The organism is Alkalispirillum mobile, from assembly GCF_003664325.1.
In the GTDB taxonomy this organism is placed as follows: domain Bacteria; phylum Pseudomonadota; class Gammaproteobacteria; order Nitrococcales; family Halorhodospiraceae; genus Alkalilimnicola; species Alkalilimnicola mobilis.
The window spans coordinates 1,594,555-1,652,225 of sequence record NZ_RCDA01000001.1 but is presented as its reverse complement, the minus strand read 5'-3'; the positions used below and the strand labels follow the sequence as shown (position 1 = coordinate 1,652,225).

The window sequence follows — 57,671 nt, the reverse complement described above, 5'->3', positions numbered from 1 at the left end:
GCGAGGATGGCAGCATGTACTCGGGCAGGCGCTCGCCGAGAAATGCGCGCACTTGCTCCGTTGCCGGTGCTTTATTCGCGCGCGGCACAATATACCCGACCAGTCGTTTATCCCCGCTGGGGTGGGCCACATCCAGCACGATGGCCTCTTGAATGTCAGGGTGCTGTACGAGCGCGGATTCCACCTCGCCCAGGTCCACGCGGATGCCACGCACCTTGACTTGGTTGTCGCGGCGACCGAGCAATATCAGGTTGCCGTCGGGCAATTGCCGGCCCAGGTCGCCGGTCCGGTAGGTCCGGACGTGGGGGACATCTTCATGCCGCTGAAACTTTTCCGCTGTCAGCTCAGGCTTGTTCAAGTAACCGAGGGCTACGTGGCGACTGGTCAGGGTGATCTCGCCCGTATCGCCCGGGTCGACAGGGTGCCCATCGTCGCCCACCAAGGTCACCGCCGTATTGTCTACTGGCGTACCGATGGGGAGCGGATAACAGGGCACTTGTGTTGTCTTGTCGATTCGGTAAATGGTGCCCGTGGTGGATTCCGTGGCGCCGTAGGCATTTACCAGGATGGCTTCATCCGGGAACCACTCACGGAACGCATCCATGTCGGCCTGATGCACCATGTCCGCGCCCAGGGCCATGGCCCGGACTGCAGGCCGTTCCTGGCGCCTGGCCAATACCCGCATCAGGTTCCGATACACCGGGACCGCCAGGTGGCAAATGGTGAGTCGTTCCGCCACCACCAGATCAGCCAGGCGATCAAAGCCCTGATCGCGGACGTCGAATATATAGGAGGTGGCACCGTTCAGGAGTGCGCCGTAGGCGTCCTGTAGCGAGGAATCCCAGGTGAAGGCGGACGCCAGGCTCATGCGGTCTCGGTGTGTGATGTCGAGCGCCTCGGTCCAGACCCGGATATGGTGGAGCAAATTACGATGACTCTGAAGAATCCCCTTGGGCTGACCGGTGGAGCCGGAGGTGTAGAGGATGTAAGCGTAATCATCCGGCCCTACGGTGCTGGTCAGTGGGGCACTGTTGTCGAGGTCATCCGTTTTGATGACACGTTGGCTCTCTTGTGCCAGCGATGCAGCCAGTGTGGCATTGTCGCCATCCGTTAGCAGCAGACTCGCCTCCGAGTCCGCGAGCATGAATTGCAGCCGCTCACTGGGTAGTGCGGGGTCAAGGGGGACGTAGGTGGCACCGGCCTTCAAAGCCCCGAGCATGGCAGCAACCATGGGGGCATCATGGGGGAACAGCAGCCCCACACGAGTCCCGGGTTCAGGACAAGCGGCGTATATCGCTTGGGCAATGCCGTTGGCCCGCTGTTCTAACTGTGCATAGGTCCACTGGGTGGTTGGTGAGCGGACAGCCAGCCGATCTCCGAATCGTTGGGCGACGCGCTCAAACCGCCCGGGTACCGTGTGGTCGACATCCATGGTGGTGAAGGGCAGCGGGACCTCTCGGGTTGGGACCGCACGCTGCGAAACCTCACTAGGCTCGGCTGCCGAACCAGTGTGGAGACTGCCCCTGAGCCAGGGTCGCGTTCTGCTGTCATCCAGGCTCATTATGATGCCCTCGTGTTGGGTTTGGTCCGCTGGGTCAGCTCAATCCCTTCGCCACGGTGTCCAGTGTGGTCATGAGAAATTCGCGCTCGGAGTCATCCATTGTCAGCGGCGGTGTCACCTTTACGGTATTGCCCTGTCGGCCACCGTAGGCCAACAGGAGTCCCTTTTCCTGAGCGTGGCCGGCAAACGTTCTGGCCTTCTCTGGGCTGGGGCGTCCGGTTTCGTCCACGCAGTCGAAGCCCAGCAACAAGCCTTCGCCGCGCAAGCCGGTGATGAACGCCATCTCGCCTTGCAGGGTCTTCAGGCCCTGCCAGAGTGCTTCCCCCTGGTCTGATGCCGAAACCCATGGCTGAGTGGTCTGCATCAGGTCAATTACGGCACTGCCAGCCGCACAGCCCACCGGGTGACCGGCGAAGGTGGCCGTATGCAGGCCGGCTGGCAATGACGCCAGGATCTCCTGTGACCCGAGCACTGCTGAGATCGGGAACCCGTTGGCCACCGACTTGCCCACCAGAATCAAGTCTGGTTCAAGCCCCGCTTGTCCGCCATAAAAGGGCACGCCGCATCGGCCCATTCCGGTCCAAAGCTCGTCGAATATCAGCAATGCCCCCGCGTTGCGGGCCAGTTGCTGCACCCCTTGCAGGAATGCGTTGCCCGCGGGGATGACCCCCTCACTGGAGGCGACGGGCTCCAGAATCAGCGCTGCAGGGGGCGCCCCGGCACGCGCCATGTTGCCAATAATGGTAGACAGTTCATCAAGGCAGGCTTCCGTCTCACCCATTGGGGCCGCGGGGTCGTGGTGCAACGGATAGGGGGCCACCTGAACGGCGTCGGCGGCCTGGGGAGAATACTTCCGGAGCGCCTGTCGCCAGGTGACGCTCAACCCCCCGGTGCTCTTGCCGTGATAGGCGTAGCTGAAGGAGATGACGGGGGTGCGCCCGGTATAGGCGCGAGCCACCTTCAGCGCGGCCTCTACGGCCTCGGTGCCCGCGACGCAGGTCAGCACCGTACATGGACTGAACGGAGAGAATTCGCCCAGCCTGGCAACGAATCGATCCCGCGCATCGCTATGGAAGATGGAGCCGGTGTGGATCAGGTTTCGCGTCTGCGCAATGGCGGCCTCCACCACCTGCGGGTGGTTATGCCCCAGATTGAGTGCGCCGCTGCCGGCCGTGGCATCGAAATAGCGATGGCCATCCGCATCAAAAAGCCAGCAGCCTTGACCTTTCGTAAAGCGGGGCAGACCGGGGTAGGCCTCCAGTTGTGCCGTGGAGGGGGCCTCAATCGCGCTATTCCCGTCTGGCAGGGGGTTGCGGTGCGGTTTCATGGGGTAGCTGTCCTACGGTGGTGGGCGGTCGGATTTTCGAGCCATGCCAGCGTCCAATCCGATACCTGCGTCCGCCACTCATCGCGGGAGAAGGTATGGTTGGCCTCGGGCAACGGCTTGACCTGCAGGTTGGGCCTCTCCAGCAGGCCCCGCCAGGCGGGGGATCGGTTGGTGGTATCCAGAAACTCGGTGGCGGTCAGGTCCTGGCCACTGAGCACCAGCAAAATGGGCCCCCGAAAGCGCTGCCAACTCTCCGCCATGCGCTCGGGCAGGGGCTGCCGCGCGCGTCGGGGCGGATGGCTGGGCGCTGCTGCTTGCTCACCCTGTGCCGCGGGCGTCTTTCTGGCTTTGTCGGGGTGGCGGCTGGCGGTGGCTTTTCGCGTCATCTGCAGCAATGAGCGCAGGGAGTTCGCGGGATTGACCCGGCCGGCCGCCAGGCTGGTCCAGAAATCTCGGCTGATCAGCCGTTGTAGGTAATAGCTCTTCAGGTAGGCGCGGGCCAGGCCTTCCTCGGTGCGAATCCATGGATTGACCAGTACCAGCCCCGTGACCCGGGAGTCGCGCCAGGCATAGAGCAGCCCTGCAGAGGCAGCGTCACATAGGCCCCAGATGACGATCTGCTCAAGGCTAGGGTGAGTCCTTTGGAACTGATCAATCGCGGCTCCAATATCGCCTTCGATATCCTCGAAACCGCGCATGTCGCCGCTGGAGTCCCCCATGCCGCGATAGTCAAAGCGGAAGACGGGAACGCCCTCCGCTGCCAGATCGCGGGCCAGGAGCAAGAACTGGCGGTGGCTGCCAACCCGATACTGGGGGCCGCCCACCACAACCAAGACGCCGAGGCGGGCATCGGCCGCACCGCGGTGGAGGATGCCGAGCAACTGCTCCCCCTCATGCGGGAATATGACGGCTTGTTCCGCTACTGGCATCGTTATCGGTCGCCTCCTGTTCCAGGCTGAGTGTCGGGCGCGTTTGCCTCCAGGAGTGGGTCGACCGCTACGCGGGGTGTTCGTGCCGCCGAGCGGCTGACGTGCAGGTATGGGGGGGCATCGCCGAGCGTAAGCTGAAATCGACCAAACAGGATGAAGACCCGGATGCCGACCTGCTGGGCGCCGAGCCGGCGATGAGCGGCCAGCGAGCTGGTATTGTAGGCGGAGATGCGGCTGCAAGTGTAGCGAACGCCCGAGGTCATCAGTTTTTCTTGCGCCGCTGACCAGAGGCAGCCGAAGACACCGCTCAGGCGATACTTGGGGTGGATATACACGTCGAAATCCCAGGCAGCCTCCCCCGGGGGACCGGGTAGAAAGACGCACCGCACCTCGTCTTCCTGATACGGGCCTTCCACCCACCAGAAAAAACCTGCCAGCTCCGAACCCTTCAATGCCACCAGGCAGCGCGCACCCTGGTTGAAGCGGGCTTGCAGGGTGGTGGTTCCCCGGCCCATGAGGTCCAGAGCGGGATCGTCTGGCCGGGCCTCGCGAATCTCCAGGTTTTTGCCTAATCGGGCCGGCATCACCACGGAGTCTGCCAGAGGCTGCGCAAAGAGCCGGTAGGTGATTACGCGGGCGCGTCCCCTGCTGAGCCCGCCAGCGGCCCGGTCCAGCAGGTACAGTGACCCGGTACCTGGTCCGAGACGGGCGAAGGTGGCACGCAATCCCGAGAGGAGCCGTCGTACCCGCATATCAGACCAGCGTCTCCACAGGCTCCGGGTGGCCCAGAAAGCGCGTTGGACTGGCAGTGTAGCCGTAAGCGCCGGACTGAAAAACAGCGATCAAGTCCCCCACTTCCGCCTTCGGTAGCTGAACCTGCTGGGCGAGGATATCCAGCGGTGTGCATAGTGGGCCGACGATATCCACTGTCTCCCGCGGCGTTTCCGCCATTCGGTTTGCGATGGCCACCGGGTAATTCTTGCGGATGACCTGGCCAAAATTGCCCGAGGCCGCCAAGTGGTGGTGCAGGCCACCATTGGTCACAAGGAACACGCGGTCCCGGGAGACCTTGCGGTCCAGCACCTCTGCCACGTAGATGCCCGCCTCCCCTACGAGATAGCGGCCCAACTCCAGAATGATTTCTGCTTCCGGTAGGCAAGCACGCACCTGGGGCAGGCGTGCATCCAGGTGCTCGGCGACCGGGGCCAGGTTCAGGTGCTGATCGCCGGGGAAATAGGGGATACCAAAACCGCCGCCGATATTCAGCATTTCCACCGGACCCGGGGCCGATTCAGCCAGCCGCAGCGCTAGGTCCAGGGTCAGGCCCTGGGCCTCGACCAGGGCATCAGCGCGCAGGTTCTGCGACCCGGAAAAAATGTGAAAGCCGCGAAAATGGAGTTGGTGATCGCGAATTCGATGGAGTAACTCGGGCACCCGTTCCGCGTCCACCCCGAAGGGCTTGGCACCACCACTCATCCTCATGCCTGAGGCCTTCAGCTCAAAGTCGGGATTAACCCGCACGGCGACCTGGGGGGTGTGGCCGGTGGTCTCTGCGATGGCGACCACCCGGGATAGCTCCGTCTCCGATTCAAGATTGATGGTCACGCCCGCCGCCAGCGCGGCGCGCAATTCCGCTGGGGATTTCCCGGGCCCGGCAAAGCTGATCGTCGCGGGGGGCGCGCCCGTATCGAGCGCGACCCGCAGCTCCCCGCCCGAGGCCACATCCAGGCCATCCACGTGCTTTGCCATGTGGTCGACAACCGCGGGCATTGGATTGGCCTTGATCGCATAGTGAATGGAGATGCCCGCGGGGAGCGCCGCGCGTAACGCCTGGACGCGCTCCGTCATCAGTTGCCGGTCGTAGGCATAGAACGGCGTTTGGCCGACCCGCTCTGCCAGATCCGGCACTGGGACGCCGCCGACGCAAAGGGTGTTCCCTTTGACTTCGAAGTTATCGATAGGCACATGACTTGGGCGCTTCTCGCTCACGACGCGTTATTCTCCTGAAACAGGTCGGTGAACTCGGTGGCCAACGACTTCCGGTCGATCTTGCCGTTGGCATTGCGCGGCAATGGGTGCTGACGCAACTCCACATGCGCTGGGAGCATGAAGGCTGGGAGCAGAGGGCGTAGCTGGCTCACCAGGGACTCACCGGTCAATCCCTCATCACGAGCCAGTGCGACGACCACGATACCGTGGCCCAAGGTGGGGTGCGGGACCCCCAGGGCTGCTGCCTCCGCCACCAGGCCGGTGCTGTAAATGACCTCTTCGACCTCATTCGGGCTGACCCGGTAGCCAGAGGTCTTGATCATTTCATCCCGTCTGCCGATGAAATAAAGGAACCCGTCCTCGTCCATACGGACGGTATCGCCGGACCAGACCGCAAGCTCCTGCCTGGGCAGCCCCGAGGGTTGCCCAGGCGCGGGACGGAAACGCTCGGCGGTGCGCTCCGGGTCGTTCCAATAACCCTGTGCAACCAGTGCACCCCGGTGTACCAACTCGCCGGGCTCTCCGGGCGCACAGGGGCTCCCATCTTCGCGCACCACCATGATGTCGGCGTTAGGAATAGCCTTGCCCATGGAGTCGGGCCGGCGCTCCACCTCCTCTGGGGGCAGGTAGGTGGAGCGAAAGGCCTCAGTGAGCCCATACATCAGGTAGAGCTGCGTATGCGGTAGGCGTTCGCGCAAGGCATTCAGTGTCTTGCGCGGCATGGCGCCACCGGAATTGGTGAGATAGCGGAGGCTTTGGCTGGCCCCTTCCGGCCATTCGAGCTGGGCCAGCTGTATCCAGAGCGGGGGCACCGCCGCCAGCCCCGTGATCTGCTCGCGGTCAACGGCCTTGATGACGTCTCGGGGCAACAGGTAGTTGAGCAAGGACACCTGCGCACCGGTGAGAAAGGCGGTGGTGAGCTGACTGAGGCCGTAGTCAAAACTGAAGGGCAGCACCGAAAGGATGCGGTCCTCGGGCCGGTTCTCCAGGTACTGGGCAACACTTCGAGCGCCGGCCACCATATTCTGGTGGGACAACACCACCCCCTTGGGCTGCCCGGTACTCCCCGAAGTATAGAGAATAGCCGCCATGTCCGTGTCGATGGTCCGGTGTCCTCGAGCGCCCTGGGGGGCATCTTGCAGAGCAGCCCAGGCTTGAACCCTATGGGGAGTGCCACCCGGGCCGGGGCCTGGCGGCTCAGCATCCACCAGCAGCACGGTGTGTAGATCGGGACAGTGCGCGAGCGCAGCCTTTATCGCTTTGTATCGGTCTGCAGAGGTGACCAGGACTCGCACGTTACAGTCGCGGAGGATATAGCCCACCTGCTCGGCCTTCAGCAGCGGGTTGACCGGCACGAATACGCCACCGGCCAGGGAGGTGCCCAGCAGCGCGTGTACAGCTTCGGGGCGTTTATCCAAATAGACCGCCACCCGTTCCTGCTTCAAGAGGCCACATTGGCCTAATCCCGCAGCGGCTTTCTGGACATCATCCGCAAGCGTGCCATAGTCGATGGGGCAGTTTCGATGTCGCAAGGCGGGGGCAGATGGCGCACTTTCGGCGCTTTTCAGGACCGTTTCATGGACCAATGTGGGCGTATGCATGTTGTTGATTGGGCTCGCTTCCTTGGGGTCGTTGCCTGCTCCGGACTACCCTGCTGGCGTACTCGAGCGCCTGCAAGGTCTTCCGGGCGGTCACACTCCTCATGTGTTGACTAGTCTTAAGGGTGGCATGCTTCACAGCGTTTGCCAGTCAGCACCACGGGCCCAGTACCTGGTGGGGGCCATTCGGACAAGTAAAAAACTTTAGAGATGCGCGATTACACCCTCTTTTTGATCATAATGGTTCTCGTCCCCATCATCTTGGCGAGGCCTTGGGTGGGCATTCCGGCATGGTTCTGGGTCGGCCTGATGGTGCCGCATAGCCTGACTTGGACGTTCATGCGCACCTTCCCGATTGCCACAGTGATCGGCGGCACGACGCTGGTAGCCCTCTTGTTGGCCAAGGACCGGCGACCGCTCCCGCTTACCCGCGAGATGGTCATGCTGTTCCTTTTCCTTGCCTACGTGACCATGACCAGTTACTTCGCGGTCAACTCCAGTGGTGCCTGGGGCTTTTGGCAGCACTTCGTCAAGATTCTGCTGATCACCTTCGTAACCCCAATGCTTATTCATGGCCAGAAACGGATCGTTTGGGTGCTGTTGGTCATAACCTTCTCTATTGCGTTTTACGGTTTTAAGGGGGGCATATTTACTATTTCTACCGGGGGTAATTATCATGTGCTAGGCCCTAGGGATTCATTTCTTTCGGGTAACACCTACATTGGGATAGCGATGCTGATGGTGTTGCCGATGATACTGGTGACGGCCCGAATGTTTCACCAAAAATGGGTTGATTTGGGCTATCCGATTATTCAGCGATTTTCCAGGCCCATCGGTTGGGGGGTGTACGGGGTCTTTTGGCTCACTGCAATTGCCACCCTGGCGACTTATTCACGTGGCGCGCTGGTTGGCGTGCTGGCCATTGCACCCTTCCTCTTTATTAACATGAAGAAGAAATGGCTTTTGGTGGTGACCGGGTTTGTTGCGATTAGTGTGGTGGGCCTTACTGTACCCGACCGCTTGATGGACCGGTGGCAGACCATCCAGACCTATGAGGAAGACACCTCAGCTATGCAGCGGATCCAGTCCTGGGGGGTTAGCTGGAACATGGCCAAGGAGAGCCCGATAACAGGAAAGGGCTTCCGTTACAGTGTCCTGGGGTACGACTGGTGGATTCAATACGCAGAGTTTGAAGGCCATTGGCGTCATGTTCTGTCGCCGCATAGCGTCTATTTCGGGCTGATGGCACAGCACGGTTTTGGGGGGCTGGCAGTTTTCCTGCTATTGATGGGGTTCACCTTCATGACCCTGAATCGAATACGACGAACGGCACGCAGGAAAACGGGGCAAATCTGGCTCGCGGAATACGCTTGGGCAATACAGGTTGGGTTGATCGGGTATCTAGTTGCAGGCGCCTTCCTGGATGTGGCTTATTTCAATCTGTTGTATGCCTTTATTGCGCTGACGGTGATCATGCGGCGTGAACTGGAGGAGGCACCGCAAACGGAAACCGCCCAGGAAGAAGCGCGCTCTGCACGTCAGCCCTGGCCCGCTGCCAATGGTGTTTCGCCAACCGGTCTGGCACCACGTACAGTGAACCGCAGCGCTGACCATGGTTGAGCGATTCAGCCGTTGCCAGGATTTGTTGACCGATGCCCTCCGTGAACAGGTCCGGCCTGGCGTGGGGCTCTGGGACCCGTTGCGTGCTGGCCCTACTCCGCCAGACCATTACGGCAATACCAGTGCCGCCCTGGCCTTGTTGCTAAGCCGGGGCGGTCCCGATCCAATGTGGCAGGAGCCGCTCGGGGCCTGGCTTGGCTTGGCCCAGGGGCGTATCGGCCACGCGCCGTTCAATCGTTTCCTTCTCAACCTTATCGCAGGAGTGCCTGCCGCTAGGGAGGTCGGAAGTGGCCGCGCCTTGCTCGCGGGCCGGAATCGTTGTCGCCTGCAGAGGCATTATCCTTCCAACAACTGGCGGCTACTTGCTCAACTGTGCCAACTGATCGAGGCAGAAACCACATGGCGCCGGCAAAGGGCGCTGGATAATCTGCTGTCCAGCTTGGATCGATGGCTGACATCCGCCGGGGGGTTTATCGATTTCCCCGCCCGCCCGCAAAAGGGGACTCTGGGGGCGACCCCCATTGCCTATCACCACAAGGCCCTGTTTGTGACCACAGTGGCGGCCTGCTTTGTAGATTCGAGCAAGCTTTCCCAAGCCCTGCAGCGCATGCTTGACTGGGCGTTGTCCTATTGGGATGGCGCTGGTCACGCCGGCGGCTACGGGCGAAGCACTCATTCTCTATTCGGCGATGCTTGTTTGGTGGCAAGCCTCCGATTGTTGGGGGTCCAAGGGACGGAAAGTCGGCCTACGGGTGCTGGCCAGGTGCTGGATGGCGTTTTGGCGCGCTGGGAGGCCCAGCGTCGTTCGGACGGCCTAATAGGGTTGACCCCGGCAGATGGGGAGAGTGCCGGCCAGTCGGGCTGGGACAATTACATGTATCTCTCGGTGTACAACGCCTGGGCCGCCGCAATCCTCGCTTGGGCTGAGTTTATGCGCGTATCGGGAGATAACCGCCCCGGCCTTTCCGACATACGGTGGCCCGATCATGATAAGGCGGTGGGTCAGGATCAAGAGGCAGGGCTGATGTGCATTAAGGGCCACGATGGGCTGAGAGTGTTCCTGTCGACCAGGGGGCAAACCCCACAGGCCTTCAGCCGGACTCACGCCGAGCTCCGTTACGCTGGCGGGGTACCGTTCCACGTCAACTGCGAGCGCCGTGTCCTCTGCCCGCCCACCCTGAGGATTGCCCGGGATGATTTGTTGGCCCGGCCTGCTATGTTGGGTTGGACGCCGGTCTTTCGCGTACAGGGCGAACTCTGGGGATTAACGGACTATGCCCTGATTTCTGTGCGAGAGGATGACAGCGGTGTGCAGGTGGTGTTGGAGGGGGTTGCGACTGCCCTGCTACGCCCAGAGCCCATCACGTTCTGGCAGCGCTTCTTCACAGCGGTAGATTGGCGGTTAGGGGGCAACCAGGGGCGACGCTCGGCGTTACGAAGGGGAAAGAATTATGCACTAAGCGCTCGTTTGACGTTTTCAGTCGCTCGGACATCACGACGTGTCGCTCAAGAATTGGTGTTACACCAGGGCGAGAGTCGGCCCGTTGAGTATTTGAATCCGGGGGGGCACGCCCTAGTGGCGATCCATCCGCCCGCGCAGCGTGAGATTTCCTTTTCCCGGATCGGTCCCGCCCAGGGGGAAGCACCCTTCCACGATGCCAAGCAGGACGTAGACGAGGTGCCTGTGGACGCCGCCATTGGTCATGCTGTCGGCTGTGCAATGAGACCGGCTGTGCTACCCCCCGGTGCTTACCGCCAGCGCCTGGTATTGGCCTGGTGATTCGTCTTGGGGCTATCAGCGAGGGATAACAAGGCAGTTAACCAGAGGATATGGGCACACCATCCATGAAGAGCAGCGCGGAACAGTTTGATGAAGAATCCGTAGTAGCGTCCCTCAGAGTCGGTCTCTCAGAACGCTCCCTCGGAGAGCCGCAGCATATCGAGCGTGTTCGGCGGCAGCGTAGGCAAAGTTCATTCGTTGCCCGTTATAGAGTCGTGTTCCCCAACGGTGAGCAGGAGGACTTATGGGCCAAAGTGCTGCACGCCAACCCGGCCAAGGAAGACCTGAAACGGCGGCTCATCATCCGCGATTATGACTTGAACTGCCGTGTTTATCAGGCTTTTTCAGGGGATAGCCGTTTCCGTGTGCCCCCGCCCTTGTTCTCCTTTCCGGAGCAGCGTCTCATTGTAACCCGGCATACGCCAGGTGTCCGTTTGCACGATAAGCTCTTGGCAGTCCCCCGCTTCGCAAGGCGGGCGGATGTGGGGGATGACCTGATGCATAGCTTCCGAGCCTGCGGACAGTGGCTGCGTCGGTTCCAAGAGACAACGGATGACTATTATCCCGGTGCGGCAGCTGGAGAAAAACCGCCCCCCAAAAGGGATATTCATCGACTTGCCGATATGACGCTGGAGCGTATTACTGCGCTACTCGACACTCATTACAAGCCCTTGCTGCGCTGTGATTGGGAAGGGGTTCGTGCCTACGTTGCAAGGCAATGTGAACAGGCAGAAACACTGAATGGCCGTACCTGCGCCGTACACGGTGACTTCTTTCCTGGCAACCTATTGCTGGACGGTGATGGAGTTGTCGGCCTGGATTTTGTCAGCGCAGGCTGGGGAGAGCCTTTGTTCGACTTGAGCTACTTTGTCTTTCAGGTGGAAACCTGGGCGCAGCGTTCTGTTGGTCGTCAGCATCGCCAACTGATCGATGCCTTTTTGAAGGGGTATGATCCGACTCTGAGCTACGTGGGGTTTTGGAGTGCCTCACCGGTATTGCGGCTACTCTTCGTCAACTACCGGGTCGCCCGACTTCTCTCGTTGGTGCCGAAGCGGCCAACAACGTGGCATCGCCGCATCAGCCGGCACTGTCAGATCTACGCCGCCATTCGTGATCTTCAGAAGGCATTGCCGGCATGACCCGGGGCGACTCACCAGGGGTGGTTAGTTTCTGGGGGCCACTTTCCGGTCGGTGCACCCAAGGTAGACCGACAGTCCTATGAATGTCAGACGGGGCTTGGGCGTAAGCGCCATCGCCCAGATGGCGGCGTTTATCTTCGGCTTTATCAGCGTCGTGGTCGTCTCCCGCCTGCTGACGCCCGAGGAGATCGGCATCTTCTCGGTGTCAGTGGCCATCCTTGGCTTTGCCCATTTATTCCGTGAGTTTGGTGTCGGGCAGTACCTCATCCAAGCGAAACGCGTGGGCGAACGGGAGTTTCGGGCTGCATTCTCGGTTGCACTGATTACCTCGTGGGCCATCGCGCTAGCGCTGTTTTTGATCAGTACCCCCATGGCCTCATTTTACGGACACCCGGGCGTAGCCGAGGTCTTGTCTCTGCTGGCCTTCAATTTTCTGATCATGCCCTTTGGCACGCCGCTGCTGTCCTTGCTGCGCCGAGAACTGGAATTCGACAAGTTGGCCATCGTGCATGGTGCGGGGGCATTCGTGAATGCGGCCGTCACCATTAGTGCCGCCTGGATGGGTGAAAGCTACTTAAGTATGGTCTGGGGGTCTATTGCACAGCATGTTTCGAAGGTAATCATGCTGAATTACTTCAGGCCTGGCCAGGTCTGGATTCTACCTGGGCTATCCGGTCTCTCAGCAGTAGTGCGTTTTGGTTCCATTGTCAGTCTCTCTGGCATAGTGAATGAAATGGGGCGAAGCGCACCCGACTTGATTTTCGGTCGCACGCTAGGTTTTTCTGAGGTGGGTTTTTATAGTCGCGCTGTAGGGCTGCGGCGGATGTTAGTCGGGCGGGTGACACGATTAGTCAAGGGGGTCCACTTCCCGGTTTTTGCCAAGAGCGTCCGGCAAGGGGGGGATGCTGCTCAGCTTTACGGACAGACCATGAACTACATGGTTGCGGTTGTAGCGCCTGTATTAGGCGTATTGGCTGTGCTCTCCGAACCATTGATTCTATTCCTTTTCGGCCCCCAGTGGGAGCGTTCGGTGCCAATGGCTGCCATGATCACGGCCTACGCCATCATCGTGACCCCTTATTCGCTCTATAACTCCTCGCTTACCGCAGTGGGTCGTGTGGGCCTGGTGCTAAACACAGAAATAGCCATCCAGTCGGTGCGCATTCTGGTGCTGATGACTTCCTTATGGTTGGAGTTGGAGCAAGTCGTTGCGTTGTTGGTCATTGCTTTTCTCGCCCAAGCGGTATTCTCGCAAATGGCCTTGAAGCGGGCCTTCGGACTTGGCTTTCGGCGTTTGTTCACCTTCGTTGCGCCCGCGTTGCTGCTGGTCGCCTATTCTGTGCTGGGGCCGGTGATGATTATGTTCCTGGTGGATGAGGTGGGGCGCGAGGCCGTGCCTAGGGTGATTGTCTTGATGGCGGGTGGGAGCTTAGCCGTGGTGGGCTGGGTGGTGGGAGTGCACCTTCTAGACCATCCGATGAAGTCGGAACTCTATCGCATCTTGAGGGCGCTCGAGCCGATTGGGGCGCGTTTGCGGTGGTCATCAAAATAAGGGGCCCCAGAATAAACCGGAGGTCGATTAGGGCTTAGAGGGGGTGATGCGGGGCAGTCTAGCCTCGCACCATGGACTTGATCATACTGAGCCCCGCGTAGCGCCAACTGGGGAGATGTAGTGGGTGTTTGGAGAGCGCAGTGAGGAATGCCCGCCTGGCTAGTTTCGGATGGCCCTGCCAGTAGTGATGATAGCCGAAATTAAAGCAGGCGTAGGCCAGGCGCCGCTGTACCGCGGTCCAGTCCGAACGGCCCCCGTCCGGCCCCTCGAGGCCCCAGCGAGCGAGCGCTTTCTCCACCACCAGCTGCTCATAATTGACGTCTGGCCACTGGTTGATGCACCCGCCGCCGTGCAGGCGGTAGAGGGCAAAAATCCGGTCTATCTGGCGGATTTCAGTCTGCCGCGAGGCGCGCAACCAGTAATCATAGTCCTGCCCCCGCTTTAGCTCGGGATCAAACCGTCCCACCTTTTCGATGAGGCTGCGCCGAGCCATGACAGTGATGGTATGCAGTAACGAGCCGAAAAGCAGCCGGTTGTAGAGCCATCCAGAGCCCTCGGGCACGATCGGCAGCTGCTCTGGGGGCGGTAGGTCTGCGGCCAGGTTGGGCACCATGTTTTCTGGCGCTGGGAAATGGCCGCTCTCGTTCGGCTTCCACGGTAGCCATTCGGAGTAGATCATCCCGATCTCCGGATGCGCCTCCAGGTAGCCCACCTGCGCCGTCAGTTTGCCCGGCAGCCACACGTCGTCGGAGTCGAGAAAGGCGATGTACGCCCCTTGGGCGGCATCCAGGCCCTGATTGCGCGCCACCGCTGAGCCCTGGTTGGCCTGGGTGAGCAGCCGAACCCGGTCGCCGTAGGCTTGTACCCGGGCCACGGTGTCGTCGCTGGAGCCGTCGTCGATGACGATCAGTTCCTTGTTTGGATAATCCTGCGCCAGAATGCTATCGATGGCCTCTTCGATGTAGGCAGCGGCATTGAACGCCGGCATGATCACAGAGACCAGCGGTTGTGTCGTCGGGCTGGTACCCGCGACCGCCCGCTCCGACCCGCGCTGTAGGCACCCCAGGGTCTTTTGCCACAGGGCGGGTACGGTGCGGATCTCCTGCGTGGACCAGAAGGGTTCGCCGGACACCACCGTGGCGTGCACGTTGGCGCCGGCCTCCCGCCAGTCATCCACCTTCCGCTGGCTGGCGGGCGGGAGTTGCGGGGCGTCGCCTTGCATCACCTCCAGCCAGTGCACCGGGGTGTCCTGCGGCGGTGACGACAGGCGCGCGGCTTCCAGCGCCTGGGCCATGTGGGGCGTGAGGGCGTAGCCGGCGATCTCCAGGGTCTCGCCAGCGCCCAGGCGGTTGCGCAGTTCGGTCGTGGTCTCCCGGTCCCCGCCCATCATGCCGGCCGCCATGCGCAGACGCAGAAACTGAGTCAGAAAGAGCTTGCCGTTGCTGACCGGTTGCCAGTAGACGAGCCCCGCGGGCGGCACCTGCAGGCCCTGAGCCAGCGCCCCGGCCAGCAGGCACCCTGTGCGCAGGCCCCACAGATACAGGGGGGCGGGAAAGCGTTCACAGAGCGTCTCCGCGCAGAGACGGAGATCATCCAGCCACCCGTCCCAGCGGGCTTCCGGCAAGTCGCCGCCGCTGTCGCCACAGCCGTAAAGGTCGGGCAGCAGCACGGCGTAGCCGGCAGCCGCCAGCCTGCGCGCCTGCTCCGCCACCATGCGGCGGGATTTGTTCAGCTCCTCGGCGAAGGGGGGCACATAGAGCACACAGCCCTTGGCCTCGGCCGTTCTCGGTGGGTGGAGGACATGAAAAAGCGGCCCCTGGGTGCCGTCCAGAAATCCGGCTTCCATGCAGCGGGGACCCTCAGGCCTCTTCCAGCTTCGATTCCACGAAGTCGCAGAGGGCGCCCACGGTCTCGAAGGTTTCGGCGCTGACATCGTCATCCTCCACCACGATGCCAAAGCGTTGTTCCAGCTCGGTGATGACGGACACCACCGCCATCGAGTCCAGCTCCGGAAGGTCCCCCAGCAGCACGGTGTCGCGGTCGAAGGATTGGGCCCGGCCGTTCAGGCTGAGTGCGCTGTCCAGGATATCCCTGACCTGGTCTAGACTTGACATGAAACAGTTACCTCCGAGGTGTGTGAAACACATCGAATTGTAGCAGCTGACTTGAGGAATGGATGACCAAATGGCGGGACTTTGCGGCTGGCTGAGCACGGGCGGCGGACAGGACGGGCGCGACATTCGTGAGAGGGCAGAGAGCCTGGCGGCACGCCACGGGGCCGGCACCCAGCACCGGGCCAACCCGCGTGCCGCCTGCCTGGTCCGGGACGGCTGGCTGGTAGAGGACGATCAGGGCCGGATCGCGGCGCTGGTCGGTCACCCCTTCTGGCGCGACCGCGAGCTGGCCGAGTATGCCGCCGCGAAGGATCACGCCCGTGCCCTGCTCCATGCCTGGCAGCAGTATGGGGCGGGGCTGTTCGACCGGCTGGGCGGGGACTTCGCCCTGGTGGTGATCGACACCGCACAGGGGCGCGTGCTGGCCGGCGTGGACCGGATCGGGCAGCAGCCGCTGCACTACGCCCGCATCCCCGGCGGGGTGGTCTTCGGCAGCACGGCGGACAGCGTGTTGGCCCACCCGGGCTTGTCCCGCACCCCGACCGCGGAGGGGCTCTACCACTACCTGTTCTTCCACATGCTGCCGGCGCCGGTGAGCCTCTTTCCCGGCTTGGCCAAGTTGCAGGGCGCCCACTGTCTTGAGGCGGAGGCCGGCGAGGTGCAGGTCCGTCCCCACTGGCAACCCCGATTCGACGAGCCTGACGCCGCTGACGAGTCGGCGCTGGGCGAGGAACTGCGTGGGCGGCTGCGTGAGTCGGTGCGCCGGCGGGCCGACGTGGATCGGCCGGGTGCCTTCCTCAGCGGGGGGCTGGACAGCTCTACCGTCGCCGGCATGCTCGCCGACGTGCGCCCGGGCGAGGCCGATACCTTCAGCATCGGCTTTCACGCCGAGGGTTACGATGAGCTGCCCTATGCGCGCATCGCTGCCCACCATTTCGGCACCCGCGCCCACGAGTATTACGTGACTCCCGAGGACGTGGTGGAGGCGGTGCCGCTGATCGCGGCCAGCTACGACGAGCCCTTCGGCAATTCCTCGGCCCTGCCCGCCTATTTCTGCGCCCGGGTGGCCGCCGATCAGGGCGTGACCCGCATGCTCGCCGGCGATGGTGGGGATGAGCTGTTCGCCGGTAACGCCCGTTACGCCAAACAGGGCGTGTTCGAGCACTGGGGCCGCTTGCCGGAGGCCGCCCGCCGCGCCCTGGAGCCCCTGTTCACTACCCTGCCGCGGGGGCTGCCGGTGCTGGGCAAGGCGCGCAGCTACGTGGAGCAGGCCCGCATCCCCCTGCCCGACCGCATGCAGACCTATAACTACCTGCACCGGCTGGCGGTGGAGGACATGCTGGCGCCGGACTTCCTTGCCGCCATCGACCGGGACGCCCCCTGGGGGCTGATGCGCGACATCTACCACCGTCCGGCGGAGGCTACCAGCCTCAACCGCATGATGTATCTGGACTGGCAGCAGACCCTGGCGGACAACGACCTGCGCAAGGTGAGCCGGATGGTGCAACTGGCCGGGCTCGACGTGGCCTACCCCATGCTGGACGATGACCTGGTCGAGTTCTCCTGCCGGGTCCCCTCAACACTGAAGCTGCAAAAGGGGCGTCTGCGCCACTTCTACAAGGAGGCGCTGTCCGGTTTTCTGCCCGCCGAGATCATCGACAAGAAGAAACACGGCTTTGGCCTGCCCTTCGGGGTCTGGATGCACGAGCACGCCCCGCTGCGGGAGATGGCCTACGACAGCCTGCTGCGCCTCAAGGGGCAGGGCTTCCTGCGCCCGGCCTTCATCGATGAGCTGATCCGGCTACACCGGGAGGGCCACTCCGCCTACTACGGCGATTTCGTCTGGATCCTGATGATGCTGGATTTGTGGCTGGAGGCGCATCCGGCCGACAGCTCGGTCCGGTTGCCCCGGGCTGCTCAGGCCTAGGTGCTCTCTACCCGGCAGACCACGTGGCGGTGCTTGCCGTTGGGCTCCGGTGGCACCGTGTCCACCCGGCGCAGGGTGACAGCCACCTCCGGCCCCAGGGCGTCCGCAAAGGCGGTCCGCAACCGCTGCTCGAACCCCTCGTCGGGGGGCGGGTCGGCGCTCAGCAGCACCTCCACCGCATCGCGTCGGTGCTGGACGATCTTGTAGGCCCGCAGCCCTTGGATCTCCCGCAGCAGGTAGTTGAAGCGACTGCCGTGCACCCAGGCGCCGTTCCAGGCCAGCAGGCCGTCGTTGGACCGGCCCTCCAGGCGGCTCAGCCGGGGCAGCGCGCGCCCGCAGGGGCAGGGGGTAGGGTCGAGTGCACCTCTGTCGCCGGTGCGGTAGCGGATGAAGGGGAACTCGGGCCCGGCCAGGTTAGTGACCACGATATGGCCGGTTTCGCCGGGGGCGACCGGTTGGTCGGTGTCGTCCAGCACCTCGACAATCAGGTACTCGGCGCTGATGTGCAGCCCCCCCGCCGGGCATTCCCGGGCAATGAAACCGGCGTCCCGGGCGCCGTACTCGTTGGCCACGCCGCAGCCCATCACCTCGCCGATCACCCCGCGCCACTCCGGGCGCAGCACCTCCGAGGTGGTGAAAGCCACGCGGATGCCCAGATCACCCAGCCGCTGGTCCTGCTCCCGCGCCCGCCAGGCCACCCGGGCCAGCGCCGAGGGGTAGCCGAAGAGCATGCGCGGGCGGAACCGGCGAATCTGATCGATGACCCCGTCCAGGCCCGGCCCGTCCAGCGCCTGCGCCGGCACCAGCCGGGAGCGCATCAGCCGGTCGCGCCAGGCCCGGACCCGGTCCTGGGCCTGGTTCTCCACCGCCGAGCCCCAGAGCACCAGCTCGCGGTCGCCGATATCCACGTCCCACCAGCGGGTGGCGCGCCACTTGGCGGCGATATCCAGGCTGATGCGCGCCTTGCTCAGCCAGAAGGTCAGTGGCTCTCCGGAGGAGCCGCTGGTCTGCTGTCGGACCAGGCCGGTGGCGCCCTCCGCCAGCCAGTCCTGGCCTTGTGCCCGGATCAATGCCTTGTCCGTGACCGGCAGCCGGGTCAGGTCCTCGAGCGAGCCAAACTGCTCCGGCGTGAGGCCCTCCTCCTGGAACAGCCGCCGGTAATAGGGCACCCGGCTGGCCACCTCACGCAACAGGGCTTGCAGCCGTTGCGTCTGGAGCCCGGCCAGCTGCTCCGCCGGCCACCACTGGCTCGCCTCCAGGGCCCGGCGCTGGGTGACGCTGGTGTGGCCCTTCAGTCGCTCGTGCAGGGGGAAGAGGCCTCTGGCCACCAGGTGGGTCCAGGCGCTCATGACTCGCTGGAGGAGGGGGCCGGAACGGCAGCCGGGGTCCTGCCGTCGTGGAGGGCCTGGAAGGCGGCCACCAGTTGCGGGATGCGGGCCCGCCAGGCGTTGGCGCGGGCGTGGGCCAGGATGGCCTCGCGGTCCCAGTCGCGCGCCAGGGCCTGGTCGATGGCCTCGCGCAGGGCGTCACCATCGCCGTAGGGGACCAGCAGGCCCACCTTTTCGGAACCCACCACCTCGGCATTGCCGCCCACCCGGGTGGTGACGATGGGCAGGCCGCAGGCGCTGGCCTCCAGAAAGACGTTGGCCCAGCCCTCGAAGCGGGTGGCCAGGACGAACAGGTCGCCCGCCGAGTAGACGTGGCGCAGTTCATCCGGTGGCACCTGGCCGAGAAAGTGGACCCGGTCGTCGAGCCCCAGTGAAGCCACCTGCTGGCGCAGTTCTGACTCGTTGTTGCCCTCGGGGCTGGCGCCGCCGGCGATGGCAAAGTGCAGGTCCGGGTGGCGCCTCAGCAGGTCGGGCAGCACCGCGATCACCCGGTGGAAGCCCTTGCGCTCGGTGAGCCCGCCCACCGAGACCAGCAGTCGGCTGTCAGCGGGCAGGCCCATGCGAGCCCGGCTGCTGGCCCGGTCTTCCGGGTAGAACCGCTGCAGATCGACGCCGTTGCCCACTACTTGCACGTGGTTTGGCCCCTGACCCCAGGCGATGGCGTCCTGGCGCAGCGAGTCGGCCACCGAGAAGACGTGGGCGGCGTCGCGCAGAGCACGGTCGATCTGTCGGCGGTGAGCGGATTGGCCCTCGAAACGGGTCAGGCTGCCGCGCAGGGTGATGGTGTAGGGGCGGTTCAGCCAGCGGCACAGCCAGCGCGCCGCCACCCCGTCGGGATAGACGAAGTGGGCGTCGATGACATCGTAGTCGAAGGTTTGCTTTAGCTGCCGCATCAGCGGCAGGCTGCCCAGGGCCTGGAAGAACCCGTCGGTCCACTTGAGCAGCCCGGGGATGCAGAAGAAGCGCGGATGGTGCACCCGGATGCCGTCCTGCTCCTCGAACAGCGGCACATCGGCCGCGCGGGAGTGGGGGCGCAGCCGGCCCAGCAGCCTCTGAAAGGGAAACCAGGGCACCGGTGCCACCACCTCCAGGTCCAGGTGTTCGGCCACGCGGCGCATGCGCTCGCGCACGAACAGCCCCATGCCGGGCTGCGCCCGGTTGGGATAGACACGGGTGTAGACCACCAGGCGGGGGCGACGCTCAGCCGGCACGGGCGGCCTCCCTGCGCTCGCTCAGGCCGTTGTAGATGGCCTGGTAGCGGGCAACGCTCACCGGCCAGTTGCGCTCTTCCTCCACGAAACGGCGACCATTGGCGCGGACCTGCGGCCAGTCGGCTTCCCGGGAAAGGGTGGCCAGCACGGTGTCGGCCAGCGCCGCTGGATCGCCGGCGCGGAACAGCCAGCCCGTCTCGCCATCGCGGATCAACTCCCGGTGGCCGCCCACGTCGGAGGCCACCAGCAGCCGGCCCTGGGCCATGGCCTCCAAGGGTTTGAGAGGCGTGACCAATTCGGTCAGGCGCATGGAGTGGCGCGGGTAGACCAGCAGGTCCACCAGGTCGTAGTAGCGGTTGACCTGGTCGTGGGGCACCCGGCCGGTGAAGACCACCTGGTCGGCGATGCCCAGCGCCCGGGCCTGGGTCTTGAGGGCCTCCGCCTGGCTGCCACCCCCCACCAGCAGGATGCGGACGTCGGGGGCCTGTTCATGGATGCGGGGGAAGGCCTGCAGCAGCAGGTCCAGCCCTTCGTAGGCGTAAAACGAGCCGATGAAGCCCAGCACCCGGCAGCCCTCGAGGCCCAATTCCGCCTTAAGGGCCGGGTCGGCGGTGCCACCCAGCCGGAAGCGCTCGGCATCCACCGCGTTGGGGATGACGGTGACGCGCTCCGGGGCGATGCCGCGCCCGATGATATCGCCGCGCAGGCCTTCGCAGATGGTGGTGACGTGGTCGGCCCGGGCCAGGGCGTGGGTCTCCAGGGCGCGGGTGAGCCGGTAGCGCACCCCCTGCTCGCGGCTGGTGCCGTGGTCCACGGCGGCATCCTCCCAGAAGGCCCGCACCTCGTAGACCACCGGGATGCCCAGCCGCCGGCCCACCCGCAGGGCGGGGATGGCGTTCAGGGCCGGCGAATGGGCGTGCAGCACGTCCGGCTGGTTGTCCTGGGCCACCTGTTGCAGGCGCCGGGTTAGGGCATCCATCAGGGACCATTCCCCCAGGCCGGGCACCCGTAGCGGGGTGTGCGGCGTGCGGTGGAAGTACAGTCCTTCTGCCCACTCCTCGGTGTCCGTGCCGTTGCCGGAGGCCGCCCCGTGCTTCGGGCTGGTCAGGTGTACCGTCTCCCAGCCCAGCCGGTGCTGCTCGCGCAGGATGGCGGCGGTGCGGAAGGTGTAGCCGCTGTGCAGTGGGATGGAGTGATCAAGTATATGCAGTATTCTCATGGACATGCCGTGTCAGCACCGCTCCGGGCCAGGAACTCGTCGAACATCAGCAGAGACCACAGCGCCGGGCTGTGGTCCCGGGCACCGCGGGTGTGTTCGTCCACCAGTCGTTGCACGAAATCCATGTCGAATAGGCCGGACTCGCCGATGCGCGGCCCCAGCACCTGGTCGTGTACCCTCTGCCGCAGCGGGCCGCGGAACCACTCCGCTACCGGCACCGCGAAGCCGCGCTTCTTCCGGTATAGCACCTCGTGGGGCAGGTGGGGCTCCATGGCCTTCTTGAGCAGGTGCTTGCCCTCGCTGCCGTTCAGCTTCATCTCCGGCGGCAGGCCGGACATCCACTCCACCAGCTTGTGGTCCAGGATCGGCACCCGCACCTCCAGGGCGTGGGCCATGCTGGCCCGGTCCACCTTGGTCAGGATGTCCCCCGGCAGGTAGGTCTTCATGTCCAGGTACTGCACCAGCGACAGCGGGTGGTCGGTGGGTGCCTGTGGCGCGTGCCGGCGCAGCACGTCCACGGCGCTGTAGCCCTGCAGTTCACGGCGGAAGCCGGGCGAGAACAGGTGTTGGCGCAGGTCGTCCCGCAGGATGGAGACGCCCTGGAAATAGCCCTCCACCGCGTCCCGCGCCAGGGCCTGGAAGGTGGCCTTTGCGCGGAAGACCCGGGGCGCCCAGTCGGCCTTGGGGTAGACTTGTGCCAGCGCACCGAACAGCCCGCGGCGCAGGCCCAGGGGCAGCAGGCCGCGCAACTGCTCTTCGCCCAGGTGGTGGCGGTAGCGCCGGTAGCCGGCCAGGTTTTCGTCGCCGCCATCGCCGGACAGTGCCACTACCACCTGTTTGCGGGCCTGCTCGCAGACCCGGTAGGTGGGGAGGGCGGAGCTGTCGGCGAAGGGTTCGTCGTAGAGGGTGCCCAGCTTGCCCAGCAGGTCAAAATCGTTGGGGTTGACCTGGTCCAGCCGGTGGCGGGTGTGGTAGCGCTCGGCCACCATCCGGGCGTACTCCGACTCGTCGTAGCGCGGGTCATCAAAACCGATAGAGCAGGTGCGGACCGGATCATCGGACAGGCCGGCCATCATGGCCACCACGGCGCTGGAGTCCACCCCGCCGGAGAGGAACGCACCCAGCGGTACCTCGGCCACCAGGCGGATCTCCACCGCCTCGCGCAGGCGGCGCACCAGTTCCTCGGCGGCTTCGGCCTCGTCCATGGCCGGCAAGGGGGCGAAGGGCACATCCCAGTAACAGCGGCTGGCGGGCACCCCGCCCTGCCCCCGCCGCACAGTCAGGGCGTGGCCGGGGGGCAGCTTGTGCACGCCGGCGAAGATGCTGCGCGGCTCCGGCACGTAGCCGAAGCCGAAGTACTCCTCCACGGCGCACGGGTCCAGTTGCCGGGGCAGGTTCGGGTGGGCCATCAACGCCTTCAGCTCGGAGGCGAATACCAGGTGCCCGTCCGGCAGCGCCGCGTAGTAGAGCGGCTTGATGCCGAGCCGGTCGCGGGCCAGGAAGAGCGTCTCGCGGTTGCGGTCCCAGACGGCGAAGGCGAACATGCCGCGAAAGCGCTCCACGCAGGCCTCGCCCCACTCCTCCCAGGCGTGGACGATCACCTCGGTGTCGCAGTGGGTGCGGAAGGTGTGGCCGGCCCGCTGCAGTTCCCGGGTCAACTCGGGGAAGTTGTAGATCTCGCCGTTGTAGGTGACCACCACGGACCCGTCCTCGTTGAACAGCGGTTGCTGGCCGCTGGACAGGTCGATGATGGACAGCCTGCGGTGGGCGAACCCCAGCCCGGGCTCGTGGTGCACCCCGCCCTCGTCCGGGCCGCGGTGGTACTGGGTCTGGTTCATGGCCTCCAGCAGCGGGAGGTCGATCGGGCGCTGCGCCTGCAGGTCAAAGATACCGGTGATGCCGCACATGGTTCAGCAGCGCCCCCTGTGGGTTGTCGGGGCGGGGTGACGTGCCAGCGCCTGTTCGTAGACCTTCATGTAACCCTCCACCATGGCCTCCATGCTGAATGCCGCCTCGGCCCGCGCGCGGGCGGCCTGCCCCTCGCGCTGGCGGCGGTCCGGTTCCTCCAGGTAGGCCTGTATTTGCCGGGCGAGGGCGGCCGGATCCCCGGCGGGGACCAGCGCGCCGGTCTCACCGGGCTGCAGCAGGTCCGGGTTGCCGCCCACCTCGGTGGCGATCACCGGCAGGCCGCAGGCCATGGCCTCGAGGATGGTGTTGCAGATGCCTTCCGCCAGCGAGGGCAGGACGAACAGGTCCATGGCGCGCATGAGCCCGGGCACGTCGTCCCGCGCCCCGGGCAGCCAGGCCTGTTCCGCCACGCCGGCTTCGTCCAGTTGCCGGGCCACCGCGTCGCGCAGTGGGCCATCGCCCACCAGCACCAGGCGGAGCCGGGGGAAGAGCGCCGGTAACCGCTCGCGCAGGTGGATGAACGCCCCGACCAGGTCCTGGGGCGCTTTCACCGCCTGCAGGCGCATCACGCTGCCGATGACGACGCTGTCTTTTGAGGCAAAGCCCTCCGGCAACGGGGTGGCCTCGCCGGGCCCGCGCGGGGCGAACCGGTGGGTATCCACGCCGTTGCAGACGTGGTGCAGGCGATCGTGCCCGATGCCAATGGCCTCGGACAGGTAGGCCAGCTGGTGGCGGGACAGGGCGATGTAGTGCCCCACCAGCGGCCGCGCCATGCGCCGCATCAGCCGGTGCTTGGCCCGGGAGCCGTCCAGGTCACCCACGTCCCAGCCGTGCTCGCCGTGGATGCGCGTCCGCACCCCGGCCGCCGCCGCCGTGGCCTGCGCCTCCAGGGTGGCCAGGTTGCGGGTGTGGACGATAGCGGGCTGGAGCTCCCGCAGCAGGCGGCGCAGCCGCCAGTGCACGCCCACGTCCTTGCCTTCGCGCTTGTGCAGCGCGTAAAGGCCCACATCGGCGCGCCGGATGCGCTGGCTGAAGTCGGTGTAATCGGTCATGCAGATGATGGCGTGGCGGTAATGCGCCGCGGGCATGTGGTTGATCAGGTTCACCAGCCCGTTCTCCATGCCACCCACGTCCAACCGATGGATGACATGGGCGACCAGCGGGCGCTGGTCGGTCCCGTCCGTGGCGGCGATGGGTGGTGCGATGCTCATCGGCGGGTCACCTCTTCGAGCAGCGACAGCAATTGGGGCATAGCCGCCTGCGCGTAGGCCTCCATGGCCGCCTCGGCCTGTGCCGGGTCGTCGCCCCTTTCCGCATAAATCACCACCAGGGCGGCGTCATCGCGCCCGCCCAGCAGGCGGTTGAGGGCCTCGCGCGCCTTCACCTCGTGGCCACTGGTGGTCAGCCGGCCATCCACCCAGTACCAGCGCCAGGCGATGAGCTCGCGCTCGTCCCCGTCACCACCGGAGAGCAGTACGCGGTCGCCCCGTCGGTCTACGCCCGGTACCGCCACGCGCCCCCCGCCCCGCTGCTGCCAGTCATCGCGGTGACGGCCGGCGAGGGTGTTTGCCCACCCCACCATGTTGCCGTGCCGGAACTGGGCACGGTAATAGCCGATGTGCAGGCCAACGGCCTGGTCCTCCCCCTCCTGGGTGGCCAGACCGTTGCGGCTGGCACGGGCGTTCAGGTAGCCCGGTGTCCAGGGCGGCGGGGCAGCTGTCTCCTCCGCGGCCTGCCAGCCCTCGGGCAGCAACGGGCCGCTGCCCAGGCCCTCCACCTCGCCCAGGTCGCGCTGGTTCATCCAGCCGGCGTAAAGGGGGCCGCTGGCCACCAGCAGCAGGGCGAGCAGCGTGGTGGTCGCCATCCGAGAACCGGAGGGCGGCACCGACGCAGCCGCGGCGGGGCGGGGTTTCGGCGGCAGGTGGTCCTCCCGCCAGAAGGCCCCGATCAAGAACATCAGGAAAATGACCACGCCGAAGAAGATCCAGCCGTAGATCAGGTGGTCCACGCCGGCCGCCAGGCGCATGTCGCTCAGGTGGCCGATCATCACGATCCCGTAGGCGCGCAGCCAGTTGGCAACGATGGGCACCAGGATGGCGATGGCGACGAACAGCAGGCGGCGCTTCCAGCTGCGGTACATCAGGTGGGCGAACAGGGTGCCCAGCGCCAGGGAGGCGATCAGGTAGCGCACCCCGCTGCAGGCGGCCACCACCGACCAACGCCCGGTGGGCAGTTCGAAGAAAAGCCCGTCCCGGTAGACCGGCACGCCGGTCAGGCGTATCGCGCCAACGGTGAAGTCGGCGGTCCAGATCATCATCGGCTCGACCATGAACTCGCCGAAGGGCACGGCGAACAGCAGGTAGGCCAGCGGGAACTGCAGCCGGCGTGTGATCTGCGTGCCCAGGATGAGCCAGGTGAGCGCCGGCACCATGAGCACCGCGGCGAACTGGCGTACCGAGATCACGTCCACCAGCTCGCCCATCACCCAGGCGACCGTGAGCAGGCCCAGGGGGATGAGCGCCAACAGGCAGGGCTGCGGCTGCAGTCGGGCCAGCTCATGGCGGAGCCGGAAGACCAGGAAGAGGACGATGGGGAGGATCAGGTACCCGTGGGTGAAGGTCTCCGAGCGGTCCCAGATGGCCACCATGGAGGCGAAGGTGCCCTGGAAGGCGATCAGCAGGGTCAGCAGGGCCACGCCCATGGCCGCCAATGCCCGGGGCCATCCCGGGCCCAGGCTCATGCTGATGGGCCGTGGTTGGGGCCACTCAGCGGCCATGGGGCACCTCGTCGGCCAGCGGGGCTGCGGGATGAGCCGCGGCGGGAGCGGGTTGGTTCAAAAGGGTGTCCAGTTGCGCCAGGTTGCGGGTCCAGTCGTAGTCAGCGAGCACCCGGGCGCGGGCGGCTTCGCCCAGGCCCGGACGGGGGGCTTGCAGTTGGGCGGCCACGCAAGCCGCGAAGGCCTCTGCCTCGTCATCGGCCAGCAACAGGTCCTCGCCCGGGCGCGCGGTGAGCCCCTCCAGGGCCTGCGGAGTAGCCACCACCGGCTGTCCCAGGGCCATGGCCTCCAGCACCTTGTTTTGCACGCCGCGGGCAATGCGCAGAGGGGCCACGGTAATGGCGGCATGCTGGATCCAGGGGCGGACGTCATCCACAAAGCCGGTGACCGTCACGCCGTCACGCTGCGCCAGTTCGCGGACTTGCGGTGCGGGCCGGCTGCCCACCACGTGGAACTGCAGTTCCGGGATCTCCGCCTGCAACCGCGGCAGGATGGCCTCGGCGAACCAGCAGGCGGCGTCCACGTTGGGCCAGTAGTCCATGGCGCCGGTCAGCACAACGGTGCGGGTGCCCGGGGCGTAGGGCGAGGGGCGCGCCGGGTCGGGGGCGAAGAACCCGGCATCGACGCCGTTGTTCAGGGCATGCACCCTGTCGGCACTCTCCGGCGCAAAACCGCGAAAGCTTTCCGCCTCCGCCGGTGACACGAACAGGCTGGCGTGGCTGTTGGCGGCCAGCTGGCGTTCGTAGTCCAGCAGTCGCCGGCCCTCGCGGCGGTAGACGGCACTCATGGGCCAGCGTTTGCTGGCGGCGTACTGGGTCCACTTGTCGGAGTCCACGTCCACGAAGTCCACCACCCGCAGCAGGGTGTCGGCGCCCTCGGGCAGGTACTGGCCCATCGCCGAGGAAAAGACCAGGGCGCGGCGGATGTCGTGGCCGGCCAGGGTCTCGTCGACCCAGGCCTGCAGGTGGCGGTCCCGGTACCAGGGCAGGGTCAGCGGCTGTCCGGTGACCAGCCCGGTCAGAGCCCGCAACCGCGCCTGCCGCCCGGACAGGGGGCGGGCGCAGACGCTGGCGCACAGCCGTTCCAGCTCCGGGACGTGGCCCTGGTCCGCCGGGTCGTCCACGAAGGTGCCCAGGTGGACCCGGTAGCGCGTCGCCAGGTGTCGCAAGATGTGGTACGAGCGGATCTTGTCGCCCTTGTTCGGCGGCCAGGGGATGCGATGGACCAGATAGAGCACGTCTTCCATGGCGTCACCCCAGGTTGCGGACCACGTAGGGGCCGATGAGGTTGGCCACCGGCAGCGGCAGGCGCTGCCACCAGCGGATCAGACGCTGGTACTTGGGGTTCAGGGGATTGTGGTCCGGCACCGCGTCCCCCTGGTGAAGCTCGAACTCGTAGTGCAACGGCTCCGGCTCGAACCCCCAGTTTTTCTTGAAGCTGAACGAGCCGGTATCCCGCTTGCTGCGACCGAAATCGAACAGCCGGTAGCCCGACTCGCAGGCCCGGCGCATCAGCTCCCAGTACATGAAATCGTAGCCGGCCACCTCGCGCGCCCGCGGGGTGCCGCCGCCGTAGTAGGGCAGGACCTCGTCGCGGAAATAGAAGCTGAGCACGCTGGCGACCGGTTCCCCTTCATCGCTCACGGTGAGGAACTCGCAGTCCTCCCCGAAGACGTCTTTCAGTATCCGGAAGTAGTGGCGACTGAACACCGGGGTGCCGAGCCGGTGCACGTTGCCTGAGTAGACGGGGAAGAAGCGCTGCTCGTCCCGGTCCACCCCGCTGACCAACCCGGCCTTGATGCCCTTGCGCACCATCCGCCGTTGCTTACGGGGGATGGCCTGCATGTTGGCCTCCACCTCCGGCTCGATGGGTTTGCGGAAGGTGACGTAGAGGTCCTTGCTGGGCCAGTCGCTGTGGAAGGGCTGACGGTGCCGGTACTCCAGGTGGTCTACCCGCTGCTCCGCGGCCTCGGCCCGCGCCGCCTCGTCCAGGGTCCGGGCCGCGGCGTCGTCCTCGGCCAGGATGCCGCCGTAAACGCAGAAGGGCAGCGAGACCAGGGCGTGGCCGAAGAGCAGGCTCTTTACCCGGGCCAATGGCAGTACGCCGACGATCTGCCCGTCGCGCTCCGCGTACAGGAACAGCGTGGGGTGGCCGAACGCGCGCTGGATCACCTCCGCCCAGCCGGCCCGGTGGAAAAAGGTGGCCTCGGGGTGGGCGGTGACGTAATCGTCCCAGCGCCGGCGGTCGGCCGGCTCCAGCGTGCGAACCTCGATCGGGGGGTGTTGCTCGGGCGCCGTCGTCATGGCCAATGCTCCTTCAGGCCAGGCCCGGCGCAGTGGCCGGCGCCTCGGGGTGTGACGGGGCTTGCTGCAGGGCGCTGGCAAAGACCCGGTCCATCCGGTCCCATTGGAAGTCGGCCAGCAGGCGCTCCAGCCGAGCCTCCATGCGGTGGAGGTTCAGGTAGTGGCGGAATCGGGTCTTGAGACCGATGCCCGGGATGCGGGGTTGGCCGGGGTCGATCTCCCACGGGTGAAAATAGAAGACCGCCGGTTGTGCATCGGCGCGGTTGATCCGCCGCAGGGCCTGCCGGGAAGCGGCATAGGGCAACAGCCGGAAGTAGCCGCCGCCGGCGGCAGGCAGGTTGCGCCCGGCCAGCGACAGCGTGGCCGGGGGAACCTCCAGGATGCCACCCTCACCGGTCGGCCGGTGAGGATGGCGGGGTGCCTCCGGCATGCCGTAATGGTCATGGTGTACCGGGTAGATGCTGGAACTGTAGCGGTGGCCCGTTCGGGCCAGCAGGTCCAGCGCCCACAGGTTGCTGCGACCGATGGAGAAGCTGGGTGCCCGGTAGCCGTGCACGGCCACACCGCCCACGTCCTCAAGCAGGCCCTTGGCCCGGGTGATATCCGCGTGGAAGGCGTCCGGGTCCAGATCGGACACCCGTTCGTGGCCGTAGCCGTGGCTCGCCAGTTCGTGGCCGCAATCGACGATACGCCGCACTGCCCCGGGGTAACGTTCGGCGATCCAGCCCAGGGTAAAAAAGGTGCCTCGGGCGCCGTGGCGGTCGAACAGCGCGAGGATGCGGTCCAGGTTTCGCTCCACCCGGCATTGGCGCGCCGACCAGCTCTCCCGCGGGATATGCGGCGCCAGTGCCGAGACCTGGAAGTAATCCTCCACGTCCACGGTCATGGCGTTTATCACGCCCCCTATTCGGCGGTTTGCCCTGGCCTGTCCCTGCTCAGTAGTCATCGTCTTGCGGACCCGGGTTGCGGTTCTGGTTATCGCGCATGGCGGCGAGAATCTGGCGGCTGAGCTTGAAGTTGTAGACCAGGTAGCGCTCGATGCGGTGCAGGCGCTTGTCCATTTGGTAAAGCTCGTCCTCCCGGTCATCCAGCCCGGGCAGGTCCATGCCGTTCAGGCCTTCGGAGGTGCCGGCGCCATTGGCGGCGCGGGGAGAGGCCGTTGCCGGGCTGCCCCCGCCCAGGTCCTCCTCCAGCTCTTTGATGACGGTCTCCGCCTGCTCGCGGCTCAGTGTGCCGCGCTCCTCCAGAAAGCCCATCAGGAACAGGCGGTCGCAGAAGGTGTTGACCCGGCGCGGGATGCCGCCGGTGTACTGGTGGATGACCGGCCAGATGTCCTCCTCGAAGCGGGGGTGGTCGTCCCAACCCACCTGGGCCAGGCGGTGCTCGATGTAGGCGCGGGTGTCCACCTCGTCCATGGGGCCCAGGTGGTAGGTGGCGATCACCCGCTGGCGAAGCTGCTGCATGGTCTCGCTGCGCAGGATGCCGCGGAACTCGGGCTGACCGAGCAGGAAGCTCTGCAGCAGCGGGCCGTCCTCGCCCTGGAAGTTGGAGAGCATGCGCAGCTCTTCCACCGCGTCGTTACCCAGGTTCTGGGCCTCGTCCACCACCAGCAGGGCGCGCTGGCCGCGGGCTCGGGTCTGCAGCAGGAACTGCTCCAGCCGGCGCAGCTGGCCGGCCTTGTCCTCCGGGGCGTCCTCCAGGCCGTAGGCCAGGCAGACCGAGCGCAACAGGTTCCTGGCATCCAGCTGGGTGCTGACCAGCTGGGCGGCCACCAGCGGCTTGCCGGTGAGGCTGCGGAACAGGTTGCGCACCAGCGTGGTCTTGCCCGCGCCCACCTCGCCGGTAATGACGATGAAGCCCTCCTCCAGCTGCACGCCGTACTCCAGGTAGGCCATGGCGCGCCGGTGACCCTTGCTGCCGTAGAAAAAGCGCGGGTCGGGGCTGAGGGCGAAGGGCCGGGCCTGCAGGCGGTAGAACTCCTCGTACATGCCTCAGAATTCCTTGGTGAGGGTGGCGATGACCGCGTTTTCCCGGTACTCGTTGGCGCGTTCGTTGGACTCGCGCTGCTGGTGCCGGTAGGCGAGCGTGGCCCGGGCGCTGGGGGTGAGGTCGCGGCCTACGGATGCCCTGATGTTCCAGTAGTCATCCTGACGATCCTCTTGCGTGTCCGAGCGAAAATCAGTGCGGACAAAGCTGGTGCTCAACGTGGAGTCTGTCCGAGGCCCCCAACTCCAGGTCCAGGCCGCAGTGCCCCCGCGGGTCTCCCGGTCATCATCGAAAAGGCCGAGCCCCGTCTCGGCCTCTGCTTCGCGCCGGGTATGAAAGCCAGTCACGCGAAACGTGCTACGGCCTGTCTGGTACTGCCAGGCGCCCCGCCACGACTGAACAAAAAAGTAGTTCTCGATCAGCGCTTCGTCCTCCAGACCGAACAGGCCCATAACGGCATCGAACCCGAACAGGTCAATCGCCTGTTGGAAGCCCTCGTCGGCCAGGAGTTCGTCCACCGAGTCGAAGCCAGCCATGTTGGCCATTTCCTGCAACCTGGGCCCGGCCCGTCCGCGGGTCGAGGTAATGGATTCCGAATAACTGAGCCTGTAGCTGGCCCGACGACTGGCGTGAGTGGCTGCCAGCGAACGCGTCTTGCCGAAAAACCGCTCGCCATAGCGCCCCTCGATACTGGTCGCCCGGGTGGGCGTCCAAGTGGCACCGACCTCCCAGAAGGTGTCGTCCACGTCATCGCGTGCGCTCAGGTAGTCGTTGAATTCCTGGCCCCCGACGACAAAGGCTTGGAAAAAGCGGCTGAACCGGTACCCGGCGGTGGCGGACACGCTGCCGAACTGGCCACTCCCTCCGTCATCGAAGCGTTCATCTTCATAATCGCCGGCGAGCTGCCAGAAGGGGCGGTTGAAGGCCGGACCGCTGTCCAGCCGGTACGAGGCGCTATGAACGTGGCTGCCGCCTCGGCCGCTGCGGTGGTAACGCACCTCGTCGTACCCATACCGGATCTCCTGCTGGGCGAAACGCCCATAGCGGGTGCGCAGGTAGGGGCTGATGCCGTAGCGCGTGGTCTCCTGCAGGTTGTCCCGCGGGGTTGTGTCACCGACGCCCACCGGACCGAGCAGTGAAGCGGCGCCTTGTGTCCGCGAGGCGTTGGCATCCACGAAGAAGGTTTCCGGGACCAGTTCCGTGGTGCCCCGGGCAAACAGCCGGTGGGTGCTGCGGTCCTCGCGCGAGTCATCCAGGTAGAAGCGGTTGTTCCAGCTGTAGTTGACGTTGACGGTGGTCCGCGCGCCCTCTCCGCGCAGGGTGAAGCCGGGCGTGACCTGGCCGATCAGGTCGCTGCTCTCATCGCCGCGTGGGGCCAGGCGGGCGTTGTCGGTAATCTCCGCGCCCAGGGTGACGCGGGGGGTGAGGGTCCAGTTCAGGTTGTCCGCCGCGACCGGCACTGACACCGAGGTCAGCGCTACGCCCAGCGCGATATGCTGCCAACCTGTTGTCTTTACCCGCCGGTGTGGCGTCCCTGTCCGCACCCTATTGACCATACGTACTGCTCCCGTAGCTGCCCCGGGCGTAGTAGCCCCCATAGCCGCCCATGCCCGGCAGGCGCGTGGACTTGTTCAGGGTGGTCAGCACTACATCGCAACTCTGCAGCTGTTCCATGGCCCGTTCCACCGAGCTGCGCGGGGTGCGCTCCGCCTCCACCACCATGATGATCTGCCCCATGTGGGTGGCCAGCACCCCCGGCTCACTGGTGGCGAGCAGCGGCGGGGAGTCGAACAGGATGATGCGGTCCTCGTAGCGGGTGTTCAGATCGTGCAGCAGTTGCACCATCGCCTGGCTGGCCAGCACCTCCGTGGACCGGCCGTGCGGCCGCCCTGCCGGGATGACGCTGAGGTTGGGGATGTTGGTGCGCAGCAGTACGTCAGGGATGTCGATGTCCGGCTCGGTCAGCACATCCATCAGGCCGCGGTCGCAATCAATACCCAGGGCGTGGGGGATGGCCGGGCGCGCCACGTCGGCGTCCACCACCAGCACGGTGCGGTCCACCTCCAGGGCCATGCTGAGCGCCAGGTTGAGGGTGCAGAACGTTTTGCCCTCCCCCGGCATGGAGCTGGTGATCATGACCAGCCGCCCATTGGGCACGCGCATGGCGCTGTTGCGGCCAAAGGCATTGTCCAGGATCGGCCGCTTCATGATCCGGAACTCTTCGGTCAGCCCGGTGCGTTCGTCGTGCGGCACGATGATCCCCTGCTTGCGCAGCCAGGCGAAGTCCATGTTGACCTTCTGCGAGTGCCGGACTGGGGGCGCCGTCTCGGCCACCGTGGGTGATGTCGGCGGCTCTGCTGACCGGGTAGCGGGGGTCGGGTCCGTCCCCAGCGCGCTCCGCGCCTCGGCTCCGGTTGCCTCCCCGGTTTGCCCGGGGACCTCCGCTTCATCTTCCTGTTGCCCTTTGTGGGCGCGGCTCTTGTCCAGTGCTTTTTCAATTATACTCACGTTACAGGAACCCCCTACCCGGAGAAGTAGACGCCCAGGGCCAGTGCAAAGGCGATCAACAGCCCTGCCGTCGCGGCCGCAAAGACCAGTAGCTCGGTCAGTCGCCGCCGCCGTCGCAGCGGTGTGTAAACCCGCGATACCTGCCCCAGTACCGGTCGACCGGTCAGCTCCGAGAGCTGCGCGCGGTTGTTCACGGTGCCGCGCAGCTGCGCCAGCAGGAAGGCGAACCCGGTCCCTGCGCCCAGGCCCAGGATCAGCACCATGCTGGCCAGTGCCGGCCGGTTCGGTGACGCGGGGCTCTCCGGCATGCGCGGCGGCTCCAGCACCCGGAAGTCCACCGAGTCGGTCTGGGTTTCCACCTCGCCGGACATGATGGCGCGCTCCCGGGTGCTTAGCAGCCGGTTGTAGCTGTCGCGGAGCACGTCGTAGTCGCGGGTCAGTGCGGTGTGTTCGGACTCCACCGCCGGGACGCGGTCCACGTTCTCTTCCAGCCGTGCAACCCGCCGCTCATACTCCTGCACCCGCTCCCGCAGGGAGGCGGCACGGCTCTCGGCCTCGGCCAGCGCCAGCTGCAAGGGGTTCTGCGATTGCCCGGCGTTGCCGAGCACGCTGGCCCCCGATGCGCTGAACTCCTGTGCTTCGGTCTCCTGTTGTTCACGGAGCTCACTCAGGACCCGGCGGGTGGAGATGACATCGGGGTGCTGGTCGGTGTAGCGCTGGCGCAGGCTGTCCAGGTCGCTTTCCAGTCGGTTGATGCGCTGATTCAGCTCGGGGTTCTGGTAGCTGGTCACGGGCTCGCCGCTCTGACGCGATTCAGCCATGCGGCGCTCGAAGGTCTCGACCTGCCGCTGCGCCTCGCGCTGCTCCAGTTTCGCCTGCTCCAGCCGCTCGCGGGCCTGTTCCAGGCGGCTGTAAAAGTTGCCGCCGCTACTCAGGTAGGCGGCGTTGTCGCGCTTGAACTGCTCGATCTCCGCCTCTTTTTCTTCCAGTTGCTCCCGGTAGCTCTCGATCTGGCGCTCGATGAACTGCTGGGAACTGGTCAGGTCCAGGCGCGAGCTGCCCAGCCCCTGTTCCATGAACAGGTTAACGGTCTCCTGGACCACCCGGTAGGAGACCTCGGGGTTTCCGTGCCGGAAGGAGATGTTGAAGATATTGTCCCCGCGCCGCGACTCATCCAGTGACAGGCGACTGCGCAGCATGCCCACCTGGGCATCCAGGTTGTCGTTGCCGGTGAGCACGTCAAGGTCGCTGGCGCGGGCGATCTCCTCGAGGTTGTCGCGGCTGAGCAGGGTGCGGGTCATCATGCGCAGCCGCTGCTCGGTGTCCGGTCGCACCGTCATGCCGCGCAACAACGGGTCGAGCACAGACTGGGTGTTGACGAACACCCGCGCGGACGACTGATAAGTGTCCGGGATCTGTTGGACGTAGGCCCAGCCACCGAGGCAGATCAGCCACGCGATGGGCAGTATCCACCAGCGCCGGCGCCAGGTGGCCCGGGCGTGCTGAAGGAACTCCTGGTAGAGCTTTTCCATTGCTGCTTCAAACCCCTGCCGGTGCGCTTGACCGGCGTGAAAACTCAATTGGCGCCCGTCGGGGATGGGGCGACTCCTGTCACTCATTCAAGCATAAAAATCTCGTTCTGCTCGGTCGAGCCAAACCGTTATTTACCCGTGATGCCGCTGGCGCGTCGCCCGGGCGGGGTGGCTCCAACGGCAGATGTCAGGCGAATTTACATATCCCGTGCGCCCGCCTTCCGCAGTATCACCAGCCAGATATTAAAGTTGCTTTTTTTCAATTGGTTGTGGGTTGGGGCCTGATACTTGCTTGGTGGGGTTCGCACTGCCGGTGCGAGGATGCTGGAGGTCAAGGGGGTCCAGGAATGAATGCAGAGGAACTGGCTGAGGAGTTGGCCGATTTTTGGGCTTCCGCGCTAAAGGAACGGGACTGGTCCGGCAGGCTGGAGTTGATGAACCGGATTCACGAGCAACTGTACAAGGACATGGAGGATGAGGGGACCTATCGGCGTGTTTCGCCCCTGTTCGTCGCGGCGGCCATCGGCCGGCTGGGGGCACCGCAGGTTGTCTCTGACGCCCAGGCCGAAATCTATGCCCAGTCCGGCGATCCGGACCACAGGGCAGCAGCGAGGCTCTGGTCGCAGTTCGGGCGCGCCGGGCGGGCAGGTTCAGCGGGCCCGGCGCCATCGGAGCGGCGGCAGGCGCCGAGGCGCCTGGTCGATGAGCCCAGCTTGGTCTGGATTGGCGAGCACACCATCGCCTGTCGGCTGGTGGACCTCTCTGCCGATGGTGCCCGGGTGGCGGCATTTGGCCCGGGTTTGCAGGCCGGCCTGCGCGTCAAGCTGGCGATGCCGGATGGCGAGGTGCGCTGGGCCGAGGTGGTCCATGCCAATAATGCGAGCGCTGGCCTCCGCTTCGCGGCGTAATCCGGGCAGCGGATGTGCCGGGTCTGCTTGAGAACGCTACCGCGAGTGTGAGTGAACACGCGGAGTACCGGATGGATCCGGGTGGTTGCTTGCTACGCTGTGCGCCTTATGCCCCTGTTTTTGTTTGTTTTATAAATGGGGCTCAGGGATTAATCTTGCGCGCTGCGATGTTTTGGCTGTCAACCACAGGGGGGGACGGCCATCGGGTTGGACGTTGACCGGCCATGGATGCGAGGCCGCACGCATGGGCCCGGTGGACGCTGCACGATGTCTGAAGACAAATATCAGGTTGTTGTCGCTGACTGTAGCGAATCACGACGCGAGCATTTTCGCATCCGTTACCGTGTGTTCTGCCAGGAAACCGGCTTTGAACCCTCCGAATACCATCCGGATGGGCTGGAGCGGGATATCCACGATAACCAGGCAGTGCACTTCCTGGCAGGGCGGGTGGGCCCTGATGGAGAGGATTGCGAGTGGTTGGGCACCATGCGGCTGATCAGGCCCGAGCCGCTGCCGCTGCCGCTGCAACAACTCATCGCCACCGAGCCCGGCTCTGACGATGGCAACGCGACGCCCACCTTCAGGCGTGGTGCGGTTGAGGTGTCCCGCCTGATCGTACGGCCACAGGGCCGCCGCGCCTGCTCCCAGTCGCTCATGTACATGCTCTGCCGGGCCGCGTGGGCCTATGCTATGAAAGAGGGCGTGGAGCAGCTTTACTTCATGGTCAGGCCGGGGCTGGCGCGCGTCCTTCGCAGTCGCGGCCTGCCGCTGGAGGTCTTTGCGCCCCCGGTAGAGCACCGCGGGCTCAGATTGCCCTGCCGGGTGGAGACAGCAGCGCTGGGGCTGGGGCTACGGGCCTGGCGAAGCCGTTTGTCCACGGCGTTGCCGGTGACCCCGTTCGTCAGCCATGCGGCCATGGTGGAGGCGAGGGATGTTTTGCCCGAGCCCGCCATGCCCTATGGGGGGCTTGCGACGCACCCGGCGTGACAGCGTGGTGATCATGCCCGGCTTGGGCGCGTCCTGATGGGGAGGGACGGGATATGGCAGATGCACCGTTGGCGGAGGCCTTCGACACCTATTTCAGCTACAGCCTGGTACGGGGCGACGAGCGCAACGAGATTCATCGCCTTCGTTACGAGGTCTATTGTCGGGAATTTGGCTTCGAGAAGGATGAGGACTGCCCGGGGGGGCTGGAGCGGGACGAGTTCGATGACGCCTCCTGGCACGGCCTGCTGCGCCACCGCGGCAGTGGTACGGCTGCGGGTTGTGTGCGGGTAGTGCCCGCCGATACCGGTCCGGAGGGTGGGTTGCCCATAGAAAAACATTGCCGGGAGAGTTTCTTTCACCCGGAGTTGCGCCCCGACCTGCTGGATCGTGCTCACGTCTGCGAGGTTTCCCGGTTGGCAGTTCACGGCGTGTTCCGGCGCCGTAAGGGCGAATCCAAGACGCCCTTGGGTGATGTGGATGGCCTGGATATTCCCGCCGAGCAGTACCGCACGTTCCCGCTGATGGCGGTCAGCCTGTTCATGGCGGCCACCGCCCTCACCGGGCTCACCGAGAAGCACCACGTCTTCGCCATGATGGAACCCCGCCTGGCACGCCTTCTGGGGCGAAGTGGGCTGACGTTCACCCAAGTGGGAAACGTCCAGGATTACCACGGACTCCGTGCCGCCTTCTATATTCACAGGGATGACGCCGTCAGCGGACTCCAGCAGTCGGCCATGCTCCGGCACCTGTACCAGCGTGCCCTGGAGCAGTTGGGGGCAGGCTTCCACGCTGCCAGTCCGGCCTGACCGATCAAGGCCAAAATCTGAGGAGTCACCCGAATGGGGGGGTTCGACTACCGCACAGCCTTCACCCGTAATGTGGGCTGGGTGACCGAGAAAGAACTTGAGGTGTTGCGTGGTGCAAGGGTAGCCATTGCCGGGCTTGGCGGGGTGGGTGGTGCGCACCTGCTGACCTTGGCACGCCTGGGTATTGGTGCCTTCAACATCTCCGACTTCGACGTCTTCGAATTGCACAACATGAACCGCCAGGTGGGGGCGAGCATGCGCCACCTGGGGGAGCCCAAGGCCCGGGTGCTGGCCGCCATGGCGCAGGACATCAACCCTGAGTTGGATATGCGGGTGTTTCCTGATGGGGTGCGTGAGGGCAATCTGACCGAATTTCTCGAAGGCGTGGATGTCTACGTGGATGGGCTGGACTTCTTTGCCTTCGAGGCACGGCGGCAGGTGTTCGCCGCCGTGGCGCGAGCGGGCATTCCCGCGGTTACCGTGGCTCCGCTGGGTATGGGGGCCGCGTTGCTCAACTTCCACCCGGAGCGGATGAGCTTCGACGCCTACTTTGACCTGCGCGATGGCTTGTCCGACGAGGACCTGGCGCTGCGTTTCATGATGGGCCTGGCACCGGCCATGCTCCACATGGGCTACCTTGCCGACCCCGACGCGGTGGACCTGGGCCGCCAGCGGGGGCCATCTACCCCCATGGCGTGCGACCTTTGTGCCGGCGTCATGGGCACCGAGGTGTTGAAGCTATTGCTGAACCGGGGGCGCGTGGTCTGGGCGCCGCGCGGGGTGCATTTCGATGCCTACCGCCAGCGACTGGCCCACACTTGGCGCCCCGGGGGCAACCGCAACCCCCTGCAACGGGTGTTGATCGCCATTGCACGGCGCAGGTTGGCCCGCCTGAGGCTGGCCCGACAGCCCCTTCAGAGTGGAGGAGACGGATGACAAACAGGGTTTACGGCCGACTGCCGGTTGGCCTTCTTGGTTTCATGTTGGGCCTTGCTCTAAGTATGCCCGGTTGGGCCGACGAGCAGGCCGGCGCCGAGCTGGCACAGCAGGTCTACGACCGCCCGGAAGGCAACGATGCCGTGACCCGCGGCCGCATGGTGCTGGGCGGTGAAGGGCGCCGCGAGCGCGTGCGCGAGAGCTACGAATACCGCCTGGAGGGCGAGGAGGACGAGAGCTGGAACCTGATCCGTTTCACCAGCCCGTCCAATATCGCCGACACCGGGCTGCTGGTGCATAACCGGCCGGAAGGGGCCAGCGACCAGTGGCTGTTCCTGCCCGCCGCGCAGCGCGTGCGTCGCATCAGCAGTGAAAACCGCGGGGGGAGCTTCGTCCAGTCCGAGCTCTGGTTCGAAGACCTGGAGGACCGTGAGCCGCACAAGGACAGCCATCGCCTGTTGGGCGAGGACAGCTACGAGGGCACCGAGGTCAAGCTGCTGGAGAGCGTGCCGGTGGATGCGGGTAATTCCGTCTACAGCAAGCGCCTCAGCTGGGTGCACCCCGATACCCATATCCCGTTGCGGATCGATTTTTACCAGGATGGAGACGAGCCGGTGAAGCGGCTCACCGTGGAGCGTATAGAGCGTATCCAGGGCTACTGGACGGTGATGAGCAGCACGATGACCGACCTGCGCCAGGGTCGGACCACCAGGCTGGAAGTCGAGGAAGTGGTGTATGACCAAGGACTGCCCCGGGACCTTTTTACAAGCCGCGCCTTGTCCGACCCCTCGCGGGAGACGGACTACCGCCCCTGAGCGCCCTGCGTCGACAAGCGGGTGGTGTGCTCTAATCGTGGGGCTCGCCGCCCTTGCCCTGCCACCTGGCACCGTTGCCGAGGATGTCCTGATCTTCGGCGAACCCGATGAGCCGGCGGCCGAGCCGGAGGACCGGCCGGACGCCGACCCCTCCCCCTGGCGCTACCGGCTGGAGCGGGCCCAGCTGGAGGGCGGGCAGCTGACCGCGGGGGACCGGTCCGCCGATTACAGCCACCACGGCACCGCCGAAGCGTATATGGGCCGTGACCTGGGGAGTGGCTGGGAGGTGCGACTCGGGGCACGCCTGGATGGCCATCTTCAGGGGGGTGGCGAGCGCTCCGGCGTCTCCCGCCTGGACGCCGATTACGGCGAGAACTGGCTGCGCTACCGGGCACCGGACTGGCGGCTCACCGTGGGGACGCAGCGGGTCCTCTGGGGCCGGGTGGACGAGATTCCGCCCACCGACCGGCTGAGCACCAAGGATTTCACCCGGTTTGCGCTGGACGAGATGGTCGACCGGCGGCGCACCAACCCGGCGGTCCGCCTGGAGCTCTACCAGGGCGACTGGGACATCGACATGCTCTTCCTGCCGGTGTTCCGCGAGGCCGAGCTGCCCGATCGGGACAGCATCTGGCACCCGGTGGACCGGGAGCGGGGGCGGCTGTTCGGCCTGCCCGAGGACCCGGCGCTGGTCCCGGTCATTCAGCAGGCCCGGATCGACGATGACAGCTCCGGGGACGGCGGTGGCGGGGTGCGTATCAGTCGCTCCGGGGCCGGCGTGGACTACGCCTTCACCGTGCAACGTGCCCGCCAGTCGCAACCCTACTACCGGGTGGACGATGCCACCCGCGCCGCCCTGGCGGCCGGCTCGGCGCCGGCGCAGCGCGCCACCCTGCACGCCGAGCACCCGCGCAGCTGGGTCGTCGGGGCGGACCTGGCCACCGAGGTGGGGGCCTGGACCCTGCGCGCGGAGGCCGCCTGGCTCAGCGACGTCCCCGTCACCCGGGCCGCCGACCTGCGCTATGAGACGGTCGAAGGCTTCGACTGGGTGGTGGGCGTGGAGGGCTTCCCCGGTGACCGCGACTTCCGTACCACCCTGCAACTGGCCGGTCAGCACCTGCACGACGCCGGGGGCGTGTTGGACGCGCGTGAGGCGTACTACCTGACCGGCGAGCTGGAAAACCCCTTTCTCGATCACCAGTGGCGGGGCCGGCTGCGTTTCTCCGCCGGCCTGGATCGGCGTGACGCCTACGTCAACCCGGAACTGGCCTGGACCGGCAACGAGCCCCATGAAGTCTACGTCGGGTTGCACTGGCTGGATGGCCGTGAGGACACCGCGGCGGGCTTTTATCGGGATAACCGGCTTCTGGTACTGGGTTGGCGGGGGCAATTCTGATGCGATGGTTACTGGATCGACCGCGGCTGGCGCTGGCGGCGCTTGCCTTATTGGTGCTCGGCCCCGGGCCTTTGCTGCTGCAGGTGAACCTGGATAACGCCCCGGAGGCCTACTTCCCCACCGATGCCCCGGCCGTGGTGCTGGATAACGAACTGCGCGAGGAGTTCCCCCAGGACCAGGTGCTGGTGGCCCTGTTCGAAGGGCCCCAGCTGTTCGAGGCCGACTTCCTCGGCCGGTTGCATGGGCTGGTGGAGGACCTGGAACGCCACGACCGGGTGGAACGGGTACTGGGGCTGACCAGCACCGACCACATCCGCGCCACCGAGGATGGCTTCTCGGTGGAGCGGCTGGTGGAAGCCGACGATCTCGGCCGCCTGGACGCCGAGGGTTGGCGGGACCGGGCCCTGGGCGACCGCTTCGCTCCGGGCCTGATCATCTCCGAGACGGGGGAGGCCACTGCATTGGTGGTGCGCCCTCACGTGCTGGAGGACAGCCTGCAGCGCCTGGAGCTGGAACAGTTGCTGCGCCGGTCCATCGCCGAGCACGGGCTGGAGGCGGAGCTGACCGCCGTTGCCGGCCATGTGGCGCTGGACGTGGCGCAACTGCGTGCCATGATCGGCGACCTGGCCCTGCTGGTGCCGGGCACCATGGGGATCGGCCTGCTGCTGCTCTGGTGGCTGTTTCGGCGCTGGCTGGTGGTCGGCCTGGCCGCGGCGACCATCAGTGCCGTGACCGGCTCGGCCCTCGCCCTGCTGGTGCTCACCGGCAAGCCCTTCACCCTGATCACCGCCATCATGCCGCCGCTGCTCACCGCGCTCACCGTGGCTATGATGATGCACTTCTTCAACGCGGTGCTGCACGCCGCCCAGCGGGGGTATCAGGGCCGGGCGCGGGTCGAGGCAGCCCTGCAGGCGGTGGCGCGCCCCACCCTGTTCATGGCGCTGACTACCGCCGCCGGGCTGGCCTCGCTCAGCGTCAGCCCCATCCGTCCCATCGAGGCCTTTGGCCAGGTCTCCGCCTTCGGCGTGCTGGTGGCAGCGGCCTGCGTGCTGGGCCTGCTGCCGGCGATCCTTGCCCGCTACGACCATGGCCCCTGGGTGCGTCAACGCCGGGGGATGCGGCAGCTGGACGGCTTCCTCCGGTGGTCTGCCCACCTGGCGGTCCGCCGGGCCGGCTGGGTGGTGGGCGCGGCCGTGCTGCTGTTTGTCGTGGCCATCCCGCAGATTCGCCACGTGGAGGTGGAAACCGACCTTTACGCCTTCTTCGACGAGGGCCACGAGATCACCCGCGCCACCCGCCAGGTGGAGTCGCAGCTCTCCGGCGTGATGGCCATGGAGGTGGTCTTCGACGGGCCCGACTGGGACAGCCTGATGGCCCCCGAAAGGCTGCAGGCCATCGAACGGGTGCAGGACTGGCTGGATGCGCGCCCCGAGGTGGACTACAGCCTGTCACTCCCTGACCTGGTGGCGGAGATGCACTGGGCCTTCAACGAGGAGGACCCGGACTACCGGACCGTACCCGACAACGAGCAACTGGTGGCCCAGTACCTGTTCATCTACGACGGCCAGGACCTGTGGGACGTGGTGGATCGCGACTTCACCCGCAGCCGGCTGCTGCTCAACCTGAATGCTACCGGCGCCCAGGAGCTCAACGCGCTGATGGCCGACCTGCGCGACCATCTGGAGGCGGAGCCGGCGGCGGACCTGGAGTGGGATATCGCCGGCATGGGCCGGCTGTTCGCCGACCAGGAGCGGCTACTGATCCAGGGGCAGTTACACAGCCTGCTGGTGGTGGTGGGGCTGTTGTCGGTATTGATGCTGCTGATGTGGCGTTCCGTGCCCGTGGCAGCGGCCAGCATGGTGCCCAACCTGACGCCCATCGTGCTGATCTTCTCGCTGATGGGGCTGCTCGGGATCTGGCTGGACATGGCCACGGCCATGATTGCCAGCGTGGCGGTGGGGATCGCCGTGGACGACACCATTCACATCCTGCACGCTTACCTGCGCCGCCGGCGTGCCGGGAGCCCAGTGGCCTGGGCGGTGGCCCGCAGCTTCAGGCAGAGCGGTCGGGCAGTTACCGCGACCACCATCGTGCTGATCGCACAGTTCCTGCTGGTGAGCCTGTCGGACTTCCAGCCCACCCAGAGCTTTGGCCTGCTCACCGCCTTTGGGCTGGCGGCGGCACTGCTGTACGACCTGTTGGTGCTGCCCGCCATGTTGGTGCTGTTCAGTCGAATGACAGCCGGAAGGGTGGGGTGACGGCGTTCTGTTCTAGGTGACCGCAGGAAGTGAGGCCGCCGACAAAAAAGAGGGCCCCATTGTGGGGCCCTCGTCTCTAGGTCTTACTTTATTGTTGTAGTTCAGTCGGTTCAGGCTGCCGTCGGCTCCACCGCGCGGCTGCGACGACCCACCAGGGTGATCAGGCCGGCCAGCAGGAGCAGGCCAGAGCCCATCAGCGCCAGGGAGCCCGGCTCGGGTACGCGGTTGAACCCGATCTGCCCGGTACCGCCTGTCGTGGTGACGAACAGGGCGTCCTCGACGTCATCATCAATAACAGGGTCGCGGGCATTCGCGTTGGCGTCGGCGACCAAGGAGAACTTGAACGGCGCGTCTTCATCAAGGAAGTCAGCGAAATCAAGGTCACCGATCTTCCAAAAGCCCGCGAGTGCGTTCGTGACTTCGAAGTCGAAGCGATAAGAACCGCGGATGAAGTCACCGGCCACGCCCTCATCATCCTCGAAGGTCAGGTCGGCGGAGCCGCCGGTCAGAGTCAACTCAAGCACCTGCACCAAGTTTCCCCTGTCGCCATCCGTGACTGAAGCCTGGTTGGCTTGCATGTTGGTGTTGCTCCAGTCGATTACGTCATCGCCGTAATACCAACTGAAGATGGCGCCCGGGTCGTACTGCGACGTTGTGGTGAGCGTCCCGGGGGCACCCGAGGTAAAGCTGCCGAGCGAGCCGGTCAGGTCATTCCAGACGAAACCCAGTCTGTCCCGGACGTTGGCGTCAAATACGGGAGCTGATCCGCCGGGTTCAAAGATGTCTCTTACCTGGCCCGCGCCGGAATCCGAGAAGGTATCTCCCTCCACGGGAGCCGGTCCATCCCCGAATTGAGTGGTCTCCGCCAGAAAACGGAATTCCAGTTGGTTGAAGATCTCTGTCGTGAAGGCGTTTCCGTCTCGCGTGTGCTCAATGTTCACGTCTTCGTAGAGGCTGGCCACGGCGGGATTCCCTGCCAAACCCAGTCCCGCGGTAAGCCCGGCTGCTGCCATGAGGCGGGTATACCTTTTCATGATGTCGTCTCCTGTGACCTGGTACTTGATCGAGTGATCGGGTGGTGGTCTTTCCGGATCGGTGCACCCGACCCTGTCTCAGGAGAAGCAAATCAGGTGCCAGGTTTTTTTTGGCAACGTAACTTGTTGTTATGGAGGGATTAAAAGTTTCTTCGGGGTGGCGTTTCGGTCATTGTACGCCCGGGATCAGGCGGGGGTGTAAAGCGGCTGGACAGTTTGGTGAAGGGGCGCACCCGGACCGGCGACAGGGGTATTTCAGGCATCGCCGGCCCGGGGCGTGAGTGTCAGCCATCCAGCGTCTGCAGCAGCTCCTCGGCCCGTTGTCGGTCGGGGAAGTCGCTCTCGTCGGCCAGAAGCCGGTCCAGGACCGCCCTGGCCCGCTCGGTATCCCCGGCCGCCTCCAGGCTGCGCGCCAGGTTGAACTGGATACCCGGCTGGCCCGGTGCGATTTCGTGCGCCTTTTCGAGAACCTCCCGCGCCTCGTCGGGACGCGAGTTGTAAAGCAACACGACACCGAGCGTATCCAGGATCTCCGGCGCTTCGGGCGCCAGTTCCGCCGCCTGCTCGGCAAGGCCCAGCGCCTCCTCCGGCCGGGATTCCCGGAGCAGCCAGGCGAGGTTGTTCAGGGCCAGGTAGTCCTCCGGGTACTGCTCTATCTGCTCACGGTACAGCGTCTCGGCCTCGTCCGTCTGGTTGCCTTCCATCAGGCGGGCCGCCAGCAGGTGACGGGCGACCCCGTCACCGGGGTGGCGCTCCAGCCAATCCTGCAGGGTCTGCTTGGCGGCATCGGGCTGATCAGCCTGTAACTGGGCCCGGTAACGGGCAAGCGTCCAGCTCCGCCGGGTTTCGCTCGCCAGCGCCTCGCCATATGCCGCGGCAGCTTCCTCGTACCGTCCGGCCTCGTTGTGGAACCAGCCTCGCTGTGCCTTGACCACGGGGCGATCCTGGTGATCCCCGGTCTCCAGTGGTTCGAAAGCCGCTCGTGCCGCCTCGATCTCGCCGTCCGCTGCCAGCAGTCGGACTAGGGCAATCCGGGCGCTCAGGTCATCCGGCTCGAGCTCCACCGCCCGCTCCAGTGCGGTACGCGCGCCGTCATTATCCCCCAGGGCGGTGAGATTTCGGGCCTGACGGTAGTAGGCCTCGGCATTGTCTTCGTCCACCGCCGTCAAGTCATGGAACAGGCTTGCCGCCGACTCGTGGTCGCCCTGCTGCTCGCGGATGTCGCCCAGCGCGAAGAGCATGAGGGGGTGTTCCGGATGATGTTCCAGGCCCCGTTCCAGCGTCGTCGCGGCTTCTCCCGGTGCCCCCCCGTCTAGCTGCAGGCGGGCCAGCAACAGGTAGGGCTGGGCCTCCTGCGGATGGTGTTCAATGGTCTTTTCCAGCCAGCGCGTGCTGGCCCCGGTGTCCCCGTCCTGGTGCGCGAGCTCCGCCAGTCTCATGGCCGAGGGGGCATGCCCCGGGTTGTGCTCCTGGATCGCCTCCAGCGCGGCGATGCCTGCTTCACGGTTTTCCTGGACGAGCTCCATCATCGCCAAGTTCATACCCAGCGACGGGTCGCCGGGCAGTTTGGCCATCCCCTCCTGGTAGACCAGGCGGGCCTCGTCGATCTCGTTCATGCCGAGCAGCGCGGCGGCCATGAAGTTGTAGCCGTTGGGGCTGTCCGGTTGTTTCTCGCGGATGCGTTCCCCGGCGGCCAGTGCCTCTTCGTAGCGCCCGGCGTTCAGGTGACCCACCGCCACGACGATATCGGCCCGGACGATCTCCGGGGTGGTGTCCGCGACCTGCTGGAGCATGGCGAGGCCCTGATCGGCATCCCCGCTCTGCAGGAGTGCAACACCCAGCATTTCCTGAAGCTCCACGGAGTCCGGTTGTGCCACCAGCGCCTGGCGGAGGGTGCGGATGCTCTGCTCGGCGTCTCCGGCCTCCATGTGCAGCACGGCGAGTTGTTCCCCCAGGCCGGTGATCAGTTCGGGCTGCCGTTCCAGGGCCTCGGCCAGCACCTCGCGGGCCGCTTCCGGCCGACCCTGTTCCACCCGCAGGCGCGCCTTGAGCCGGTAGCTCATGGCCGTTCCGTTGCCGGTAGCGTGGTAGCGCTCCAGCAGGTGCTCGGCCTGGGAGAGGTTGCCGGCGCTCAGCTGCACCGAGGCCAGGTGCTGCATGGCGGGCCGGTAATTGCGGTGGGCCGAGAGGGCTTCCTGGAAGTGGGGGCGGGAGGCAGAGCGGTCCCCGCGTTCGTAGTGGATCAGCCCGGTCAGGTAATGCCCCGCAGGGTGGCCGGGCGCACCTTCCCGCAGGAAGTCGGCGTCCTCCCGGGCCTTGTCTAGATCACCCTGCTCCACGAGCACCAGCGCGCGCTTGAAGCGGTTGGATATGACCTGCGGGCGCAATTCCACCGCCTTGCCGTACGCCGCCAGGGCACCGTCGGTGTCCCCACGCCATTGCGAGAGATCCCCCTTGGTGCCCCATGCGGCAGCCAGGGAGTCATCGGCTGAGAGCGCGGCTTCAACGGCCTGCCAGGCGGCATCGGTTTCACCGGCCGACAGCGCCTGGAAAGCCTCTGCCAGGTGCACTTCGGCCAGGTCGGGGTCCAGTGCCCGGGCGCTGTCCAGCGCCTCGGTGCCCGCCTCGCTGTCGCCGCGTTGGAAATGCCCCAGTGCCTGGTAAGCGAGTAACTGTGCCCGCTCGGAGTCATCCAGCCCCTCCGGCAGTGACAAATCGGCGATATCGCCCCAGCGGTCTACCCGGAACAGGGCGCGCGCCAAGTGCGGCGTGTAGCGCTTGGTATCGGCGCCCGCCTCCAGACCCCGCTGCAGGTGATTGATGCCGTCGTCCAGGCGGCCCTGCCGCTTGTGGGCCAGGCCAAGCAGGGCACGGGTTTCGGCATCGGCGTTCTGCTGCAGGGCGTTACGGTATTCGATGACCGCCGAGTCATACCTGCCTTCGTCCATGTGCTTGGCGGCCCGCTCCAGGTGGTCTGCTTCAGAACTGCCCCCGACGCCGTCACAGGCGCCCAGGGCGAGTGCAGCCGAGGCAAGGGCAGCGACCAGGGCGCCGCGCCGGAAGGGGTTTCTCTGGGTGTGCTTGATGATCGGTGCGGTCATGCCGCTTACCTCAGTCCGTACTTGTCGAGAAGGCTGTACAGGGTGGGGCGGGTAACCCCAAGCATGTCAGCGGCCTGGGCGATGTTGCCGTTGGTCCGGCCCATCGCCTTGATGATGGTTTCCTGTTCCGCCGCATCCCGCGCCTCGCGCAGGCGGATTAGCTGCTCCGGGTCCTCCCGGGGCTCAAGCCCCAGGTCATCCGCGGTGATGCGCTGGCCGTCGGCCATGATCACGGCCCGGCGGATGACGTTTTCCATCTCGCGGACGTTGCCTGGCCAGTCGTAGTGTTCGATTGCGGACAGGGCATCCGATGAGAAGCCCCGCCGGGGCTTGCGCTGCTCCTGGGCGAAACGGTCCAGGAACGCGTGTGCCAACAAGCTGGGATCACCGGCCCGGTCGCGCAGGGGCGGGATGTCGATGCTGATCTCGCTGATGCGGTAGTAAAGATCCTCCCGGAAGTCACCGGTGCGGATGAGTTGCCCAAGATCCTGGTTGGTGGCACCGATAACGCGGATGTCCACGGGTATCACGTTGCGTCCGCCCAGGCGTTCCACGGTGCGTTCCTGCAGGAAGCGCAGCAGCTTGGCCTGCAGGCTCAAGGGCAGGTCCCCGATCTCGTCGAGGAACAGCGTACCCTTGTGCGCGTGCTCGATCTTGCCGATGGTCTGGCGCGTGGCGCCGGTGAAGGCGCCCTTCTCGTAGCCGAACAGCTCGCTCTCCAGCAGGTTTTCCGGGATGGCGGCGCAGTTGATGGCCACGAAGCGTTCTTTGGCCCGGGGGCTCAGGTCGTGCACGGCGCGGGCCAGCACCTCTTTGCCGGTGCCGCTGTCGCCCAGTAGCAGCACGGTGGCGTCGGCGGGGGCCACCCGCTCCACCATGCGGCAGACCTTCAGCATGCCGGGGTCCATGGTGATGACGCCGTTGAGCGGCGAGTCATTGCCTTGCGCCAGCTGGCGATTCTCCTGTTCCAGCTCGTAGAGCCGTGCGGCGCGATCGACGATCAGGCGTAGCACGTCCGCGTCCACCGGCTTGATGTAAAAGTCGTAGGCCCCCAGGGAGACGGCCTGCAGGGCGTGTCGGCGCTCGTCGTTGCCGGTCACTACGACCACCTTGGTCTCTGGCGACACGGCCAGGATCTCCTCCAGTACGGCCAGGCCCTCGGAGGCATTGGCCGGGTCGGGCGGGAGCCCCAGGTCCAGCGTGACCAGCTGCGGCAGGTGCCGCCGGACCTGCGCCATGGCGCTGCTTCGGTCCTTGGCCTCAAGTACCTCGTACCCTTCGAAACACCACCGCAGTTGGCTTTGCAGACCCTGGTCGTCCTCGACGATGAGTAGTTTAAGCGCCTCTCCCACTGAATCCTCCCTGTAATGTCCAGGCCTCACGAGGCCTGCACCGCCGCCGCACCGGTCGCGCGCAGCGGCAGTTTGATCTTGAAAACAGTGCCGCGGCCGGCTTCGCTCTCGACATCCACCCGGCCGCCCATGCCCACGACCTGCTCGCGGGCCTCGTACACGCCGATGCCCATGCCGGCATTGCCCTTGGTGGTCTGGAATGGGCGGAAGAGCTGGTGCTGCATGAAGGCCTCGCTGATGCCGCAACCATTGTCCGCCACTGTAATAATGGCCCATGGGCCGTCCTTGTACAGGTCGACCCGGACCCAGCCGTCTGCGTCCGTGGCCTCTTGGGCGTTGCGGACCAGGTGGAGGAGCACGTTGATCAGCCCCTCCCGGTCACCGAGTACCTGCGCCTCGTTCTCGATCCGCCCCAGCGTAGGCTCGGGCTGGCGGTCGGCGCTGCGGGCTATTACCTCGGTAAGCAGCGGGCGTAGGGCCACCGGCTGTAGCGGCGCCTCGGGGCGTGGCTGGGCCTTGCGCAACTGGGCCTGGGTGCGGTCCAGCCGGTCCCGCGCGTTGCCGATGGTGCGAAAGGCGTCCGCCACGAACTCGGGGTTGTCCTTGTGGCGCTCCGCGTTGGAGCAGACCAGTGACAGCTGGGCCGAGACGTTCTTCAGGTCATGGACCAGAAAGGCGGCCAGCCGGTGAAATGTTTCGAACTGGCGGGCCTCCAGCAGCGCCTCGTTGGTCTGCACCAGGGCCACGTAGACGGCCAGTTGGCGGCCGGCGGTCTTCAGCAGGTCGCGGTCCTCCCAGTCGATCCGCCGGCTCGCCCGGGGGCGGCCTAGCACCACGAACCCCTCCAGGTCGTCACCCTTGAGCAGGGGGATCACCAGCCAGTGGCGTGGGGTGTCTACCAGCCAGTCGGGGAGGACCGTGTCCCGGTACCGGTCGGCGTGGTTCCGGTATTCGTCCACGTCGATCACCCAGCCGCTGCGGGCCAGAAAGGTGACCAATGCCCCGTCCGGCTCTTCGGGCGGGTACTCGGGGGCGCCCAGGTTAAGCACGCCCTCCAGGCGGTAGGTGCCGTCGTCGCTGCGCGCCCAGAGCAGCCCACCCGGGCTGTCCACCATCTCGCCGATCGCCTGAATGGCCCGCTGCCTGAACGGCATGTCCTCGTCCTCTGTGGACAGGGTGCCGGTAAAGCGCAGCCACTCCTGCCGGTAGTCGTACTTATAGCTGAAGAAGTGCTTGCTCAGCAGCACCCGCAGGCGGGCCCGGAAGCTCCCGGAGAACAGCACCAGGGCAAGCAGCAGGGCGGCGCCGAACAGCAGGGTCACCTGCAGCACCGCGCCCAGGTCGCCACCAAAGTGGCTAAGCAGGTAGCCGGCGCTGGCCACCGCCAGCAGGTAGACCCCGGCCCCGACCAGGGCAGCGGTGTGAAACAGCAGGTGGCGGGATACGGTCGGGCCCTCGCGGTGCGGCAGGCCCCGGGCGAGCGACAGGGCCAGCAGCGGGACAACGAGGGCATTCACCAGGCCGCGGGCCTGCCACGACGGGCTCTCCAGCGTGCGGAACAGGACCAGGTCGCCGAACAGGAAGAGGTCGAAAACAAAGAGTCCGCCCAGGCCCAGGCACAGGGGTTTGATCTCCCAGCGGCGCTGGGGTGGGGTGTTGCGGAAGACCTGCTCCACCAGCACCAGGCCAAAGATGGCCATTGCCAGCATGGCAACACTCTGCCAGGCGGCCAGGCCCGGCCAGGCCAGGGGCGCGAAGACCACCAACAGGAACAGGGCGATGGCCGCGGCCCAGCGGCGGATGGAGTCGGGCAGTGGCCGCTGCAGCCCGGCACTGGTCGCCAGCAACACCAGCAGGACCAGAAACCAGGCGGCGTTGCGCAGCAGTTCCAGCACGCCGCCGCCCAGCACCGCGTGGTCGCCGTGCGCCTGGGCCTGAAAGGCCAGCACCCCGGCCCAAAGCGTCGATGCCAGCGCGGCAGCGACAATCCAGAAGCCCGTGGGGCGGTCGCGCCAGCGCAGCAGCGTCAGTCCGGCCAGGATCAGGAAGGCGAGCGCGGCGGTCAGGTAACTGAGCGCAGTCATGGTGGACAAGGCAGTTGTTGCCCTACCGGGCACCCCGCCCGAACAGGACGACCTTTACCGTTTCCAGCAGGATGACGATGTCCAGGAACAGGGTATGGTTCTTCACGTAGTACAGGTCGTACTGCAGCTTCTCTTTTGCATCTTGCACCGAGGCACCGTAGGCGTAACGCACCTGCGCCCAGCCGGTAATGCCGGGACGGATGCTGTGCCGGGCGGTGAAATAGGGGATCTGCTCGCTCAGCTGGTCCACGAAGAAGGGCCGTTCCGGGCGGGGCCCCACGAAGGACATCTCGCCCTTGAAGACATTGATGACCTGCGGCAGTTCGTCGATTCGCAGCTTGCGGATGATCCGACCGACACGGGTGATGCGGTCGTCGTCGCCCTGCGCCCAGCGCGCCACGCCATCCTGTTCCGCGTCCTGGCGCATGCTGCGGAATTTATAGATCTCGAACGGCTCGTTGCCACGCCCATGCGGACCTGTCGGTAAAAGACAGGGCCGGGGCTGTCCAGCCGGATGGCCAGGGCTGTCACCAGCATGATCGGCAGGGTGAGGAGCAACAGTACGGAACTGGCCGCCAGGTCGAAGCAGCGCTTGACCACGTTGCGGAAGCGGTCCTGGCGAAAGCCGCTGCCGAAGACCAACCAACTGGTGTTGAGCGAGTCCAGGCGCAGCTGCTGGCGCTCCCGCTCGAAGAACGTGGAGACATCAGTGATGGGCACGCCGTGCAGTTTGCAATCGAGCAGCTCTCGGATAGGCAGCTTGCCCCGCCGGTCACGCACTGCCACCACCAGTTCATTGGCGTTGTGGCGCCGGACCAGGTCGAGCAGTGTCTCGTGTTCCCGCAACTGCACCACCCGATCGGTGGGCACGTCGGTGTGCTGTTCCCGGGGCGGTGCCACGTAGGCGATTACCTTGTAGGGAAGCTCCTCCGGGCGCTTGTCCGGGTGGACGTGCTCCACGGCTGCCGCTCGGGTGCCGGTGCCGATAACCAGCAGGCGATGCTTGAATGCCTCATTGGCGGCCATGCTGCGGTAGAAGGTGCGCTCGGCTACCAGGCTGAGAGAGGCCAGCGCGAGCCCCCCGGAAAGCACGCCGTTGTGTAGCGCCGTTGCCGGCGCGATCAGGCTATAGAGCAATACCAGGCAGAGCGCCAGGAAAAGCCCGAGCACAATGCGCAGCACGACCAGGTGCCAGCTCTGCACCGCGACCAGTTGATCCGGTTCGTAGAGGCCCAGCAGGCTCAGGCCCAGCAGCGCCACGAGGGCGGTTGCCAGCAACTCCGCCCCCGCCATGCCCCCGCCCATTTCACCACCCGCCTGGATGATGAGGGCGAGGGCCAGGCAGGCGTAGATGATTACGCCCTCCAGGCCGGCGAGCAGCAGCACCTTACGGGGCACATGGTGGCCAAAGATGCGCACAGTTGCTGGTCCTCGCAGTGGCGTTAACGATTGGGCTCAATCAGAAGAAGCGTTCCGGTATGATCAGGGTGTCGCCCGGCAGAATGTCCACGTTGGCCGAGATATCGCCACCGTTGATCAGGTCGTCCAGGCGCACGCGATACTGCTTACGCTCCCCGTCTTCATCCCGGATAATCACCGCCCGGTTGCCGGCCGCGAAGTCCGTGATGCCGCCCACGGCGATCATGACGTCCAGTACGGACATGTTCTCCCGGTACTGCAGGGCCTGGGGCTCCGCGGCCTGCCCGATGACCCGTACCTGCCGGTCATAGGGGCCGGCGAAGCTGGTCACCACCACGGTGACCACCGGGTCCCTGATGTACTCCCCAAGGTGCTCTTCCATGGTCCGTGCCAGGCTGGTGGGGGTGATGCCGCTGGCCTGCACGTCCTCCACCAGGGGGGTGGTGATTTTGCCGTCCGGGCGGACAGGCACGGAAATGGACAACTCCGGGTTGCGCCAGACGTTCACCGAGAGGGTGTCGCCGGGTCCGATGATGTACTCGTCGATCAACCGTTCCTCGGCGCGCTCGGGCGCGTCCGGGTGGGTGCCGGCGCAGGCTGCCAGCAGGCCGCTCAACATCAGCACCCAGAGGCCACGCCAGTAGCCGGAACGCCCCATTTCAGACATGCCCTTTCTCCTTAGGTCTTTAAACGTTCTCTGAAGCACGGAATGTATTCACCGGAATTTGTGCTCCCGGTATCCAAAGTGAAGCACAGGCTGGCCCAGCTTCCACCGGAACCCGCGAAAATTTTGTGTCTGTCGAATGCATCACGCTCCTGCACTGCTCCCGCGTTGTGCTACACCTTCATTCTGAGACCAAACCGTTAATGAGGCGTCATTTGGCTGTCGTGCCCGGTGTTTCCGGGCCGTGTTTGGCGGGCGAACCGGGAGCCCTGAAGTATGGATATCAACAAGCTGGTCAATGAATACCGCGCGGAGTGGTTGGGCGCCCTCAAAGGGTTGAACTGGCCGGACCGCCTGCAGCTGCTCGATGAGATTCACGCGCGTCTCTACAAGGAGGTGGGCAACGAGGGCACGTTTCGCGAGGTTTCACCGGAACTGGTGGCGGCACTGATTCGTGGGCTGGGGCAGCCGGCGGTCAACGGCGCGGCCCAGGCGCATATATACGCCAACTCCGGCGATGCCCGGCACCGCCAGGCGGCGGAGAAGTGGCTGGCGGAACAGCCGCTTGGCGATTTCGCGGACGTCAAGTCGGCGCATCAGAACGACACCCCGGCCTACTGGGTCGACCGCAGACGTAACCGCAGGGTCAGGCAGGGTTATAAGGTCAGCGTCTGGGCCCGGGGGCAGCACACCGAGTGCGCGATGCTCGACCTCTCGCGGGGTGGAGCCGGGCTGGAGCCCAAAGCCGGGCTAAAACCGGGGGACCGGGTGTCGGTGCGGATCCCGGGTTATGGCATGAAGCTGGCCGCGGTGGTGCGGACCCGGCTGGACCGCGCGGGGCTTGCCTTCGAGTCGCAACTGCCATGGGAGCCCCGGGTGACCCAGTTGCCGCGCGAACATGCCCAATAACCCCCCTCAGCTCATGGCTGCCCCCGCGGCAGAATGATATTGCGGGATCTCGCCAGCTGGCTGTTACCCCCCAGCGGCCCGCTGATGCTGGCACTGCTGGGCCTGCTGACGCTGCGCTGGCGTGCGGGCCGATTGCTGTTGGCGCTGGGCCTGTTGCTGTCGTATGCCCTGGCGCTGCCGCCGGTGAGCTATGCGCTGATGCACGGCCTGCAGGCCGACTACCCACCGGTGCAGCCATCAGAGTTGCGCGACGCGCAGGCCATCGTGGTGCTGGGTGCGGGGTACCGCAGCGGCGCCGATGAGTTCGGTGGCGAGACGGTGAGTGATCTGGCGTTGGTCCGTCTGCGTTACGCCGGCTACCTGCATGGGCAGACCGGGTTGCCGGTGATCGCCAGTGGCGGGGCGGCTCCGGGGCGCGAACCCGAGGCGCGCTGGATGGCCGAGGTGCTGGCGGATCTCGGGGTTCGCCCCATACTGACAGAGAGCGAGTCCCGCGATACGTGGGGGAATGCACAGCGCACCGCGGAGCTCTTGCGCCGAATGGAGCTGGAGCGCGTGGCCCTGGTTACCCATGCCCATCACATGCCCCGGGCCACCTGGTCCTTCGAGCAGGCCGGCGTGACCGTGTTGCCGGCCCCCACCGGGGCCTTTGTTCCGCGGGACAGGAGCTGGTCCTGGGGCATGCTGCGGCCACAGGCCAGTGCGGTGTACAGGAGCTGGCTTGCGGCGCACGAGTACCTGGGGTTGTTCTGGTACCGCTGGTTGCGGAGAGATTGAGGCGCAAGCCAGGAGTGGCAATGAGAGTAATGGTCACCGGAGGGGCCGGTTATATCGGCAGTCATACCGTTCGACACCTGACGGCTGCCGGCCACCAGGTGGTGGTGTATGACAACCTTAGTACCGGGTTTGCATGGGCGGTGGGCGACGCGCCCCTGGTGCGGGGCGATCTGGCCGATCACGCCCTGTTGGCGGAGACCCTCAACCGGAACCGGTTCGATGCGGTGCTCCACTTCGCAGCGTACACCGTGGTGCCGGAGTCGGTGTGCGACCCGCTGCGCTACTATGCCAATAACACCCTCAACACCTGGCGCCTGCTGCAGGCGTGCGCCGAGGCGGGGGTGGAGCACTTCGTGTTCTCCTCCACCGCCGCGGTCTACGGCATGCCGGAGCAGATGCCGGTCTCCGAGGAGGCCCCGTTGGCCCCGATCAACCCCTACGGGGCCTCCAAGATGATGTCCGAGCGCATGCTCATGGACCTGGGGGCGGCCAGCGATCTGCGATACGTGAGCCTGCGCTACTTCAACGTGGCCGGGGCCGACCCCTCCGGTGAGCTGGGTCAGGCCACCGCCAACGCTACCCATCTCATCAAGGTGGCGTGCGAGGCGGCGGTGGGCCAGCGGGACGGCATCACCGTCTTCGGCACCGACTATTCCACGCCGGACGGCACCTGCGTGCGCGATTTCATCCACGTGGAGGATCTGGCGCGGGCGCACGTGCAGGCGCTGGCGCACCTGGAAGAGGGGGGTGAGTCCCGGGTGCTCAACTGCGGTTATGGCCGCGGTTACAGCGTTTTGGAGGTGATCGAGGCGGTCAAGCGGTGCTCGGGGCGGGACTTCCAGGTGCGTTACGGGGCGCGGCGGGCGGGAGACCCCGGCGAGGTGGTTGCCGATAACAGCCGGATGCTGGCGGCGCTGGACTGGCGGCCCCGGTACGCGGACCTGGATACGATAGTTGGCCACGCCCTGGCCTGGGAGGAGGAGGGGCTGCCCCGGCGCCTGGCTCGTTAGCCCCCGGCGGGCTGATGCTCCACGCGGTTGCGGCCCCGGTCCTTGGCCCGATAGAGGGCGTCGTCCGCCCGTTTGAGCAACGGCGCGAGTGATTCCCCGGGCTGGTATACGGCGACCCCGAAGCTGGCCGTCACGCGCTGGCCGGTGCTGGTGCGGCCCTCGCTGATGCGCTGGCGCAGCCGCTCGGCCAGCTGCAGGGCGCTGTCCTGTCCCGTGTCGGGTAGAACCAGGAGAAACTCCTCCCCGCCCCAGCGCCCGATGAGGTCGGTGGCGCGCAGGGAGGCGATGCAGCGTTGAACCAGGTCGCTGAGCACCTCATCTCCCACGGCGTGTCCGAACCGGTCGTTGACCGCCTTGAAATGGTCGATGTCCAACAGGGCCACGGACAGCGCGGTGCCGTGGCGGTTGCTGCGCTCCATCTCGCGGCTCAGGGCCTGCTCGGTGCGGCGGCGATTCAGCGCACCGGTGAGCTGGTCGAAGGTGGCCTCGCGCTCCAGCGCCGCCTGCAGCGCCTTGCGTTCGCTGATGTCCTGCACCACCCAGACGAAGCCCTGGGACAGGGCCCCGGGGTCCAGCGGGCGGCCCAGCAGCGAGACAGTGATCACCTCGCCGTTCGCCCGCACGAATTCCCGTTCGATCTCGGATGTGTGGCCCTCGCGGAGTACCGGGTAGACCGCCTCGCCGGTGGCCTCGTAGACGGCGTGGCTGGTGTACAGGAAGGCGGTGGTCCGGCCCAGCACCTCCTCCTCCCGGTAACCGGTCATGCGCAAGAAGGCGGGGTTGCAGTGCAGGATGCGGCGCTCACCGTCAAGGAACAGCAGCCCCACGGGGGTGTGGTCAACGATGGCCTCCAGCGAGGCGTGGGCGGCGCGCGCCTCCGCCTCCAGGGCCTTGCGCCGGGAGATGTCCCGCCAGACCACCAGGATCGCCGGCGGGCCGTCCCGGTCCAGCGTGGTGAGCCGCACCTCAACCCAGATCGGGTCGCCGTTAGCCTTGAGGTGTTGCCACTCGAAGCGCTGTGAGCCGTGCTCCCGGGCCCGCGCCACCACCTCGCGGGCCCGTTTCGCGGAGCTGTGCCCATCGGGCTGGCAGATGGGAGAGAGCGCCTCGGGGGTGCGCCCCAGGAGTGCCTCAGCACCATCGTAGCCGAGCAGATCGGCCGCCGCCTGGTTGCACACCACGAACTGGTGGCCCTCGATGATCAGCATGCCGTCCGGGTTCTGCGCGAACACGTGCTGGTACAGGCGCAGGTCACCCGCAGTATCGGTGGCAAGGTGCTGCGCGCCCGGGGGCGGCTGACGTTTGCAGTTCATAGGGGGATGCTAGTTCACGGCGACCGGCGCCGCGAGGGGGCGAAGCCGCCGTGGCAGCCCCCCGTCCTGCCTTCGTGGGTGCGTCAGTGCTGGGTCGGGGGCGTCTGTGGGCCGTGGTGGGGTTTGTCGCTGAACAGGTGTTCGATGTCCACGGCGTCGAACCGGTAGCCTGCATTGCAGAACTGGCAGTGGGTCTCGATCACACCCTGCTCTTCCAGCAGCGAGCGAATTTCCCCCTCGCCCATGGACAGCAGGATGTTGCTGATCCGCTCCCGGGAGCAGTTGCAGTGGAAGCGGAAGGGGGTGGGATCGAACAGCCGCAGGTCCTCCTCGTGGAACAGCCGGCGCAGGATCTCGCCCGTGTCCAGGCCGCGCAGTTCTTCCATGGTGAGGGTGTCGGTGAGCAGGCCAGCCCGGTTCCAGGCGTCCGGGTCGCCCTCTTCGCCGGGGAGGCGCTGCAGGAGCATGCCGGCGGCGGTGTGGTCGTCGCTGGTGAGCCACACGCGGGTGGCCAGCTGTTCGGAGTCGCGGAAGTAGCCCTCCACCGCCTCGGCCAGATTACCGGCCCCCAGGCCCACAAGGCCCTGGTAGCGCTCACCCTCGTCCTTGGGTTCGATGGTGATGGCCAGGTGGCCCTTGCCGAAGAACTGCGCCAGGGTGGCGCCTGGCCCGGGCAGGGGGGTGTCTTCGTTCCAGCGGGCGGTGGCGCGCAGGCCGCCGTCACTGCCCACCTGGATGAGCAGCAGCCCGACCGGGCCATCGCCCTGGAATTGCAGGCTGAGCTGGCCCTTGAACTTGAGGGTGGCCACCAGCAGCGCGCCGGCGGCCATGGCCTCGCCGGTGAGCCGGGCCAGGCCCTCGGGCATCTCGCGGCGGCGCAGTACTTCCTGGTAACTGTCGCTCAGCTGGACCAGTTCGCCGCGGATGCTGGCGTGCTCAAAGATGAAGCGGTGCAGGTGATCGGTCATGGCCGACTCAACCGTTGAGTTTCTTCTTCAGCAGTTCGTTGACCTGCCCCGGGTTGGCTTTGCCCCGGGAGGCCTTCATGACCTGGCCGACGAAGAAGCCGAGCAGCTTGTCCTTGCCGCCCTGGTACTGCTCCACCTGCTTCGGGTTGGCAGCGATCACCTCGTCGATCATGGCCTCGATGGCGCCGGTGTCGGTGACCTGCTTCAGCCCCTTCGCCTCGATGATCTGGTCGGGCTCGCCCTCGCCGTTCCACATGGCCTCGAAGACCTCCTTGGCCACGCGCCCGGAGATGGTGTCGTCCTCGATGCGGGCCACCAGCTGGCCGAGCATCTCGGGGGTGACGGGGCTGTCCGCCAGCTCCAGACCCGCCTTGTTGAGCGCGCCCAGGAAGTCGCCCTGCACCCAGTTGGCGCTGCGCTTGGCGAAGCCGCCCGACTCGGTGACCACTGACTCGAAGAACTCCGCCAGCTCCCGGGTGGCGGTGAGCACGCCGGCGTCGTAGTCGGACAGCCCGTACTCCTCGACGAAGCGGCTGCGCTTCTCGTCCGGCAGCTCGGGCAGGGTCT

43 protein-coding genes and 2 pseudogenes (2 of these 45 only partly in view) are annotated in these 57,671 nt (G+C 65.9%); 14 read left to right on the top strand and 31 right to left on the bottom strand.

The features are described from left to right. From DFR31_RS07845 to DFR31_RS07820, 6 genes are all read right to left on the bottom strand, one after another. Positions 1-1,432 carry the start of a non-ribosomal peptide synthetase gene (locus DFR31_RS07845; protein ID WP_170153626.1) on the bottom strand. 1,808 nt of this gene lie to the left of the window's left edge, so only the first 1,432 of its 3,240 coding nucleotides appear in the window; it begins with the start codon at positions 1,430-1,432; the stop codon falls past the left edge of the window. 163 nt (positions 1,433-1,595) lie between these two features. Continuing rightward, the gene (locus tag DFR31_RS07840) at positions 1,596-2,888 is read right to left on the bottom strand and encodes an aspartate aminotransferase family protein (protein ID WP_121442032.1); all 1,293 of its coding nucleotides are present in this window, start codon (positions 2,886-2,888) and stop codon (positions 1,596-1,598) included. Further along, positions 2,885-3,817: a hydrolase 1, exosortase A system-associated gene (locus DFR31_RS07835; protein WP_121442031.1), complete on the bottom strand. Its 933-nt coding sequence runs from the start codon at positions 3,815-3,817 to the stop codon at positions 2,885-2,887. Before DFR31_RS07835 ends, DFR31_RS07840 begins: the two co-directional genes overlap by 4 nt. 2 nt (positions 3,818-3,819) lie before the next feature. Beyond that, complete coding sequence (locus DFR31_RS07830) at positions 3,820-4,407, bottom strand: GNAT family N-acetyltransferase (RefSeq protein WP_147436954.1); 588 nt, start codon at positions 4,405-4,407, stop codon at positions 3,820-3,822. A 163-nt stretch (positions 4,408-4,570) separates the two neighbouring features. Continuing rightward, entirely contained in the window at positions 4,571-5,806 is a 1,236-nt protein-coding gene (locus DFR31_RS07825) for a pyridoxal-dependent decarboxylase, exosortase A system-associated (RefSeq protein ID WP_425452528.1), read from the bottom strand. After that, positions 5,803-7,407: an acyl-CoA ligase (AMP-forming), exosortase A system-associated gene (locus DFR31_RS07820; RefSeq protein ID WP_121442029.1), complete on the bottom strand. Its 1,605-nt coding sequence runs from the start codon at positions 7,405-7,407 to the stop codon at positions 5,803-5,805. The genes DFR31_RS07825 and DFR31_RS07820 overlap by 4 nt, the downstream gene beginning before the upstream one ends. A 207-nt stretch (positions 7,408-7,614) precedes the next feature. On the opposite strand from DFR31_RS07820, the gene DFR31_RS07815 reads away from it, so the two are divergent. The 3 genes from DFR31_RS07815 (at position 7,615) to DFR31_RS07800 (ending at position 13,495) form a co-directional block, all read left to right on the top strand. Next, positions 7,615-9,024 (top strand): putative O-glycosylation ligase, exosortase A system-associated, encoded by a 1,410-nt coding sequence (locus DFR31_RS07815; RefSeq protein ID WP_121442028.1) that lies wholly within the window; start codon positions 7,615-7,617, stop codon positions 9,022-9,024. A gap of 1,845 nt (positions 9,025-10,869) precedes the next feature. Further along, on the top strand, positions 10,870-11,943 hold the full coding sequence (locus tag DFR31_RS07805; protein WP_170153625.1) for a phosphotransferase: 1,074 nt from the start codon (positions 10,870-10,872) through the stop codon (positions 11,941-11,943). A 97-nt stretch (positions 11,944-12,040) separates the two neighbouring features. After that, entirely contained in the window at positions 12,041-13,495 is a 1,455-nt protein-coding gene (locus DFR31_RS07800; RefSeq protein ID WP_170153624.1) for an oligosaccharide flippase family protein, read from the top strand. A 58-nt stretch (positions 13,496-13,553) separates the two neighbouring features. Here DFR31_RS07800 and DFR31_RS07795 read toward each other — a convergent pair whose 3' ends face one another. The 3 genes and pseudogenes from DFR31_RS07795 to DFR31_RS07785 all read right to left on the bottom strand — a co-directional run bounded on the left by DFR31_RS07795 (position 13,554) and on the right by DFR31_RS07785 (position 15,609). Next, the gene (locus tag DFR31_RS07795; RefSeq protein ID WP_425452530.1) at positions 13,554-14,561 is read right to left on the bottom strand and encodes a glycosyltransferase; all 1,008 of its coding nucleotides are present in this window, start codon (positions 14,559-14,561) and stop codon (positions 13,554-13,556) included. Then, positions 14,547-15,341: pseudogene (locus DFR31_RS07790) on the bottom strand (hydrolase 2, exosortase A system-associated); the annotation flags it as partial. The pseudogene DFR31_RS07790 and the gene DFR31_RS07795, both read right to left, overlap by 15 nt. Before the next feature lie 13 nt (positions 15,342-15,354). Beyond that, on the bottom strand, positions 15,355-15,609 hold the full coding sequence (locus tag DFR31_RS07785) for an acyl carrier protein (protein ID WP_121442024.1): 255 nt from the start codon (positions 15,607-15,609) through the stop codon (positions 15,355-15,357). 70 nt (positions 15,610-15,679) lie between these two features. Here DFR31_RS07785 and DFR31_RS07780 point away from each other — a divergent pair, with 70 nt between their 5' ends. Then, the gene (locus DFR31_RS07780; RefSeq protein WP_121442023.1) at positions 15,680-17,536 is read left to right on the top strand and encodes an asparagine synthetase B family protein; all 1,857 of its coding nucleotides are present in this window, start codon (positions 15,680-15,682) and stop codon (positions 17,534-17,536) included. On the opposite strand, the gene DFR31_RS07775 is transcribed toward DFR31_RS07780, so the two are convergent. Genes DFR31_RS07775 through DFR31_RS07715 form a run of 13 tightly spaced genes read right to left on the bottom strand, consistent with a single transcriptional unit; the run spans position 17,533 to position 34,367 of the window. After that, positions 17,533-18,885 carry a phenylacetate--CoA ligase family protein gene (locus DFR31_RS07775; protein WP_121442022.1) on the bottom strand — a complete coding sequence of 451 codons (1,353 nt, stop codon included), beginning with the start codon at positions 18,883-18,885 and terminating at the stop codon, positions 17,533-17,535. The two genes, DFR31_RS07780 and DFR31_RS07775, sit on opposite strands and share 4 nt — an antisense overlap. Then, on the bottom strand, positions 18,882-20,135 hold the full coding sequence (locus DFR31_RS07770; RefSeq protein WP_121442021.1) for a glycosyltransferase: 1,254 nt from the start codon (positions 20,133-20,135) through the stop codon (positions 18,882-18,884). The genes DFR31_RS07775 and DFR31_RS07770 overlap by 4 nt, the downstream gene beginning before the upstream one ends. Continuing rightward, positions 20,125-21,354, bottom strand: a complete 1,230-nt coding sequence (locus DFR31_RS07765; protein WP_121442020.1) for a TIGR04063 family PEP-CTERM/XrtA system glycosyltransferase — start codon at positions 21,352-21,354, stop codon at positions 20,125-20,127. The genes DFR31_RS07770 and DFR31_RS07765 overlap by 11 nt, the downstream gene beginning before the upstream one ends. Further along, complete coding sequence (locus DFR31_RS07760; protein WP_121442019.1) at positions 21,351-23,261, bottom strand: XrtA/PEP-CTERM system amidotransferase; 1,911 nt, start codon at positions 23,259-23,261, stop codon at positions 21,351-21,353. Before DFR31_RS07760 ends, DFR31_RS07765 begins: the two co-directional genes overlap by 4 nt. Positions 23,262-23,264: 3 nt before the next feature. Next, the gene (locus tag DFR31_RS07755) at positions 23,265-24,473 is read right to left on the bottom strand and encodes a TIGR03088 family PEP-CTERM/XrtA system glycosyltransferase (protein ID WP_121442018.1); all 1,209 of its coding nucleotides are present in this window, start codon (positions 24,471-24,473) and stop codon (positions 23,265-23,267) included. Continuing rightward, complete coding sequence (xrtA, locus tag DFR31_RS07750) at positions 24,470-26,038, bottom strand: exosortase A (protein ID WP_121442017.1); 1,569 nt, start codon at positions 26,036-26,038, stop codon at positions 24,470-24,472. The genes DFR31_RS07755 and xrtA overlap by 4 nt, the downstream gene beginning before the upstream one ends. Then, the gene (locus tag DFR31_RS07745) at positions 26,028-27,284 is read right to left on the bottom strand and encodes a TIGR03087 family PEP-CTERM/XrtA system glycosyltransferase (RefSeq protein ID WP_121442016.1); all 1,257 of its coding nucleotides are present in this window, start codon (positions 27,282-27,284) and stop codon (positions 26,028-26,030) included. The genes xrtA and DFR31_RS07745 overlap by 11 nt, the downstream gene beginning before the upstream one ends. A gap of 4 nt (positions 27,285-27,288) precedes the next feature. Then, on the bottom strand, positions 27,289-28,341 hold the full coding sequence (locus DFR31_RS07740) for a FemAB family XrtA/PEP-CTERM system-associated protein (RefSeq protein WP_121442015.1): 1,053 nt from the start codon (positions 28,339-28,341) through the stop codon (positions 27,289-27,291). A gap of 13 nt (positions 28,342-28,354) precedes the next feature. Further along, positions 28,355-29,287 (bottom strand): XrtA system polysaccharide deacetylase, encoded by a 933-nt coding sequence (locus DFR31_RS07735; RefSeq protein ID WP_121442014.1) that lies wholly within the window; start codon positions 29,285-29,287, stop codon positions 28,355-28,357. Next, positions 29,277-30,329, bottom strand: coding sequence for an XrtA/PEP-CTERM system-associated ATPase (locus tag DFR31_RS07730; RefSeq protein ID WP_121442013.1), 1,053 nt, complete (start codon positions 30,327-30,329; stop codon positions 29,277-29,279). Before DFR31_RS07730 ends, DFR31_RS07735 begins: the two co-directional genes overlap by 11 nt. A 3-nt stretch (positions 30,330-30,332) precedes the next feature. After that, a complete protein-coding gene (locus DFR31_RS07725; protein ID WP_121442012.1) occupies positions 30,333-31,883 on the bottom strand; it encodes a TIGR03016 family PEP-CTERM system-associated outer membrane protein in 1,551 nt (516 codons plus the stop codon). Continuing rightward, complete coding sequence (locus DFR31_RS07720; RefSeq protein ID WP_121442011.1) at positions 31,873-32,835, bottom strand: XrtA-associated tyrosine autokinase; 963 nt, start codon at positions 32,833-32,835, stop codon at positions 31,873-31,875. The genes DFR31_RS07725 and DFR31_RS07720 overlap by 11 nt, the downstream gene beginning before the upstream one ends. Positions 32,836-32,849: 14 nt before the next feature. Then, positions 32,850-34,367, bottom strand: a complete 1,518-nt coding sequence (locus DFR31_RS07715; protein ID WP_121442010.1) for an XrtA system polysaccharide chain length determinant — start codon at positions 34,365-34,367, stop codon at positions 32,850-32,852. A 347-nt stretch (positions 34,368-34,714) separates the two neighbouring features. Between DFR31_RS07715 and DFR31_RS07710 the strand changes: the two genes are divergently transcribed. From DFR31_RS07710 to DFR31_RS07680, 7 genes are all read left to right on the top strand, one after another. Next, positions 34,715-35,275 carry a PilZ domain-containing protein gene (locus DFR31_RS07710; RefSeq protein ID WP_121442009.1) on the top strand — a complete coding sequence of 187 codons (561 nt, stop codon included), beginning with the start codon at positions 34,715-34,717 and terminating at the stop codon, positions 35,273-35,275. A gap of 267 nt (positions 35,276-35,542) precedes the next feature. Then, positions 35,543-36,262 carry a GNAT family N-acyltransferase gene (locus DFR31_RS07705; protein ID WP_170153623.1) on the top strand — a complete coding sequence of 240 codons (720 nt, stop codon included), beginning with the start codon at positions 35,543-35,545 and terminating at the stop codon, positions 36,260-36,262. A 53-nt stretch (positions 36,263-36,315) separates the two neighbouring features. Next, on the top strand, positions 36,316-37,068 hold the full coding sequence (locus DFR31_RS07700) for a PEP-CTERM/exosortase system-associated acyltransferase (RefSeq protein ID WP_121442007.1): 753 nt from the start codon (positions 36,316-36,318) through the stop codon (positions 37,066-37,068). 33 nt (positions 37,069-37,101) lie between these two features. Beyond that, positions 37,102-38,004 carry a ThiF family adenylyltransferase gene (locus tag DFR31_RS07695; RefSeq protein WP_121442006.1) on the top strand — a complete coding sequence of 301 codons (903 nt, stop codon included), beginning with the start codon at positions 37,102-37,104 and terminating at the stop codon, positions 38,002-38,004. A 44-nt stretch (positions 38,005-38,048) separates the two neighbouring features. Beyond that, positions 38,049-38,819, top strand: a complete 771-nt coding sequence (locus DFR31_RS07690; RefSeq protein ID WP_121442202.1) for an outer membrane lipoprotein-sorting protein — start codon at positions 38,049-38,051, stop codon at positions 38,817-38,819. Beyond that, positions 38,740-40,215 carry a hypothetical protein gene (locus tag DFR31_RS07685; RefSeq protein WP_425452527.1) on the top strand — a complete coding sequence of 492 codons (1,476 nt, stop codon included), beginning with the start codon at positions 38,740-38,742 and terminating at the stop codon, positions 40,213-40,215. The genes DFR31_RS07690 and DFR31_RS07685 overlap by 80 nt, the downstream gene beginning before the upstream one ends. Further along, on the top strand, positions 40,215-42,473 hold the full coding sequence (locus DFR31_RS07680) for an efflux RND transporter permease subunit (RefSeq protein ID WP_121442005.1): 2,259 nt from the start codon (positions 40,215-40,217) through the stop codon (positions 42,471-42,473). Before DFR31_RS07685 ends, DFR31_RS07680 begins: the two co-directional genes overlap by 1 nt. Before the next feature lie 110 nt (positions 42,474-42,583). Here the strand turns inward: DFR31_RS07680 and DFR31_RS07675 are convergent, their stop codons facing one another. The 6 genes and pseudogenes from DFR31_RS07675 to DFR31_RS07650 all read right to left on the bottom strand — a co-directional run bounded on the left by DFR31_RS07675 (position 42,584) and on the right by DFR31_RS07650 (position 52,121). Next, a complete protein-coding gene (locus tag DFR31_RS07675; RefSeq protein ID WP_121442004.1) occupies positions 42,584-43,507 on the bottom strand; it encodes a PEP-CTERM sorting domain-containing protein in 924 nt (307 codons plus the stop codon). 284 nt (positions 43,508-43,791) lie between these two features. After that, positions 43,792-46,608 carry an XrtA/PEP-CTERM system TPR-repeat protein PrsT gene (gene prsT, locus DFR31_RS07670; RefSeq protein WP_121442003.1) on the bottom strand — a complete coding sequence of 939 codons (2,817 nt, stop codon included), beginning with the start codon at positions 46,606-46,608 and terminating at the stop codon, positions 43,792-43,794. A 5-nt stretch (positions 46,609-46,613) separates the two neighbouring features. Next, complete coding sequence (prsR, locus tag DFR31_RS07665; RefSeq protein ID WP_121442002.1) at positions 46,614-47,960, bottom strand: PEP-CTERM-box response regulator transcription factor; 1,347 nt, start codon at positions 47,958-47,960, stop codon at positions 46,614-46,616. A gap of 26 nt (positions 47,961-47,986) precedes the next feature. Then, positions 47,987-50,044, bottom strand: a complete 2,058-nt coding sequence (gene prsK / locus DFR31_RS07660; RefSeq protein ID WP_121442001.1) for an XrtA/PEP-CTERM system histidine kinase PrsK — start codon at positions 50,042-50,044, stop codon at positions 47,987-47,989. Positions 50,045-50,066: 22 nt separating this feature from the next. Next, positions 50,067-51,463, bottom strand: a pseudogene (locus DFR31_RS07655) (TIGR03013 family XrtA/PEP-CTERM system glycosyltransferase). A 40-nt stretch (positions 51,464-51,503) separates the two neighbouring features. After that, a complete protein-coding gene (locus tag DFR31_RS07650; RefSeq protein WP_245971132.1) occupies positions 51,504-52,121 on the bottom strand; it encodes an XrtA/PEP-CTERM system exopolysaccharide export protein in 618 nt (205 codons plus the stop codon). Between the two features lie 282 nt (positions 52,122-52,403). Between DFR31_RS07650 and DFR31_RS07645 the strand changes: the two genes are divergently transcribed. Genes DFR31_RS07645 through galE form a run of 3 tightly spaced genes read left to right on the top strand, consistent with a single transcriptional unit; the run spans position 52,404 to position 54,823 of the window. Next, positions 52,404-53,036, top strand: a complete 633-nt coding sequence (locus DFR31_RS07645; RefSeq protein ID WP_121441999.1) for a PilZ domain-containing protein — start codon at positions 52,404-52,406, stop codon at positions 53,034-53,036. 33 nt (positions 53,037-53,069) lie between these two features. Further along, positions 53,070-53,813, top strand: coding sequence for a YdcF family protein (locus tag DFR31_RS07640; RefSeq protein ID WP_121441998.1), 744 nt, complete (start codon positions 53,070-53,072; stop codon positions 53,811-53,813). A gap of 20 nt (positions 53,814-53,833) precedes the next feature. Continuing rightward, the gene (gene galE, locus DFR31_RS07635) at positions 53,834-54,823 is read left to right on the top strand and encodes a UDP-glucose 4-epimerase GalE (RefSeq protein ID WP_121441997.1); all 990 of its coding nucleotides are present in this window, start codon (positions 53,834-53,836) and stop codon (positions 54,821-54,823) included. Here galE and DFR31_RS07630 read toward each other — a convergent pair. The 3 genes from DFR31_RS07630 to gatB all read right to left on the bottom strand — a co-directional run. After that, positions 54,820-56,136: a sensor domain-containing diguanylate cyclase gene (locus DFR31_RS07630; protein ID WP_121441996.1), complete on the bottom strand. Its 1,317-nt coding sequence runs from the start codon at positions 56,134-56,136 to the stop codon at positions 54,820-54,822. The genes galE and DFR31_RS07630 overlap by 4 nt on opposite strands. A gap of 83 nt (positions 56,137-56,219) precedes the next feature. Then, complete coding sequence (hslO, locus tag DFR31_RS07625) at positions 56,220-57,104, bottom strand: Hsp33 family molecular chaperone HslO (protein ID WP_121441995.1); 885 nt, start codon at positions 57,102-57,104, stop codon at positions 56,220-56,222. A gap of 7 nt (positions 57,105-57,111) precedes the next feature. Then, positions 57,112-57,671, bottom strand: partial view of an Asp-tRNA(Asn)/Glu-tRNA(Gln) amidotransferase subunit GatB gene (gene gatB / locus DFR31_RS07620; RefSeq protein WP_121441994.1) — the end only. The gene runs 877 nt beyond the window's last position; 560 of the gene's 1,437 nt are visible here — the last part of the coding sequence; its start codon lies beyond the right edge, outside the window; it ends in the stop codon at positions 57,112-57,114.

Bases quoted from the DNA above. Each gene is read 5' to 3' on its own strand.
- prsT (WP_121442003.1), bottom strand. From the start codon at position 46,608: ATGACCGCACCGATCATCAAGCACACCCAGAGAAACCCCTTCCGGCGC.
- DFR31_RS07730 (WP_121442013.1), bottom strand. From the start codon at position 30,329: ATGTACGAGGAGTTCTACCGCCTGCAGGCCCGGCCCTTCGCCCTCAGC.
- DFR31_RS07675 (WP_121442004.1), bottom strand. From the start codon at position 43,507: ATGAAAAGGTATACCCGCCTCATGGCAGCAGCCGGGCTTACCGCGGGA.
- DFR31_RS07710 (WP_121442009.1), top strand. From the start codon at position 34,715: ATGAATGCAGAGGAACTGGCTGAGGAGTTGGCCGATTTTTGGGCTTCC.
- DFR31_RS07780 (WP_121442023.1), top strand. From the start codon at position 15,680: ATGGCGGGACTTTGCGGCTGGCTGAGCACGGGCGGCGGACAGGACGGG.
- DFR31_RS07725 (WP_121442012.1), bottom strand. From the start codon at position 31,883: ATGGTCAATAGGGTGCGGACAGGGACGCCACACCGGCGGGTAAAGACA.
- DFR31_RS07785 (WP_121442024.1), bottom strand. From the start codon at position 15,609: ATGTCAAGTCTAGACCAGGTCAGGGATATCCTGGACAGCGCACTCAGC.
- xrtA (WP_121442017.1), bottom strand. From the start codon at position 26,038: ATGGCCGCTGAGTGGCCCCAACCACGGCCCATCAGCATGAGCCTGGGC.
- DFR31_RS07640 (WP_121441998.1), top strand. From the start codon at position 53,070: ATGATATTGCGGGATCTCGCCAGCTGGCTGTTACCCCCCAGCGGCCCG.
- DFR31_RS07650 (WP_245971132.1), bottom strand. From the start codon at position 52,121: ATGGGGCGTTCCGGCTACTGGCGTGGCCTCTGGGTGCTGATGTTGAGC.
- DFR31_RS07630 (WP_121441996.1), bottom strand. From the start codon at position 56,136: ATGAACTGCAAACGTCAGCCGCCCCCGGGCGCGCAGCACCTTGCCACC.
- hslO (WP_121441995.1), bottom strand. From the start codon at position 57,104: ATGACCGATCACCTGCACCGCTTCATCTTTGAGCACGCCAGCATCCGC.
- DFR31_RS07840 (WP_121442032.1), bottom strand. From the start codon at position 2,888: ATGAAACCGCACCGCAACCCCCTGCCAGACGGGAATAGCGCGATTGAG.
- DFR31_RS07805 (WP_170153625.1), top strand. From the start codon at position 10,870: ATGAAGAGCAGCGCGGAACAGTTTGATGAAGAATCCGTAGTAGCGTCC.
- DFR31_RS07745 (WP_121442016.1), bottom strand. From the start codon at position 27,284: ATGGAAGACGTGCTCTATCTGGTCCATCGCATCCCCTGGCCGCCGAAC.
- DFR31_RS07815 (WP_121442028.1), top strand. From the start codon at position 7,615: ATGCGCGATTACACCCTCTTTTTGATCATAATGGTTCTCGTCCCCATC.
- DFR31_RS07705 (WP_170153623.1), top strand. From the start codon at position 35,543: ATGTCTGAAGACAAATATCAGGTTGTTGTCGCTGACTGTAGCGAATCA.
- galE (WP_121441997.1), top strand. From the start codon at position 53,834: ATGAGAGTAATGGTCACCGGAGGGGCCGGTTATATCGGCAGTCATACC.
- DFR31_RS07820 (WP_121442029.1), bottom strand. From the start codon at position 7,407: ATGCATACGCCCACATTGGTCCATGAAACGGTCCTGAAAAGCGCCGAA.
- prsK (WP_121442001.1), bottom strand. From the start codon at position 50,044: ATGACTGCGCTCAGTTACCTGACCGCCGCGCTCGCCTTCCTGATCCTG.
- DFR31_RS07835 (WP_121442031.1), bottom strand. From the start codon at position 3,817: ATGCCAGTAGCGGAACAAGCCGTCATATTCCCGCATGAGGGGGAGCAG.
- DFR31_RS07645 (WP_121441999.1), top strand. From the start codon at position 52,404: ATGGATATCAACAAGCTGGTCAATGAATACCGCGCGGAGTGGTTGGGC.
- DFR31_RS07735 (WP_121442014.1), bottom strand. From the start codon at position 29,287: ATGACTACTGAGCAGGGACAGGCCAGGGCAAACCGCCGAATAGGGGGC.
- DFR31_RS07690 (WP_121442202.1), top strand. From the start codon at position 38,049: ATGTTGGGCCTTGCTCTAAGTATGCCCGGTTGGGCCGACGAGCAGGCC.
- DFR31_RS07700 (WP_121442007.1), top strand. From the start codon at position 36,316: ATGGCAGATGCACCGTTGGCGGAGGCCTTCGACACCTATTTCAGCTAC.
- DFR31_RS07740 (WP_121442015.1), bottom strand. From the start codon at position 28,341: ATGACGACGGCGCCCGAGCAACACCCCCCGATCGAGGTTCGCACGCTG.
- DFR31_RS07715 (WP_121442010.1), bottom strand. From the start codon at position 34,367: ATGGAAAAGCTCTACCAGGAGTTCCTTCAGCACGCCCGGGCCACCTGG.
- DFR31_RS07695 (WP_121442006.1), top strand. From the start codon at position 37,102: ATGGGGGGGTTCGACTACCGCACAGCCTTCACCCGTAATGTGGGCTGG.
- DFR31_RS07760 (WP_121442019.1), bottom strand. From the start codon at position 23,261: ATGTGCGGCATCACCGGTATCTTTGACCTGCAGGCGCAGCGCCCGATC.
- DFR31_RS07680 (WP_121442005.1), top strand. From the start codon at position 40,215: ATGCGATGGTTACTGGATCGACCGCGGCTGGCGCTGGCGGCGCTTGCC.
- DFR31_RS07685 (WP_425452527.1), top strand. From the start codon at position 38,740: ATGACCAAGGACTGCCCCGGGACCTTTTTACAAGCCGCGCCTTGTCCG.
- DFR31_RS07765 (WP_121442020.1), bottom strand. From the start codon at position 21,354: ATGAGAATACTGCATATACTTGATCACTCCATCCCACTGCACAGCGGC.
- DFR31_RS07755 (WP_121442018.1), bottom strand. From the start codon at position 24,473: ATGAGCATCGCACCACCCATCGCCGCCACGGACGGGACCGACCAGCGC.
- DFR31_RS07775 (WP_121442022.1), bottom strand. From the start codon at position 18,885: ATGAGCGCCTGGACCCACCTGGTGGCCAGAGGCCTCTTCCCCCTGCAC.